The following is a 57259-nucleotide window of genomic DNA, read 5'->3' as shown; positions in this document are numbered from 1 at the left end:
ACTGCCGCGAGCGGCCAGGGTGGGGATGACCGTGAGCGAGACCGCCAGCGACACCAAGAGCGCAAAGGTCACCACCAGCGCCTGGTCGGCAAACAGCTGGCCGGCGATGCCTTGCACGAACACCATGGGAAAGAACACGGCTACGGTGGTCAGCGTTGACGCGACAATGGCGCCGGAGACCTCGCCCGCACCATGGACCGCGGCGTCGATGAGCGTGTCGCCCGCTTCCCTGCGTCGCGCAATGTTTTCCAACACCACGATGGCATTGTCGACCAGCAAACCGATGGCCAGGGCCATGCCGCCCAGTGACATGATGTTTAGCGATAAGCCCGCAAACCGCATGGGCATGAAGGTGACGATGACGGAAATCGGGATCGCCAGCGCAATGATCAATGTCGGCCGGGCTTCGCGCAGGAACAGGAACAGCACCAGCACCGCCAGCAGGGCGCCATACAGCCCGGCCTGGGTCACACCGCTAATCGCGCTCTGGATGAAGACGGATTGGTCGTAGAGGCTGGTCAGTGTCAGGCCATCCGGCAGGACGTCATTGAGTTGTTGGACCCGAGCCAGCACCGCCTGGGCAGCGGCGACGGTATTGGCGTCGCCTTCCTTGTAGACCGCCACCTCCACGGCTTCGCGTCCGCCCACTCGGATAATGGCTTCACGCTCCTTGTGTCCGGCGACCACCGTGGCCACGTCCTCTACATAAATCGGCCGGCCGTCGATACTGGTCAGAATGGTGCGCCGGATGTCCTGCAGGGAATTGAACTGATTCAGCGTGCGGACCAGATAGGCCGCGCTCCCGTCTTCCACACGCCCGCCCGACAGATTGACGTTTTCTGCGTTCAAGCGCTCGGCGATCTGAGCCGGCGTCAGCCGCAGCTGGGCGACCTTGTCGATGTCTAGAAGAATCTGGATTTCATCTTCCAGCCCGCCGGAAATCTTGACAGCGGCGACGCCGATCACCGATTCCAATGGACGTTGAACCTGGTCCTCCGCAGCGCGTCGCAGACGCTTGAGGTCATCGACCGTCGGGTCGCTACCCTCGGGCAGCGACAATGCCAGCCGCACGATGGGGTCTTCAGACGGGTCAAAGCGCAGTACCAGCGGCCGGGATGCCTCATCGGGTAGTTCCAGGGCATCCAGGCGTTCGCGGACATCGAGCACGGCGAAATCCATTTCCGTGCCCCAGGCAAACTCCAGCACCACGTCTGACTGGCCAGCGCGCGACACCGAGCGGACTTCGCGCAGGTTCTTGACGATGCCCAGCGCTTCCTCGACCGGCTTGGACAGCAAGGTCTCCACTTCGGCGGGCGCTGCACCGACGTAGTCCGTGCGCACGGTCAGCGTCGGATAGTTCAGGTCGGGCAGCAGGGTGACTTCCAGCCGGGCCAGCGATACGAGTCCGAACAGGGCCACGGCAATGGTCATCATCAGCACGGCGATGGGCCGGCTGACGGCGGTGCGGATGTAGCCCATGCTCAGCCCTGACCGTCGTCGGTGGTCGACATCTGCTCATCGTCCTCATCGGGTTGTCCGACAATCTCGACCGGGGTGTCGTCACGGAGTGCCGCCTGGCCGGTGACCACGACGGTGTCGCCGGCACTCACGCCGGATTCGATTTGGACGCGTCCGGCCTCTTCAAAGCCGACAACCACGTCCCGGCGCAATGCCTGTCCACCGACGACGACAAACACCGCATCGCGGGCATCCTCGGTGATGACCGCGTCAGCCGGCACCAGAACTGCGTTGTCGCGGCTGTCGTAGAGAATGCGTACGCGCCCGAACATGCCGGGCTGGAGCCGCTGGCCGGCTGGTTGCATTTGCACGGTGACCTTGACCGTCCCGGTCTCGGGGTTCACCACGGGGCTGATGCGGTCGATCTCGCCCGCAAACTCCTCGTCCGGCCAGGCATCGAAACTCAACATGGCCGTTTGCCCGGCGGCCAGTTGGTGAATCTCACGCTCCGGCACATGAAAGACGGCCAGCAGCGGGTCAAACTGGGTAACGTGAAACGCCGGGCTGTTTGCCGCGACCAGGTTGCCGACCTTGACGTAGCGGGCAGAGACGAGGCCGTCGATTGGTGAGCGGATGGTGGAATGCTCCAACGCCAGCTGGGCCAGATCGTAGGCCGCTCGGGCCGATTCCAGCTCGAAACGGGTGCGATCAAACACTTCACGGCTGATGAGATTCTCACGGAAGATCGCCTTGTTCCGCTCATGGTCGGCGCGCAGCCGTTCCAGCTCGGCCTTGGCCTGCCGCAACTCCAAAGCGCGCTGGTCGGTATCCAGTCGGGCCAGCGCGTCACCGGCTTCGACGGCATCGCCTTCTTCGACCAGCAGGGTCTCGACGATCCCGCCCACGCGCGCAACCACATCGGATTCGGCCTCGGCCTCCAGCGTCGCACTGCCTCGCCATGCGGCGGAGATGGTTCCGAGCTCGGCGGTGGCGACCTCAACCGGAACAGCAGGCTCTTCGGGGGCATCCTCGCCATCGTGATCGTCTTCCGGTGCCGGTGCGCCGCAGGCACCGAGCAGCGATAGCGTGAAGACGACAACCACAGGCCATCCGGTCAATCGAGACATGTTGTTTTGCTCCCTTGCCTGTCCGCGCAGGCGCTATTGAGGTGATGGTCGCCGACCACCGCGTGCGACCGATGTCCGATTGGCTTCAAGCCCCGTGCCAGTCACGGACATACGTTAATGCATTGATAATAAAAGAAATATGAACGCTGCCTGACGCGATGCATGGCGGCAGTTGGCGAAACTGGCAGTATTTTCGTCAATTAAACCGGTCGTTCCCGTTAAGGGCAGCGCTGGATAGTTTGAAGATGTCCAAGACCCTGGAAGGGTCGCAACAGATCATGCGGGCGTGGGGTTCGGCGTTATTGCCGTTGGCGACGCAGCCGCTCCGTCAGGGCTTGACGGGCTTCGGCCAAGATGGATTCGCGATCGACCAAGGACAGGACATCGTTGACCGCTCGTTTTGGTCCGCCAGGGCCCCAACTGCGGCCGTTGACAAAATAACGGGTAGCGACCTGGCCGATGACATAGGTGGCATACCAGGCCACCGAGCCCTGCGCCAGGGCCGTGACCGTGACGGACAGGCCTGCGCTTAGTGTCTTGAGCAGGCTGGAGGCGGCGTGCACGGCCCAGACTGCGCCCATGAGCGCGGCCAGCTGCAGGCTGATGACCCCGACCAGGCGTCCAGCCTCATGACGGGTGACGGGCAGGCCGTAGATGCGCCCGAGGTGAAACACCAGGCTGACATCCAGTGCCGCCGCCGCAGCCAGGTCGGTCAGCGGGACCGGGTTGATGGCCACGGCCAGCCCCTTGCCAAGGCAGTACCCTCGAATGACGCGTTGGGCTGCCGTAGAGCGAATATCGGCGACGCGCGCCGCCACGGTATCCGAGACTTCGCTGGCATAGAGGCCGGCGTTGAGGGCGGACAACAGCAGTCCCTCGCGCTCCAGGATCTCGGATACGCGCGCGGCCACTTCAGCGACGTCGGGTGCGCGGGGGCGGGTGGACTCGGTTTCCTCGCCGTTGGCATCGATTCGCACCACGGTTTCGGGTCTCGGGTCCGCCGCCGCAGACAGTACGTGTTCCGGTTGCAGCAGTGTCGCCGTGCGCTCGCGCAAGCGGTCGAGCAGGCGCGCACGCTCTGCCTGATGGTAGCGGTCGGCCTTGTTCAGTATCAGAAGCAGTGGCCGATGCGTGGCGGCCAGTTGCGCCAGCGCGGCGTACTCGAGTTGTGTGAGGTCGGCGTCGCAGACGAACAACACCAGATCGGCACGGCGCGCGACCTGTGCAGCCAGGCGCTCGCGTCCCTGGCCGTCGATCTCGTCGATGCCCGGCGTGTCGAACACCCGGACGGCGCTATCTCCCAGCCGCGTCCACTGGTCCGTGTCCGCACGCTGGGTGACACCATGCAGCGGGCCGGTGGCGAAGACATTGCGGGCGAGCAATGCATTGAGCAGCGATGACTTGCCCACGCTGACGCGACCAAATACGGCGACATGGAGTTCGTTTCCCTCCAGTTTTTGCCAAAGGGTTTGAAGATCGCTGTACTCGGCCTGTAAGGCCTCACGCACGCTGGACGGGGTGTCGGCATCGTCGATGAGGTCGCGCAGGCTGTCGCGGACCGCATCAAGTGCCTGCTGGGCGGCGTCGTCGGCGGGTTTCATTCTTCGGAATCTGGGCGGTTCCGGCGCAGCGCGAGCCGCGCGATGCGGCGAGCCGCGACCGACAAGTCATCATCCAGACGTTCGGCCAAACCTTCAGACACGGCGCCAGGGCTGAGTGAGCCTGAGTTGCGCAGCGAATCGGCCAGCGCATGTCCGAAGGCATCGAATAGCAGGCCATAGGCCACGGCATGGACCAGTCCGCCTGTCACGGTGCCCAGTCCGGGAAAGGCCTTGAGTGCGTTGCCTGCGACCGCGAGCACCAATGCCGAGGATTTGCGTGATGTGCCGCCGGCGTCGCGGAGCACGGCTTCGATATCGACCTCGCGCACGCGCACGTCGTGCAGGCGACAAAGCGCACGCACCAGCCGGGTGCCAATGGCGCCCTGAATGACCAGATCCGAGCCCGGCGAGAGCGCAGCCAGTGCGCCGACGACCGCCGCCCGCGTGTGGGTGGCGATGATGCGTTCGCCGGCCCGGCGTTGATGACTGCGCTGGGCGTCGTCCAGCGCATCACCGGCCAGCTGAAACACCGCGGAATCGCGCAGTTCGGTCAGGGCGGCGGGATCCCGGCTCAGGCTGCGCTCGATGGCGAGTTTCAGCGGTTTGATCCGAGGCCGCCGCGGTCTCAGTTCCTCACGCTCGGCGCCGTCATGTTCAATCCGGGTGATCGGTTCCAGGCCACCCGCTGTAATACCCACGACTTGTGGGCGACTCCCACGCGGGAACCGTTCGGCAATCTGCTGGCGGATGGCCTCCAGTTCATCTTCCCGGAACTGATCCGCCTTGTTGACCGCGAGCACCATGGGCTTGCCGAATACCACCAGCCGATCGATTTGCAACCATTCCGACTGGGTCAAATCGCCATCGCAGAGATAAATCACCAAATGCGCACGAATGGCCTCTTCCGTCGCCAGTCGGGTCTCTTCGCTGTCGTGTGAAAAGCCAGGTGCATCGACCAGTTCCAATGCGTCTTCACCGGCTGTTTGCCACGAATACCGCTGACACTGCCGGGTAGTTCCGGCAAGCACGTCCACCTGCGCGCTTGCCTCTGGCACCAGCGCGCGAATCACGCTGCTTTTCCCGCTGCTGGTCTCGCCGAACAATGCGATGTGCACCCGACCGCTTTGGCGGCGGGCTTCCAGTTCTTCGAGTTCGGACAGGGCGCGCGACACATCCACGCCCGCATCGGCCTGAGCGCGTACGGCCGCGCGCAAGCTGGGTTCATCGAGTACCCGTTGACGGGACCGCTGGCGTATCGGTAGCAGCCACCACGCAATGAACCCAAGCGCGATGAGCAGGAATCCACCCAGCAAACCGTGGAGCAACCAGGGAAGCCAGGGTGAGATGGCTGCGGCGCGCTCATAAAGGTCCACCAGCCCGTCAAGTGCATTGATCAGCGTGGCGAGCAAAAAGAGCAGTGCACACAGCAGGCCGAGACCGAACAGTGGGCGAATTGATTTGCGCTGTGTTGTACCCATTAAGGCGATGTTAGCTTAGCGGTGGACTGGATGGCCGCCGGGGGAATCCAACTCTGCAATTCCCCCGAATATGTGTAACGGGCTGTCACATGACTGCGGTAGTCTGCGGTCGCGTCTTTGTCTCGGCGCGTCGCGCATGGATGAACAGACAAACGTTATTAGGTAAAGGGAGATCAACGATGCAGATCAAGTCAGGAACGGTTCAGCACGCTTTGATGGCGGTCATGGCAGGTGCGAGCCTGCTGGTCTCGGGTGTGGCATCTGCCGAGTGGTATGTGGGCGCGAGGGCGGGTCTCTCGATTGTCGACAAGGGCAGCGATGCGACCACCACGGAATTGCGGGCCATGGGCGAGCCCAATGTAACCGCTGATGTGGACGATTCGGACACCGCAGCGACGCTTTACGGCGGCTACAAGATCGACGGAGTCATTGCGATTGAGGCGAGCCTGTACACGCTGGGGTCGCATGATACGTCCGTCAGCGGAACGACGACTGATGCCGATGCCCTGGCCGTGAAGACTGCGGCGGTGCAGCCGCGCTCGGGTGACGGCATCAGCCTGGCTGGCGTGATCTTCACCGACCCGGTCTACGGGTTTGAAGGCCGACTGCGCATGGGTGTCGCTTACTGGCAGTCGGAATTCGAAACCACCACCTCGTCGGGCACGCGCAGCTTTGATGACGATGGCTTCGACCCCATGGCGGGCGTCGGGCTCTGGTACACGGGGTTCGGCCGGGTCAAGCTGGGCGGCGATTTGGACTTTTACGTCATTAACAACGACCCGGTTTACCTGCTCACGGCAGGTGTCGAGTTCCAGCCCTAACGCGCTGCATGACTGATCATCGCCCGGTCGCCGTTTTTGGTGCGACCGGGCAGGTGGGGCGAGCGGTCGCAGATGCACTGCACGCCGCGGGTGTGCCCGTGCGGGGCCTCGTGCGGGCGGCGCCGCCGTGGCGGCCCAGCTGGCCATGCCATGTTGTGGCCGATTGGAACGCGCCGTCACTGGAGCCCGCACTGCAGGGTTGCCGCGCGGCCTTCAGCATGGTTCCGCTGGCACCCAATGCCATCGAGCTTGGCCGTCGACAGCTTGCCGCGCTTGTAGCGGCCGGCGTGGACCATGTGGTCCGCCTCTCCGTTTTGCAAGGCGTCATCGACGCCGGCCTGCGCCTAGGACGCCTCCATGGGGCGCTGGATGCCGATTTTCGTGGCTGTGGGCTGTCGGGAACGGTGTTGCAGCCGGACTCGTTCATGCAAAACCTGCTTGGGGCCGCGCCAGCCATCCGGGCGGGTACGCTACAGGACGCCACCGGCCAGGGTGCGATGGGGTGGATCGATGCCGCGGACATTGCCGCGGTGGCCGCGCATCTGCTGGCGCTGCCGACGCCGCCGGGGGTGCGGGCCATTGATTTGACGGGCCCGGAACTGCTCACCCACGGCGAGGTGGCAGATCGGCTGAGCCGGTGGCTGGGCCAGCCAGTGGTTTACGAGGATTTATCCCCGGAAGCGCTGGGGGTGCAGCTCCAAGGCTATGGCTTGCCAGCATTTCTGGTTGAGATCTTCTGCGAGCTTGCAGCGTGGACGCGAGAGACGCGCGACACGCGTCAGCCCAGCGGAGCTGTGGAGCAGGTGCTGGGTCGACCTCCTCGCCGACTCGAGGCCTTTCTGGCCGCGCACCCGGATGCATTCCCCGCCGCAGCAACCCAATAATTCAGACGGAGACGACGATGCGTGTGCTGATTCGCGTTCGCTATGGTGAGTGCGACGCCCAGGGGGTGTTGTTCAATGCCCGTTACATGGATCTGGTGGATGTCGCTTTTACGGAGTTCGAGCGCGTCGTCTGGGGTGGTCATGCGGTGCTGCTCGACGCCGGTTTGGACACCCAGGTGGTCTCCATGAAGATCGACTGGACCGCGCCTGCCCGATTTGATGATGTGCTAGATCTCGAACTGTCGGTGGATCGGATTGGCCGCACATCGATGACCCTGCGCGCCGAATTTCGACAGTTCGGTGATGACTCCTCGCTGGCAACGGCTCTGGTCACCTACGTGCTGATCCATTCAGACGAGGGGGGCAAAACACCGATTCCATCCTGGTTGCGCCAAGCCTTAGACCGGGGGGCGCAAGATGTTTGTATTGACCTCGCCGGCACGGAATCGGATGTCGCATGAATCTGGCATTCACCATCGTTGATGTATTCACCGCTACAGCCTACGCGGGCAATCCGCTGGCCATCGTCCACGAGGCAGCGGAGCAGCCACTGCAACTGACCACGGATCAGATGCAGACCATTGCCCGGCAAATGAACCTCAGCGAAACCATATTCATCACGGCCTGGGACTGGGCGGCGTCGCGCTTTGCAGTCCGGATCTTCACGCCAAGCAAGGAGCTGCCTTTTGCGGGCCATCCCAGCATCGGTGCCGCTGCGTGGCTGGCCGGACGAGGGCAGGGCACCGACCGGCAGATCGAGCTCAAGGAAGCCGTGGGCCGCATTGTCTGCGAGGCGGGTTGGCAGGATGGCCGTGGCCACGCTGCGCTGACCCCGGTGGCCTTGCCGCAGCCACAGCCCGTGACCGGGCCCGCGTCCGCTGAAATGGCTGCTGACCTGCAGGTGCCGCACCAGACGGTCGTCGGCGATGTGGAGGTCTGGTCGGCCGGGCTGGCCGTGCATTTTCTTGAGCTGCAAACAACGGCCCTGGTCGCCGGTATCCGGCCGCCCGCGATCAACGGACGATTACAGGCGATTGATCTGGCCTGCTTTGCCTTTGGCCCCGGACCAGACGAGGTCACGACGCGCGTTTTTCCGTTGGCAGCGGGCATTACGGAAGATCCAGCGACAGGTGCGGCCGCAGTGGCGCTGGCGGGCCGAATCGCCTCCAAGGTGCTTGCGGGGCGCGACGAAGCGTTGATCCGGGTGCGACAGGGCGCCGAAATGGGGCGCCCGTCTGAACTTCGATTGCACCTGCATGGCGACAATGGCGTGCTCAAAGCGGTGCGGCTGTCTGGCGATGTCATCAGTGTGGCGCAGGGGCAGTTGCTTCATCTGCCCTAGGCCATCGACGCTTAAAGAAAAGGCGGTTCCGAGACCGGAACCGCCCAAGGTGCGGAGGAGACGAATGTCGGTCCGCCGACCGACGTCATCAGTAGATTCACATTGCGTGCCAACTTTGACCCTGGGGGCTTAGTGCTGCTGCCGGGCGCTGCGGGCCGCGCGGGCCTCGGCGCGCAGGCGCCGAAAGCGACGTTCACGCAGGATGCCTCGGACTCGGGCCGCGAGCCAGGTACAGAGCAGCACCAGGGCAATGATCAGAGCGAGGCGTAGCTCGTTGCGAAGTAGTTCGTCTATCGCTCGGGTGACGACACCGACAATCCACGCGCCGGCCGTGCCATAGAGCAGCGCCCAGGCCAGCGACGAGATGAGGTTGAAGCAGAAGAAGCGCAGCCGCGAAATCCCCACCAAGCCCAGCGCAAAGGGCACGACCGTGCGCATGCCGATGGCGAAACGAAACCCCAGCATAGTGATGTCTTGGTGCCGGAGCACAAACCCGCGCACCCGCATGGCGCGTCGCGCAAAAGCGGGGTGGGATTCCAGCCAGCGTGGTCCCACGAGTCGGCCGGCGTAAAACCACAGGTGGTCACCCAACATGGCGCCAACCCATGCAGCGAGGATGACGTCCCGGAGCGGAAAGTAACCACTCTGCGACAGGAAGACGGCCAGCAGCAACGCGGCTTCGCCCTCGAAAATCGTACCGAAAACAACGGCAAAGATGCCGTATTCGGAAACAGCCGCTTCCATGGTCTGTCTATTCTGCGCGACGGGGGGCTGAGCCTAGCCCAGTTCGCGTAATCGCAGCGCGAAGTTGCGGGTTACCACCGCGCCTGCTCCCAGCGGTCCGGGTTGGCCCAGAACCGCGGGTTCAGCCAGTCGGGGCGGGGTTTGTAGTCGGCGATGTCGAACGCCCAAACGCCGTGATGCGGACCTCTGGCGACCGGCCGTAGGCCCAGCGAGACCAGTGCCGATTCAAAACTGGCTGACTGTTGGAGCAATACGAACAGCTGTGCAGCGCCCAGGTCGCGCCACCAGGCCAGTTCGGAGGACGCCGGGCGATCACGGCGTGCATCCATCACGGCTAATGGCCAGCGATTGTCTGCACGCGTTTCCTCCCAGACTAGGCCCTCGGTCTTTGCTGCAATCTGCTGCGGTAGCGGGTCCTCCGCATCACCCAACCACCGTGCCTGGAGTGGTTGGCCCGGCTGGGTGAGCGGGGCGATCAGCTGGGTCAGCATGCGGGTGCATTCATCGCTCATGCGCGCCATCTTCCAAGAGGCAAGACCAGGACACAATAAAAAGCCCCCGGCCGTTCTTCGACGACCGGGGGCTGTAGAACGCGCGACCGCTTACTCGAGAATCTTCAGCTCGACGCGGCGGTTGAGTTCACGTCCTTCTGCCGTGTCGTTCGGCGCCACGGGCTCGGCTTCACCATAGCCCTTGACTTCCATGCGACTGGCGTCGACTCCGCGTTCGCTCAGATAGGTCTTAACCGATTCTGCGCGCCGCTGTGACAGCTTCTGGTTGTAGGCATTCGAGCCGAGGCTGTCGGTGTGGCCGCCGATTTCGACATTGACGGATTCGATCGACAGCAGGGCATCGCCCACCGTGTCCAGAATCGCCTTGGCGTTCGGGGTCAGACGGGCCGAATCGAGATCGAAGTTGACGCCGCGCAGAATGACCGCCTGGGTCACGGCACAGCCGTCGGCATCGACCTGATCACCCGGCTGCGGGATGCGGCAGTCGTTGGTCAGGGCACAGCCATCGGCCAGTACTTCGGCACCTGCCGGGGTGTTGGGGCACTGGTCCATCTGGTTCAGCACGCCGTCGTTGTCGCCGTCCAGGGAGCAGCCCTTGGCATCGACAGGCTGACCCGCCGGGGTGTTCGGGCACTGATCCGAACCATCCAGCACGCCGTCGCCATCGGAGTCACGTTCACAGCCGCGTGAATCCACCTTGACACCGCGCGCGGTGCCCGGGCAGGCGTCGGCATCGTCGTTGACGCCGTCATTGTCGGAGTCCTGGACAACCGGCACCAAGGCGGCCTCTTCGGCTTCCTTCTCGGCGGCCAGCGTCGCCGGCGACTTGCCGATGGTCACATGCAGGCCCAGGGCGGCAACGGCTTCGTAGAAACCGTCCTTGCCGGTATCGCCCGCATCACGACGGTTGTGCGAGTCGTAGCGATACATGGCCTGGCCGCGCACATAGACGCGGTCGGAGAAGATCGGATAGATCGCGCCGATACCGATGTCGCCAACCGTGCTTTCATAGTTGGCGGGACCACCGGCAGCAGGGTGCATCTCCGTGGTGCCGTGGCTGACGCCGATGATGCCGAAGAACGGCAGTTCGTTCCGGTTCGGGAAGAGCAGGAATGACGCACCAAATCCCTTGAGCTCCGCTGGCTCGGTCATGGAGGTGTCTTCGTAATCGGCTTCGCTCAGCCAGCCGGTCAGCTCGAAGTTCAGACCGCTGGTCAGGGGCTTACCGACCGACAGCACGCCGCCGACGGCATCATCCAGTTGGCGGTTATCGTCCACGGCGGTGAACATCGCCATCGGCGCGACATAAAAGCGCTTGTCCTGCTCTTGCGCGTGTGCAGTAGCAGTCACGCCGGCTAGCAGTGCGGCCCCGCAAGTGGTGGCCACGAGACGACTGATCATTCGATTTCCCCCGTTTCGGATGTTATTCACGTCTTTGTCCCTCACGTATCTTTGACTGATCCATCAGCCAGGCAGAAGCGTAGTGTGCGACATTTGAACCCGAATTGTTAACACGCAGTTCACGCGGTCGCAACTGCGCCCGGAGTGGTTCAAAGCCTTGTGATGACGCGCTTCGGCGCCTTGTGTATCCTTCCGCGCCCTTTTCGGAAACCCGGCAGTTGACCGGTGCCCATGGAACCCAATCAGATTTCTCAGGAGATCACGGCCCTGAAGGCGCGCTTCGACGCTCTTCGGGGCTATCTTTGACGCAGCCACCAAGCGTGAGCGCCTCGATGAGGTGTTGGCTGAACTGGGGCAGCCTGATGTCTGGAACGAACCCGACCGGGCACAGGAACTCGGCAAGGAGAAAGCTCGGCTCGAAGCCACGCTGGAGCCGCTCGAGCAGTCCTTGAACGGGCTGGATGACGCGCAGGAGCTGCTGGAGCTCGCCGCGGACGAGCAGGACACCGAGGTGCTTGCGCAGATCGAAGCCGATGTGGCGCGCTTCGCCCGGGCCGCCGAAACACTTGAGTTCCAGCGAATGTTCGACGGTGAATTGGACGAGTCCAATGCCTTCGTTGATATCCAGGCGGGTTCCGGTGGCACGGAGGCCCAGGATTGGGCGGAAATGCTGTTGCGCATGTACCTGCGCTGGTGCGAGCGACGCGGCTTTGAAACCGAGCTGTTGGAATGTTCGGCGGGCGAAGTCGCCGGCATCAAGAGCGCGTCGGTCCGTGTATCCGGCGCCTATGTCTACGGCTGGCTGCGGACCGAGACCGGCGTGCATCGCCTGGTGCGCAAGTCTCCCTTCGATTCCGGCGCGCGCCGACATACCTCCTTTGCCTCGGTGTTCGTCTCGCCCGAAATTGACGATTCGGTCGACATCGAGATTAATCCCGCCGATCTGCGCATCGACGTTTATCGCGCCAGCGGTGCGGGTGGCCAGCATGTGAACCGGACTGAGTCGGCCGTGCGCATCACCCATGGGCCCAGCGGCGTGGTGGTTCAATGCCAGAGCGAGCGCTCCCAGCATCAGAACAAGGATCGGGCGATGAAACAGCTCAGTGCCAAGCTGTATGAGCTGGAAATGCAGAAGCGCCGCGAGGATGCCCAGACGCTGGAGGACAGCAAGTCCGATATCGGCTGGGGCAGCCAGATCCGTTCGTACGTCCTGGATCAGTCACGCATCAAGGATTTGCGGACGCATGTCGAGGTTGGCAACACCCAGGCGGTCCTGGATGGTGACCTTGATCCCTTTATTGAGGCGTCGCTGAAGCAGGGCGTGTAACCCAGAATCTACCCGAGTCTCTCGGGCCCAAACGAAGCTGTCATGACTGATTCCAAAGAAGCGAACGTCGACCTCGTCGAGGACGAGAACAAGCTCATCGCGCAGCGACGCGAAAAGCTGGCGACCCTGCGAGAAGGACAGGCGCCTGCCTTTCCAAACGATTTCCGACGCGATGCCCTGGCCGCGGATGTCCAGGGCCTGTACGGCACGCAGGATGCCGAGGCGCTTGAGCAGTTGGCCGAGCCCGTGGCCGTGGCGGGTCGAATCATGAGCCGACGCGTCATGGGCAAGGCGAGCTTTGTCGACATCCAGGACAGTTCCGGGCGCATCCAGCTGTTCGTTCGCAAGAATGATCTGCCCGAAGGCGTTTATGACGCGTTCAAGGGCTGGGATATCGGCGATGTGGTGGGTGCGACGGGCAAGGTCTTTAAGACCAAGGCCGGAGAGCTGTCGGTGTGGTGTAACTCGCTGCGTTTGCTCACCAAGTCATTGCGGCCGCTGCCCGAGAAGTGGGCGGGGCTGACGGATACGCAGACGCGCTATCGCCAGCGCTATGTCGACCTCATCGTCAACCCGGACGTGCGCGAGGTGTTTCGCAAGCGCGCGGCCATTGTCCGGTTCATTCGGCATTTTCTCGACAGCCTCGGCTACCAGGAAGTCGAGACGCCGATGATGCAACCGTTGCCGGGTGGTGCTGCAGCCAAGCCGTTTGTGACGCACTACAACGCGCTGGGCAGCGATTTTTATCTGCGCATTGCCCCCGAGCTCTATCTGAAGCGCTTGGTGGTTGGCGGCATTGAGCGGGTCTACGAAATCAACCGGAATTTCCGCAACGAAGGTGTCTCCACCCGGCACAATCCGGAATTCACCATGCTGGAGTTTTATCAGGCCTATGCGGACTATCGCGATCTGATGGACCTGACCGAAACCTTGCTGCGTGATCTGGCCTTGTCCGTGAACGGTGACAGCGTGGTGACCTACCAGGGCGAGCAGTATGACCTGGGGCAACCATTTGCCCGGCTGACCATGCGCGAATCGCTGCTGGCCTACAACGATGACCTGGATGCCGACCGGCTCGAGGACACCGATTATCTGCGTGCTCAATTGGAACAGCGGGGGGTGGCCGTGCCCAAGGATGCCGGATTCGGCAAGCTGCAGACGGAGCTGTTCGAGGCCACGGTCGAGGACCGGCTGATGCAGCCGACCTTCATCACCGAGTACCCCACCGAGGTGTCGCCATTGGCACGCCGCAGTGACGCCAACCCGCATGTCACCGACCGATTCGAGTTCTTCCTGGCGGGGCGTGAACTGGCCAACGGCTTTTCCGAGCTCAACGACCCGGAGGATCAGGCCGAACGTTTCAAGGCCCAGGTGGCGGCCAAGGCCGGCGGGGACGATGAAGCCATGGCCTACGATGCGGATTACATCCGCGCTCTGGAATACGGCCTACCTCCGACCGCTGGCGAGGGCATCGGCATCGATCGGCTCGTGATGTTTCTGACCGATTCGCCATCGATTCGTGACGTCCTGCTGTTTCCCCAGCTGCGCCAGGTGCAGGACAGTTAGACGCTGGTTTGTGGTCACGCCTGCGTCAGAGGCGGCCCTTTACAGCACATCGGGGTTACACTGCCGGCTTCGGGGCGCGTGGCCCGCGACCGCTGCTTGTGCTGCCATGCAGTTCAAGGCCGGCTGCGAGTGGCCGATCCACCGATACGGCCCGCTCCGGTTGCATTCCGGAGCCAGGGCGCCGTCCCCACCGATTTCCTGACACCAAGAGACTGATTTCATGCCTCAATACACTCCGCCGCTGCGCGACATGCAGTTCGTGCTGCACGAGATGCTTAACGTCGAAGCCGAGCTGGCCAAGCTGCCTCAGCATGAGGATATCGATGCCGAGACCATCGATGCCGTGCTGGAAGAGGGCGGTAAATTCTGCTCCGAGATTCTCCAGCCGCTGAACGCTGTCGGCGACCGCGAAGGCTGCAAGCTGGACGCGGACGGCAACGTGACAACGCCCACGGGCTTCAAGGACGCCTACAAGCAGTATGTGGAGGCGGGCTGGCCGTCGCTGGCTGCCGATGTGGATTACGGCGGCCAGGGTCTGCCGCATTTGCTGTCCAGCGCCTTCATGGAGATGATCAATTCCTCCAACCAGGCCTGGGGCATGTATCCGGGGCTGTCGCACGGTGCCTACACGGCACTGCTGGCATTCGGCACCGATGCACAGAAAGACCTGTACCTGCCCAAGCTGGTGTCTGGCGAGTGGACGGGCACGATGTGCCTGACCGAGCCGCATTGCGGCACGGATCTGGGCATTTTGAAGACCAAGGCCGAAGAGCAGGCTGATGGGTCCTACGCCGTATCCGGTACCAAGATCTTCATCTCGGCCGGTGAGCACGACATGGCGGACAACATCGTCCACCTGGTGCTGGCGCGTCTTCCGGATGCGCCCGAGGGCACCAAGGGCATTTCGCTGTTCGTGGTGCCGAAATTCGTTCCTGATGCGGACGGCAACCCCGGTGAGCGGAACGGCGTGAAGTGCGGCTCGCTGGAACACAAGATGGGCATTCACGGCAATGCCACCGCGGTGCTGAACTTTGACGCCGCCCGTGGCTGGATGGTCGGTGAGCCGAACAAGGGCCTGAAGGCCATGTTCGTCATGATGAATGGTGCACGTCTGGGTGTGGGAATGCAGTCGCTGGGGCTGGCCGAGTTCGCGTACCAGAATTCACTGGCTTACGCGAAAGACCGGCTCCAGGGTCGTTCGCTGACCGGGCCCAAGAATCCGGGCAAGCCGGCCGACGCGATCATCGTGCATCCCGATGTGCGTCGCATGCTGATGACGCAGAAGGCCTATGTCGAAGCGGCGCGAGCCTTTACCTATTGGGCCGGGCTGGCGATTGACCTGTCGCACAAGCACCCTGATGAATCCGTGCGCAAGGACAACGATGATCTCGTCTCGCTGCTGACGCCGGTGATCAAGGGTTTCATCACCGACAACGGTTACGAGTCCACCACGCTGGCCATGCAGGTGCTGGGCGGCCACGGTTACATCACCGAGTGGGGGCTGGAGCAGTGCGTGCGTGACGCTCGGATCAATATGATCTATGAGGGCACCAACACGATTCAGGCGCTGGACCTGCTGGGGCGTAAGGTGCTGGGTGACATGGGTGCCAAGCTGATGAAATTCGGCAAGGTGATCCAGGAATTGATCATGCGCCAGTCCGAGTACGAGGGCATGAAGGAATTCACCGATCCGCTGGGCAAGTTGGCGGTGCAGGTTCAGACGCTGACGGCCGAAATCGGGCAAAAGGCCATGAAGAACCCGGATGAAGCCGGCGCTGCGGCCGTGCCGTATCTACGGATCATCGGACACCTGGTCTTCTCGTTCTCCTGGTGCTTCTCCGCCAGCGTTGCGATGCGCAAGCTGGACTCGGCCAATGACGCCGACAAGGCGTTCTACCAGGCCAAGCTGACGACGGCGCGGTTCTACTTTGCCAAGCTGTATCCGGAAACCGAGATGCTGATCAATCAGGTCAAGGCCGGTGCGGCACCGTTGATGGAGCTGGACGAAGCTCTGTTCTAAACGGTCTTCGATGGTTCAAGGCCCGTGCCGGCGTCCGGTGCGGGCCTTTTTTGTGGGCGACGTTTAGCCGTGCAGCGAGCGTTCCGCAATGTGAAGCTGCCCGTGGATCGTCTCGCCGGTCCCGCCCAGCGCATCCTGATGCACCACGACCAGCGCAGCGTCATCAACGGCTTCCACAACCAGCCCGATACCGCGCCCATCCATCTGAACCGTCTCGCCGGGCGAGCATGAGCCCTGCTCGATGTCTGCCCGGGCCAGCAGACGCTTGAGTTGGCCCCGGTAGTGCAGGCGGGCCACCACTTCCTGTCCGGGATAGCAGCCTTTCCGGAAACTCACGCCGCCTAGCTGATCCAGGCGTAGAGACTGCGGCAGCAGCTGTCCGCTCGTGGTGGCGTAGATCTGTGGAGCGCCCGCGGCGATGGTCTGGCGTCGCCATGTGTCGACATCGATGTGGTTTGAGGTCTCGCCGCCCAGCTGCAGAGTGCGTGGCACATCACCGGCCAGGCTCAGCTGTAGGCCGTCCGTTGTCTCTTGTGTCTGACCAGCCGCGAGACTGTGGTTAGCTTCTATGGGGCGGCAGGGCACGTCGCTGACACTGAGCTGAACATCGTCTCGTAGCACGAACATCTGCAGGCGGCGTGACACCGGTTGGGCCAGGTCGGCGGGCAGGATGAGTCGCAGGCGCCCCTCCAGCCAGCAGACAACCGGAGTCGCGAGCAGGCGTCCGTCCGGCTGGCAGAGGCCCGCCTGGACGCACTGCTCGGGCACTAGCCCGGCGATGTCTGCAGTGAGCTGGCGGTGGAGAAAATCCTGGGCGTCGCGACCATCGACACAGAGCACGGTCCAGGGGGATGACGTGTTCATCAGGGGGATTCCATCGGTTGGCAGGTCTTGATCGACACCGGCGCAGGTCGTCAGTGCATGTCGAGACTGGGTAGACCCAGTATACTCCCGCCCCATGACTCCCCAAGACCAGACACCGGACCAGGATCAGACCCCGGCCAAAGGTGCTGTGCCGGGCGCAGAACCGTCCGGACAAACCGAATACCCCGATGCTTCCCGCCCAGAGGAATACGGTGGCCCCAAGGGCCTCGAGCCGACTCGCTATGGGGACTGGGAGCGCAAGGGACGCTGCATCGACTTTTAAAGGTAGAGCTCCATGAGTGAATCGTCGCGGCCCTTGTCGCCGCATCTTCAGGTGTACAAGCCGCAGCTGACCTCGATGATGAGTATTTTTCATCGCGGGACTGGCATTGCATTGGCTGTCGGCACGCTAATGCTGGCTGCCTGGATCCTGTCCGTGGCGGCTGGTCCGGAAGCACTGGAGTGCTTCAATGGCTTCGCGGGTAGCTGGTTTGGTCAGCTGCTGTTGCTGGGCTGGACGTTTTCGATTTTCTATCACCTGTCCAACGGCATCCGACATCTGTTCTGGGATGCCGGCAAGGGCTTCGAGATCGAGACGGCCTACAAGTCCGGATATGCCGTGTTGGCATCTGCAGCTGCGCTGACCGTGGCTGCGGTCATCGTCGCACTGGCCTAAGGGGAATCACGATGAGTCTTCAATCTCCAATCGGTCGCGCACGCGGCCTGGGTTCGGCCAAGCAGGGCTTGCATCACTGGTGGATGCAGCGCATCACCGCAGTGCTGCTGGTGCCTTTGACGCTTTGGTTTGTGTTTTCCGTGGCCAGCCTGATCGGTGGCGGTTACGAGGCAACGGTGGCCTGGGTCTCCGCGCCCTGGGTGGCCGTTGCGCTGGTGATCTACTTCGCCACCTTGTTCTATCACGCTCAGCTTGGGGTTCAGGTGGTCATCGAAGACTACATTCACGGACCCACGACCAAGCTGGTCTCCATGTATCTCATGAAACTTGCGCACCTGGTGCTGGCGGTTGCCGCCATCTTTGCCGTGGTGCGGATCGCGCTGGGCTGAGCCCGCGACAGGACTGAAACGACATGACCGATTCTTACGAAATCATCAAGCACGAGTACGACGTGGTGGTCGTCGGTGCCGGCGGTGCAGGCTTGCGCGCGACGCTGGGTCTGGCAGAGGCTGGACTCAAGACGGCCTGTGTGACCAAGGTGTTCCCAACACGTAGTCACACGGTGGCGGCCCAGGGCGGGGTTTCAGCTGCGCTCGGCAATATGGGCGAAGACGATTGGCGCTGGCATGCCTACGACACGGTCAAGGGCTCTGACTGGCTGGGCGACCAGGATGCGATCGAATACATGTGCCGTGAGGCCATCCCGTCCATTATCGAGCTCGAGCACTACGGCGTGCCGTTTTCGCGAACTGCCGAAGGCAAGATTTATCAGCGCCCGTTCGGCGGCATGACCACGCATTTCGGTGAAGGCACGGCTCAGCGCACCTGTGCTGCCGCTGACCGGACCGGCCACGCCATGCTGCACACGCTTTATCAGCAATCGCTGAAAGAAAAAGCGGAATTCTTCATCGAGTATTTCGCCATCGACCTGATCATGGACGACGAAGGCGTCTGCCGTGGCGTGCTGGCCTGGGACCTGTCCACCGGGCAGTTGCATGAGTTCCGAGCGCACATGGTGATTCTGGCCACGGGTGGTTACGGCCGGACCTACTTCTCCTGTACCTCAGCCCATACCTGTACGGGTGATGGTGGCGGCATGGTGCTGCGTGCCGGCCTGCCGGTCCAGGACATGGAGTTCGTTCAGTTCCACCCCACGGGCATCTACGGTGCCGGCTGCCTCATCACCGAGGGCGTGCGCGGCGAGGGCGGCTACCTCACCAATTCTAAGGGTGAGCGGTTCATGGAGCGCTACGCGCCCAATGCCAAGGACCTGGCATCGCGTGACGTGGTCAGCCGCTCGATGACCATCGAAATCCGGGAGGGCCGGGGGGTTGGGCCCAAGGCCGACCACATTCACCTGCATCTGGAGCATCTGGGCCCAGAGGTCATTAACGAGCGTCTGCCGGGGATTGCCGAGTCGGCCAAGATCTTTGCGGGCGTCGACGTGACCAAGGAGCCGATTCCTGTGCTGCCGACCGTGCACTACAACATGGGCGGCGTGCAGACCAATTACCAGGGCGAGGTCTTGACGCTGAAGGACGGTGATCCGGATTCGGTGGTGCCAGGGCTCATGGCCGTAGGCGAGGCTGCTTGCGTGTCGGTACACGGTGCCAACCGACTGGGCTCCAATTCGTTGCTCGATCTGGTGGTCTTTGGTCGCGCGGCTGGAAAGCGCGCTGCCGAGGTGGTGCAGAAAGGCGCCCCGCACAAGCGCCTGGCCGACGATCACCTGGAGCCGATCCTGGCGCGTCTCGACAAGCTGCGAAACGCCAATGGCTCGCTCTCGACGGCTGAGATCCGCGACAACATGCAGCAGACCATGCAGAACCACGCGGCCGTCTTCCGGACCAGCGACTCGCTGGCCGAGGGTGTGGAAAAGATGACCCAGGTCGCCGCCTCCTTCGCAGATGTGAAGGTGACGGACCGCTCCATGGTCTGGAATTCCGACCTGGTCGAAACATTGGAACTGGACAACATGCTGGGCCAGGCCATGGCAACCATGTGTTCGGCCTCCAACCGCCAGGAATCCCGCGGGGCGCATGCGCACGAGGACTTCCCCGAGCGCGACGACGTGAATTGGATGAAGCACACGCTGGCCTGGTGGAAGGACGGCAAGATCGAACTGGACTACCGGCCGGTGCATAACTACACGATGTCTGACGAGCTCGAATACATCGAGCCGAAGAAGAGGGTCTACTAATGGCGGAGTTCACGCTTCCGAAAAATTCCCGGATGGTGAAGGGCAAACAATGGCCTGCGCCGGCGGGTGCCAAGAACACCCGTCAGTTCAAGATCTACCGGTACGATCCCGACTCGGGCCAGAACCCGCAGCTCGACATTTACACGGTGGATCTGGACGACTGCGGCCCGATGGTGCTGGACGCGCTGATCTGGATTAAGAACAAGGTCGACCCCACGCTGACGTTCCGTCGCTCGTGTCGCGAAGGCATCTGCGGCTCCTGCGCCATGAATATCGGTGACGGCCGGGGCACGAACACCTTGGCGTGTACGCAGAGCATCGACGAATTCAAGGGCATGATCAGCATCTACCCGCTGCCGCATATGCCGGTGGTCAAGGACCTGGTGCCGGACCTGACGCATTTCTATGCCCAGTACGCGTCCATCGAGCCCTGGATGAAGACGCAGACGCCGCCGCCATCGCGTGAACGACTGCAGACCCCGGAAGAACGTAAGCAGCTTGATGGGCTCTACGAGTGCATTCTCTGCGCCTGTTGCTCCACGTCATGCCCGAGCTACTGGTGGAATGGGGACAAGTATCTGGGGCCGGCCATCCTGCTCCAGGCCTATCGCTGGCTTGCGGACTCTCGTGATGAAGCCACGGGCGAGCGTCTGGATCAGCTTGAAGACCCCTTCAAGCTCTATCGCTGCCACACGATCATGAACTGTGCGAAGACCTGTCCGAAGGGTCTGAACCCGGCCAAGGCGATTGCCGAGACCAAGAAGATGATTCTGGAGCGGGCAGGCTGAACCGGCCCGAGTCGGCGAAGGTCTGCAGGACGCATTCATGAGTGAAGCAAGAATGCCCCGGGGGCGGCTCAAGTGGCTTTGCCGCCGGGGCATGAAAGAGCACGACGTGCTGTTCGAGCGCTTCCTGGCGCTGGAGTACGATCAGCTACCCGAGGCAGGACAGGACGCATTCATCCGTCTCGCGGAGATGGATGATCCCGAAGTCAATGCCATCTTCCTTGGCCGCATGCCCGCGCCAGACGAGCAGATCCGTGCCATCGTCGACCGCATGGTCCAGTTACGCGGTTAATCCGGCGCCTGTCACCCGGCTAGCTGTTGTGCTGGCAGCAGGCAGTGTGGGTGTTGCACTGTGGCTAAGCGCGATTGACGACTGGCTGCGACTGACGGGCTGGGCACTGGCTGCCTGCTGCCTGATCGCGACGCTACGGTGCCTCGGTCGGCAGCACGGCATGTTGCGTTTGAGCGATGACGCGCAGGTCCGGTGGCGCGAGGAGTCGTTCAGGTTGCTTGGCTCTCCAGTGGTCTTGTCCTGGTGGATCCGTCTGGGTTTACGCGAAGACCGGACCCAGCGTCGCGTCGTCCTGTGGCTGACCCCTGACATGCTGGGGGCTACGGCTCATCGCGCACTGCGCCGTCAGCTGCTGACCCTGTCCACCGATCACGGTGAACGGGCTGGAGGCTAGGCCGCGTTGCGGATGCGAATGCGATCTGGCGTGAGCACCGTGTCCACGGCATCGGGCAGCGTGTCGGGGTAGTCCCGAATCCAGTGCAGGCCGCGACTCTCCCGCCGCGATGCGGCCGAGCGCACGATGAGCTCGGAGACCGTGAGCAAGTGGCGTAGTTCGATGAGATCGGGCGTCACATAGAAATTGCCATAGTATTCCTGCACTTCGTCGGCGAGCAGTTGGATCCGGTGTTGCGCGCGTTCCAGGCGTTTGGTGGTGCGCACGATACCGACGTAATCCCACATGCAGCGACGCAGTTCCTGCCAGTTATGGCTGACGACCACTTCCTCGTCGGAATCACCGACCTGGCTGGCATCCCAGGCCGGGAGGGTGCCCGGGGCGGGTGCCTCGTGAATGCTTGCGGCTAAATCTTCTGCGGCGGCGGTACCGAAGACGAGGCACTCCAGCAGCGAATTGCTCGCCATGCGATTGGCTCCGTGCAGCCCCGTAGAGGCGGTCTCACCGACAGCGTACAAGCCAGGTAGATCGGTGCGGCCCGCCAGGTTGGTCAATACACCGCCGCAGGTGTAGTGGGCGGCGGGGACCACGGGTAGGGCGCGCGCTGTCGGGTCCAGTCGCAGCTCCATGCAGCGGGCATGAATCGTCGGGAAGTGCTGGCGCAGGAAATCAGGATCCAGCCGCGTTGTGTCCAGCAGCACATGATCCAGGCCCAGTCGTTTCATTTCATGGTCGATGGCCCGGGCAACAATGTCGCGCGGCGCCAGCTCAGCTCGTTCATCGAACTGCGGCATGAATCGCGTGCCGTCGGGAAGCAATAACTGCGCGCCCTCGCCACGCAACGCCTCGGTGATCAGGAAATTGCGGGCTTCCGGATGGAACAGGCAGGTGGGGTGGAATTGCATGAACTCCATGTTGGCGACACGGCACCCCGCACGCCACGCCATGGCAATGCCATCGCCCGTCGCTCCGTGAGGATTGCTGGAGTACAGGTACACCATGCTGGCCCCGCCCGTAGCCAGTACCGTTGCTTTGGCGGGAAAGGTCTGAACCCGGCCCGATCGGATGTCCAGTAGGTACGCTCCGACGATTCGATGGTCGGAGCGGATCAGGTCAACGGCCATGTGATGCGCCAGCAACTGGATCAAGGGATGTGCCCGGGCCAGCTGCATCAGCGTTTTTTCGACGGCGCGGCCCGTCGCGTCGTCGGCGTGGATGATGCGCCGATGGCTGTGTCCGCCCTCCTGGGCGAGGTGATAGGCGAAGCCGTCACCGGAGTCTGACGGCGTGAACCGCACACCTTTGTCGATGAGCCAGTGGACGGCGTCGGCACCGCGTTCCACCGTGAACTGGACCGCATCACGCCGGCACAGCCCGGCTCCGGCAATCAGGGTGTCCTGGACATGGGCATCGATGGAATCGCCTTCGTCCAGTACGGCCGAAATGCCGCCCTGGGCGTAGAGGGTGCTGCCCTCCGAGATGCGCCCCTTCGACACCACCAGGGACCGCACACCCTGGTCGGCCAATCGTAGGGCGGTGACCAGCCCGGCAGCGCCGCTGCCGAGTACGAGAACATCAAAGGGTGCGGGGCTGGGCATGACGACAAACTCGGGGGGCTGATAAACTCTTGGAATTCGCGTGGTTTTTTGGCCACGCATTCCCCGAACTATATCGAAACCGGGGTCAGGGAGCGCTCGAAGTGCGGTGCGGCGAACAGCCTCGCCGGCGGTCGACGCCCATCGGACCCACCTAGAAGAACTCCTGAATGGGCGAAGACTTAACAGACGAGATTCTGGTAGCGCGCGCCCAGGCTGGGAACTCTGCCGCCTTCGACATGCTCGTTCGGCGGTATCAGCACAAAGTCGTCCAGCTGGTGTCTCGTTACGTCTCCGATGCCGACGCCTTGGATGTGGCGCAGGAATCCTTTATCAAAGCGTATCGCGCCTTGCGGAACTTCCAGGGCAAGAGTGCGTTCTATACCTGGCTGTACCGGATTGCGGTTAACACGGCCAAGAATCATCTGGTGGCGCGTAGCCGCCGCCCGGCGTCCCAGGACATTGATGTCGCAGACGCGGAACAATACGGGCATACCGAGCATCTAAGCGACGTGTCCACACCGGAGGGGGTGGCACTCACCGATGAAATTCGGGACACGGTGGCAGCCGCCATGGACGATTTGCCACCTGATTTGAAGACCGCAATTGTGCTGCGGGAGCTGGAGGGTATGAGTTATGAGGAGATCGCACAGGCCATGGAATGCCCTGTGGGAACTGTTCGCTCTCGCATCTTCCGCGCGCGTGCTGCCATTGACGAACGTGTACGACCCCTGCTCGACTAGTGCCCAAGGGTGGAGCTAATCGCCGATATGACTAACGAAACACTTTCCGCATGTATCGATGGTGCCTGTGATGACCTGGACGACGCGATTCGTCAGGTCGAGGCGTCCGATACCGCGCGTGACACCTGGTCGCGTTACCACCTGATCGGCGATGCCATGCGGGCACGCGCCGGCAGCCCGCTGGCAGATGGCGAATTCGCCGCCCGAGTGATGGCGGCCATCGAGCAGGATGAGATGGCACCCGCCGACTCGGCGACGGTGACCTCGCTGGCGGCTGCGCGGCAACGTCGACGCGGCTGGCTGTCCAAGCAGACCACCGGCTGGGCGGTGGCGGCATCTGTTGCGGTGGCGTCGCTGGCCACCATTGCCGCGTTGACCATCCCGACCGAAGAGGACGCGCCCGTATTGGTGGCGCGTGACGTCGTCCCAGCTCAGGCCACCCTGGCGGCGAAGGATCGAGGCATCCAGCCAGCGGTACAGACCACGGGGCGACAGGTGGTCAGCCCACTGGCGCAGCCCACACCGGCTGCGGCGACGGTCCGCTGGTCGCAGATGGCACCCGATGCCGCTCAACAGCTCAATGGTTATCTGATTAATCACAGCCGTTATCGCGCCGGGCCGGGTGTCGGCGGTACCTTGGGGTACGTGCGTGTTGCCAGCGCAAATGGCGAGCCGGGCGAGGAAAGCCCCGTTTCCGAAGACTGACTGTCACATGCTGCAACGCCTCACGATCGCGGTTGCAGTGGCCGCGAGTTCAGTTGTTGGATCGAGCCAGGCCGCTGACCGTAGCGCCCAGGATTGGCTCGCCAAGATGTCGGAAGCCGTTCGCACCCAGAACTACGAAGGTGTGGTCGTCTATCGCACGGGTGAGCAGCTCGAGACCATGCGCGTCATCCATCGATTCTCCAATGGGCAGGAGGATGAACGCCTCATTTCCCTGACGGGTGATGCCCGTGAGATCGTTCGCAGTGATGGAGAGGTGCGCTGCCTGCTACCGCGCGAGCGGGTCGTCATGGTGGATGAGCGGGGACAGAGTGCATTGCTGCCCAAGGTCTCCACGGTTGATCTCGAGACCTTGCGTTTGCACTACGAGTTCTCGCGTGGGGTGGTGGACCGGGTGGCGGACCGCGCCTGTCAGGGTGTTGCACTCAGCCCGCGTGACGAGTTCCGTTTCGGCTATCAACTCTGTATCGACGTGCTCACGGGCGTGCCACTGCGCATCGCCTTGCTAGACGGTCAGGGCGACGCCCTGGAACAATTCCTGTTCACCTCCGTGGGCTATCCGGAAACCATTCTTGATCAGGCGCTGGAGCCGGCGATCGACACCGAGGGTTTCCGCGAAATCCGTCATGGAGGACCGGAGCCGACGCTGCGGCTCGAAGACGACTTATCGCACTGGATGGTCGAGTCCTTGCCGCCCGGATTTCGGGTGGTTGGCCAGAGCACCCGTGTCTTCCCCGGTGCCCAAACCCCGGTCACCCACATCCTGCTCACCGATGGCCTGGCGACCGTGTCCGTCTTCGCGGCCGAGAGCAAGCTGCCCGCAAAGGTGTTTCGCGGCGTATCCAGTATCGGGGCCGTTCATGCCTATGGCCGCATGGTTGACGAGTTTCACGTTGCCGTCGTCGGTGAAGTGCCGGCCAGAACGGTTGAGCAGATCGGGAATAGCTTGAGCCGGACGACTCCCACCCCGTGATTGAAGAGCGGGCGGTCGTCGTGACCAGTGACGTCGATGGCGTGGTCGTCACCACGCCCGGGCGGGCTGGTTGCGCGCGTTGTGCCGAGGGGCGTGGATGCGGCGGCGGCGTGCTGGGTCGCCTGACCGAACGCCGGCAACAACCCACTGTTCGTGCCGCAAATCCTGACAACGCCGAGTTTGTTGCAGGTGACCAGGTGGTGATCGGACTGGATGACGACGCGTTGATCGGCGCCTCGCTGCTGGTTTACGTGGGGCCCCTGGTCGCCATGCTGGGTTTCGCGCTGGTGGCGCATCTGGTGCTGGGGCTGGGAGAAGTCGCGACGATTTTTGCCGGAGTGCTAGGGCTCATCGCGGGCTTTGGCTGGGTTGCGCGCAGGACACATCAACAGGATCACGGTCTGCGATACCGTCCCGTTGTGTTGCGGCGCGCAAACGGAGAGACTTCCGGGCAGTGCTCGTCCGACCCATCGGGGCTATGAACGCAAAAACAACGAAACACTGGCGCTTGATCTGCCTGGCGCCGGCCTTGCTGCTGCTGGCGGCCTGCACGCGCGGCTTGCCGGATTTCACCGGGCTGGTTGGCGATTTGAGTCCCGTGGTGGTCAATATCAGTACCGCCGCGGTTCTTGTGGATGGGGAATCGCGTCGCAACGACAGCTGGTTCGAGCGCTTCTTCGGGCTGGACCCGGGGCAGGATCAAGCACCGCAACCGGGCGCCCAATCGCTCGGATCGGGGTTCATCATTTCCGAGGACGGATTCATCCTCACCAACTATCACGTGGTGGCGGGTGCCGATGAGATCGTTGTCCGATTATCGGATCGGCGGCAGCTGGTGGCGCGGCTCGTCGGGACGGATCAGCGCAGCGACTTGGCCCTGATCAAGATCGACGCAGAGGGTTTGCCCACCGCGGACATCGGTTCGGCGGACGATCTCAAAGTCGGGGAATGGGTGCTGGCGATTGGTTCGCCCTTTGGTTTCGACTATTCGGTGACCGCCGGAATTGTGTCGGCAAAGAATCGGAGCCTGGCGACCGAACAATATGTTCCCTTCATTCAGACCGATGTTGCGATCAACCCCGGTAACAGCGGGGGGCCGCTGTTCAATCTGGATGGTGAGGTTGTCGGGGTGAACTCCCAGATCTATTCGGATTCGGGCGGTTACCAGGGCGTTTCCTTCGCCATTCCGGTAGACGATGCCATGCGCGTGGCCAATCAGCTCCGCCGCACCGGCATTGTGGTGCGCGGCTGGCTGGGCGTGGTGGTTCAAGAGGTCGACAGGGCCCTGGCTCGCTCCTTTGGCATGCGTCGCCCGGAGGGCGCACTGGTGTCCCGCGTGGTGCCCAACAGCCCGGCCGCCGAGGCAGGCCTGCAGGTCGGCGATGTCATTCTTCAGTTCGGAAAGCGCGAGGTCGGAACCTCGCGGTCACTGCCGCACATGGTGGGGCGGGCCGAGCCCGGCGAGCGTATTCCGCTGCGCGTGCTGCGTGATGGCGAACGCATGAAAATCTCGGTACGCATCGGTGCGCTGGAAACCGATGAGCGTGCCAGTCTGGCACCGAGCCCATCCGATCAACGGGCCCGGCCGGCGGCGTTCGAGTTGGGCGTGAGTATCAGCAATTTGACGCACACGCAGCGGGCGCAGCTGGGTGTGGGCGAGGGCGGGGTGCTGGTGACCGAGGTCCGTCCGGGGAGTGCATCTGCGCTGGCCGGGCTCATGCCTGGCGATGTCGTGATGTCCGTGGGGCAACAGCCAGTGGACAGCCGAGCGGCGTTTCGCGAGGTCCTCCTGGCGTCTCGCGGCCAGGAATCGGTGCCGCTGCTCATCCATCGTCGAGGCTCAGCGCTGTTTCTAGCATTGGATGTGCCGGGCTGATCGTGGCAAAACTCATCCAATACACGCGGGCGGGCTGTGGGCTTTGCCATGCCATGGACGACGCCCTGGATGCCGCATTTGGTGAACAGATTGAGCTGGAACACCGCGATGTGGACAGCCGCCAGGATTGGGTCCGTCGCTATGGACAGGACGTCCCGGTCCTGACGGCGCCGGACGGACAGGTGCTCTGCATGCATCGGCTGGATGCCGAGCGCGTCCGGGCATGGCTCATGGGGGACGATCGTCCCGCCGCAGCTCAACCATAGCCGGTATACTCGCGCGCTTTGTGCGCCAAACGCCCTTCATGCAGTCCCGCATTCGCAATTTCTCGATCATCGCCCATATCGACCATGGCAAGTCCACGCTGGCCGACCGGTTCATTCAGGTTTGCGGAGGACTGACGGACCGCGAAATGGCCGAGCAGGTGCTCGACTCCATGGATATCGAGCGCGAGCGCGGTATCACCATTAAATCGCAGGCGGTGCGGTTGGATTTTGTTGCCAGCGATGGTGAGACCTACCAACTGAACTTCATCGACACGCCCGGGCACGTGGATTTTTCCTACGAGGTTTCCCGGTCGCTGGCAGCTTGTGAGGGAGCCTTGCTGGTGGTGGACGCCTCCCAGGGCGTGGAAGCCCAAACGGTGGCCAATACCTACACGGCCATCGAGCAGGATCTCGAAATCGTGCCGGTGTTGAACAAGATCGACCTGCCGGCCGCGGAGCCCGAGCGGGTGGCGGCCGAGATCGAGGACGTGATCGGACTGGAGGCCCAGAATGCCATCCGGACCAGCGCCAAGTCGGGCATCGGCATTCAGGAGGCTTTGAATGCCCTGGTCGAGCGTGTGCCGCCGCCAGATGGCGATCCCGATGGCGAGCTGCAGGCGCTCATCATCGATTCGTGGTTCGACAACTACCTGGGCGTCGTGTCGCTGATTCGCGTCGTCCACGGCAGCGTGGGCAAGGGCGACAAGATTCGGGTGATGTCCACGGGGCGCGACTTCCAAGTCGATGCCGTTGGCACCTTCTCGCCTAAGCGCACCGAGCGCCCGCGTCTGGAGTGTGGCGAGGTCGGCTACCTCGTTGCCGGGATCAAGGAGATTCATGGTGCCCCGGTGGGGGACACCCTGACGCTGGCCAACCGGCCCTGCGCCGACCGCCTGCCGGGCTTCAAGCGGATGCAGCCCCGGGTTTTTGCCGGGTTGTTTCCGATCAGCTCGGATGATTTCGAAGACATGCGTGAGGCGCTGGACAAGCTCAGCCTCAATGACGCCTCGCTGCAGTTCGAGCCCGAGAACTCGGGTGCCCTGGGCTTCGGATTCCGGTGTGGTTTCCTGGGCATGTTGCACATGGAGATCGTGCAGGAGCGGCTGGAACGCGAGTACAACATTGATCTCATCACCACGGCGCCAACCGTGGTGTATCGCGTCATTCTGGCGGATGGCGAGGTGCTGGAAATCGATAACCCAGCCGATCTGCCGGATCCGGGGGAGATCGACCGGATTGAGGAGCCCGTCATCGACGCCCGAATTCTGCTGCCGCAGGAATACATCGGGGCTGTGATGCAGCTGTGCATCGAAAAGCGTGGCGTGCAAAAGCGCATGACCTATCACGGCCGTCAGGTCACCATGGCGTTTGAACTCCCGATGGCCGAGGTCGTAGTCGACTTCTTCGATCGATTGAAGTCCGTGTCACGCGGCTACGCGTCCTTCGAATACGAGTTCGCCCGCTTTGAACCGGCTGCACTGGTGCGGCTGGATGTGCTGATCAACTCCGAGCGAGTGGATGCGCTATCCAGCATTGTTCATCGTGATATGGCCTATAACCGCGGTCGTGATTACACCGAGCGGCTGTCAGAAATCATTCCGCGTCAGATGTTTGATGTTGCCATTCAGGCGGCGATCGGTTCGAAGATTCTGGCGCGCGCCACGGTTAAGGCGCTGCGCAAGAACGTGACGGCCAAGTGTTACGGCGGCGATGTGTCGCGCAAGCGGAAGCTGCTGGAGAAGCAGAAGGCCGGCAAGAAACGCATGAAGCAGTTCGGCAAGGTCGAAATCCCGCAGGAAGCCTTCCTGACCATGCTCAGTACCAGCGACGATTAAGGTCTGTATATGTTCCAAGACGACGTGCATCTGGATTTCGCCGCGATCCTGCTCATTCTTGCGATAGTCACCGGTGTGATCTATCTGCTGGATGTCATGTTCTGGGCGAAGTCGCGTTCCGCAGATGCCAAGCCGACCAGCGTCGTGGACATCTCCCGGTCTTTTTTTCCGGTCATTCTGATCGTGCTGCTGCTACGGTCTTTTGTTGCCGAGCCCTTCCGTATTCCCTCCGGCTCCATGATTCCCACGCTGCACGTGGGCGATTTCATTCTGGTGAACAAGTTCAGCTACGGACTGCGGCTGCCCGTATTTCATACCAAGGTCCTGCCGCTGGGCTTGCCGGAGCGGGGCGATGTCGTGGTCTTCCGCTATCCGGAAGACCCCAGCAAGGATTTCATCAAACGCATTGTCGGCTTGCCGGGCGATGAGATCGTCTATCACGGCAAGGTGCTGAGCGTGAATGGGCAGCCGGTGGATATCGAGCCTGTCGGTTTGTACCAAAGCGCCAACCCGCGCCATCGCTACGCCACCGAATACCAGGAAACGCTGGGTGAGCTGGAACACGGCATTCTGGTCAATCCGCGATCGCCGGCGAAAGACTTCCGTTACACCGTGCCTGAGGGGCACTATTTCGCCATGGGTGACAACCGCGACGGTTCAGATGACAGCCGTCGCTGGGGGCCTGTGCCGGAACGCAATCTGGTTGGCAAGGCCATGCTCATCTGGATGAGCTGGGACGGGGAGCGCAATCGACCCGCGCTGTCGCGCATCGGCACGGTGATTCACTAAACCCACCTCAAAGACACCTTGGGGTAGGACAGCCGAACAATGGAGCAGTTGATGAACGGACCGAATCGACAAAAGGGGATGGGACTTTGGGGCATGCTGTTCGTGTTCGGCGTGATCGGTTTCGTCGCGCTGGTCACGATTAAGTGCACGCCCATTTATCTTGCGCACCTGGAGATTCAGACGGCGGTCAATGACGTTGCGGACGATTCCAGCTACGCCAATGCATCGCCCTTCGAGATTCGTCGCGCCTTGCAGCGCCGCTTTGACGTCGATGATGTCACGCAGCTCAAGACCAAGGACATCAAGATTCAGCGCGAGGACAACACCCGCGTCATTTCCTATGACTACGAGGTTCGCGTGGCATTGTTCGCGAATCTGTCGTTGGTGATCCAGTTCAAGGACGCCGTGAGGGTCAAGACCTCGTGACACCGACATTGGCCGCGCTTCAGCGCGCCATTGGCTATCAGTTCAACAACGAGTCGCTGCTGGAACAAGCCCTGCGGCATCGCAGTGCGGGCCGTCAACACAACGAGCGGCTGGAATTCCTTGGCGATGGACTGCTGAACTTTGTCATCGCCGCCGAGCTCTATCAGCGTCAGCCCGAGTCCGATGAGGGCGATTTGTCGCGGATTCGCGCAGCGCTGGTCCGTGGTTCCACCCTCGCAGAAATCGGCCGCGAGCTGGGGCTCGGCGACTGGATGAGTCTTGGGCTTGGCGAGAAGGCCACCGGCGGGCATCGCCGCGGGTCGATACTGGCTGACGCGGTCGAGGCATTGCTCGGTGCGGTGTACCTAGACCAAGGGTTTGACGCGGCTGCGACCATGGTGCGTCGGCTGTTTGCCGCGCGCCTGGACGATCTGCCGGATGCCGAGTCCCTCAAGGACGCCAAGACCCGTTTGCAGGAGGCCCTGCAACGCGAGGGTCGGCCGCTGCCCGCCTACGAGATCATCGAGGTGACCGGTGAGCAGCACAAACAGCATATGCGGGCGACCTGTCGACTGGCCGATACGGATCAGATCTTCGAGGGGCAGGGCAGCAGTCGACGCAAGGCCGAGCAGGATGCGGCCCGCGCCTGCCTGGAGTTCGTTTTTAATCTGGTGACCAAGCCATGAGCCAGACCCGAGCCGGATTCATTGCCGTGGTGGGCCGGCCCAACGTGGGGAAGTCCACCCTGATCAACGCCTTGGTGGGCGCGCGTGTCAGCATCACGACGCCCAAGCCGCAAACCACCCGCCACCGCATTCTGGGCATTCGGACGGAAGAAGCGGTCCAGATGATTTTTGTCGACACCCCGGGCATTCATGTCGGCGGCAAGTCTGCAATGAACCGCATGCTCAATCAGACCGCGACGGACTCGGTGCGTGATGCCGACTGCGTGCTCTGGCTGGTGCAGTCAGGACGCTGGACCGATGAAGATGCCGAGGTGTTGGAGCGTCTGCGGGGCCTACGCACGCCAGTGGGTCTGATCGTGACCAAGGTCGACCTCGTCAAGGCGAAGACAGAGCTGATGCCGTTCATCGCTGAACTCAGCCAGCGTCGTCCGGTGGAATTCGTGGTGCCGATATCGGCAACACGTGGGAGCAACCTGGAGTCGTTGCTTGAGGAGCTGCGTCGGACGCTGCCGGAGTCGCCTTTTCTTTACGAGACCGATCGGGTCACCGATCGCGGTGAGCATTTCCGGATGGCGGAGATCATCCGCGAAAAGCTCTTCATGTCCTTGGAGCAGGAGCTGCCCTACGCCATTACCGTCGAGATTGAGGCCGACGAGCCCATGGATGACGGGCGTCGCCACGTCAGCGCGGTGATCTGGGTGGCACGCGACAGCCACAAGGGCATCGTCATCGGCAAAAAAGGTGCGCGCCTCAAGCAGGTGGGCAGCGAGGCGCGTCGGGCGTTGCAGGCCGAGCTGGGGCAGGGGCTGCATCTGCAGCTCTGGTGCCGGGTCAAGCGCGGCTGGGCCGATGATGAGCGCGCATTGGCGTCGCTGGGTTACGACCTGCCTGACGCCCAGTAAGCGCACGTGGCAGGGCGGCGCCGTGAGGATTTTGGGGTGGTGTTGCACCGTCGCCCCTACCGCGAGACCAGTCTTGTCCTGGAATGTCTGACCGCAGAAGCGGGTCGGGTCGGACTGGTCGCCAAGGGCGCGCGCCGCGGAGGCCGCCATGCGCGGCTTGAGCCACTGCATGAGTACGAACTGGCCTGGGTTGGCCGCGGAGAGCTCCACACGCTGACGTCCGCGGAGCCGCGCCGTCGGGTCGCGTTACAGGGCGAGGCGGCCATCTGCGCCCTTTACGTCAACGAGCTACTGCTGCGCCTGTTGGCGCGCGATGATCCGCATCCGGCGATTTATCCGGCCTATTGGCGGTGTCTGGACGCGCTGGACGACGGCATGACACGCGAACCCGCGCTGCGTAATTTCGAGTACCAATTACTCCATGTGCTCGGCTATGGGTTTGCGCGTGACTGTGACGCGCGTGGACAACCTCTGGTCGCCAGTCAACGCTATCTTCCGGGGCCGGATGGCGGCCTCGAAACCACCGACGCGGCTGGGCAGGGCAGCACGGGGGCGAATTTGCTGGCCTGGGTTGCGGATGACTGGAGCGGACAGGAGGCCCGTGCCGATATTCGGCGTGTGATGCGCGCGGCCTTGGCCCCGCATCTGGGGACACGCCCTCTGGAAGCGCCACGCCTGCTGCAGGGGTTGCGCCGTCTGGGCCGGTAACCCGCGCGACTGCAGCTGTCCTCCGCCATCGATGAGCAGCGCAATTTCGTGGCGACGTCACTATGATGCGCAGCGAGTCCACTGCGCGGTTCCAGCCGCCTGCCTGTCATGAGCCATCCTCCGATTCGCCTGGGCGTAAACGTCGATCACGTTGCAACCATCCGCCAGGCCCGCTGCACGCTGTATCCAGACCCGGCCGAGGCCGGTCTGCTGGCGGCCCATGCGGGGGCAGATGGCGTGACGGTGCATTTGCGCGAGGATCGTCGCCATATTCAGGAGCGCGACGTTCAATCCCTGGCGCAGCAGTTGACCATTCCATTAAACCTGGAAATGTCGCTGGCCGATGACATGCTCGATTTTGCAGTCGCTGTGGCACCGCCGCATTGCTGCCTAGTCCCGGAGCGTCGCGAAGAGTTGACGACGGAAGGCGGCCTGGATGTGGCCGGGCAGCAAGCGCGGGTGCAGGCGGCGGTCAAGCGCTTGGCCGACGCCGGGGTGCGGGTGTCGCTGTTCATCGATCCCGACGCGCGCCAGCTTGAAGCGGCGCTGGCTGTCGGCGCACCTGCCATCGAAATTCACACGGGCGAATATGCCGACCACCCGGAGCAAATGGACGCCCTGGCGGCTGATATTTGCGCCTTCGCGCAGCAAGCCAGCCGCGAGGGGCTGGAGGTCCACGCCGGCCATGGTCTGCATCTGGACAACGTCGGACCCATCGCGGCCATTGGCGAGATCGTGGAACTGAACATCGGCCACTTCCTGATCGCCCGCGCCTTGTTCATCGGATTGCCGGCCGCCGTGGCCGAGATGAAGCAGCGCATGGTCGCCGCCCGCAGCTAGACCGGATTGGGGCGCGACTGTTGCAGCTTGAGCAAATAGGCGTCGACCTGCGAAGACAGGGTGCTGCGTAGCGGGTCGAGCTCGCCGAGCGCGTCGCTGTCTTCCAACGCCGCCAGACGCGCTTCCAGCCGGCGCGAGATTTCGCGTAACGAGTGGAGCTTGTAAAACGCAGCGGTGCCGTGCAGCTGATGCACCGCGTCGTAGACCTCACGGGTGTTCTTGCGCTGCCAGGCCTGCTGAATGGCGTCGAGCTGCAAGGGCAGTTCTTCGAGCAGCATGTCGCGGAGTTCCGGGTCTGCGGTGAGCTCCAGTTCTCCCGACGTCGACTGTTCGGTTAAACGGAGCATATGGCGAATCAGAACCCGGTCCTCTGCGCTTTTCTCCAGCACGCTGTCGGCACCCGCCTGTTCCCAGCGCTCACGAAGCTCGGGCGAGACGCTGGCGCTCAGGCCGATAATCAGGAATCCCTTGCCGCCATCCAGGGCCCGGAGTGCACGGGCCGTGTCGACACCATCACGCCCCGGCATCCGGTGGTCGAGCAACACCACACTCGGCGTGTGTTGCTGTGCCATTTCCAGGCCGGTGTCGCCGTCTGTTGCCTCCAGGACCTGCGCGCCATTGTCTTGCAGGCTACGCACGATCAGGCGTCGATTGGTGACGTTGTTTTCCACGACCAGACAGCTAACGCCTTCCAGCGGTCTGCGCTGAGGTTCTGCGCTGTATTCCAGGGCGCCGATCAGCTCGCGATACAGCGATTCGCGATCCACGGTCTTGGGTAACGCGGCATTGGCGCCCAGGTCTCTGAGGCGGGCCAGGATTTGATGGTCGATGCTGGTGACCAGCACGACCACCGGGGCGTGGCGGCGATGACCCTCCTGCAGCAGGGCATGGAGCCAGCCATCGGTGACCTGTGCCGCGGTGACCCCGACCAGGATCAGATCAGGCGGGCGACGCGTACTGCGGAGTTGTGCAGAGGCCAGCGCGGGATCATCAAACTCCGTTAGTTCGGTGTTCCAGTACTCCAGGCAGTGGCGCAATGCGAGACGCGCGGTTGCATGTCGGTCCAGCAACCAGACCTGTCGATGTTTCAGGCCGGTCCAGGCCAAGGGTTGGTCGGGCCGCCGACTCTGCTTGCCAATACGCATCACCGCCTCGAAGCGCGACCCCTGGCCCTCCGTGCTGTCGAACTCGATTTGACCGTCCATCATGCGCACGATTTGCCGCGAGATGCTCAGTCCAAGGCCGGTGCCCGGCTGAACGGCGGCGTCGCCGTGATCAGCCCGGTTAAACGCATGGAACAAGCGCTGCTGCTGTGCTTCCGGGATGCCGATACCGGTGTCGCTGACCTGAAAACCCAGGACAACATCGTCACCCAGGTCTTCGCGGCTCATGACCCGCAGGACCACCTCGCCGTGCTGTGTGAATTTGATCGCATTGGACAGCAGATTGGTGAGCACCTGTTGAATCCGCGCTGCGTCACCGCGCAGCCGACGTGGCACGTCGTGGTAGATGATGTGGACCAGTTCCAGGTCTTTTTCATAGGCCAGCGGCGCGAGCAGGTTGATGGTGTCTTCGACGGTGTCCAGCAGGTTGAACGCCACCTCATTGAGCGTGAGCTTGCCGGCTTCGATGCGACCCCACTCCAGCCAGTCATTGATCAGGGTCAGCAGCGACTGAACCGATCGCTTGATCTGCAGCATGGACTCGGTAGTGGCCGCGTCCGGCTGCTGGCGCAGGATGAGGTCGGTTTGGCCCAGGATCGCGATTAGCGGCGTGCGCAGTTCATGCGACAGCCCCGATAACAGCTCGCGGCGCGAGTCGGCCAGCGTGACGGCACTGTCGCGTTCGGTCTCGACCTCGCGTACCCGGCGCCGCAGGCGGTTCAGGTCAGCATGGAGTTTGTCGGTGGCTTGCAGCACATGGGTGCGCAGGTGGTCCCGGCTGTATCGCAGTCGCTCGCTCAGCAGACGGATAGAGCCGGCGGCATCGGCATAGGGGGGCGGCAGCCGGGTGATTTCGTGGGCATCTTCACCGCGGACCAACCGGCGCAGCGCCAATTCCAATTCATGCGCCGGACGGCTGAGCCGAACCCTGACCAGGATGAGTACAGCCAGTGCAATGAGGCCTATTCCGGTGGACAGGCCCAGCAACTGACGAAAACGCTGGACAAACTGCGGGTCCGCAATGGGTGCGGCCAGGCCGATTTCGAGCAAGAAGGGCTCTCCGGCGTCAGCCTCGGGCGCCACGACACGCCGAACACTGCCAGCTGGTGCCGTCGCACCCATCAGTCGAAGCAAGCCGCCGACCAAACCTGGGACCGCGTCGGGCTCAGCTGCGGCCCAATGGCCCAGACGCTGCTCTCGCGGGTCCAGTAGCGTCAGATGGCGAATGCCCACCAGCCCCTCAGCGAGCCGGGCCAGCTCGGTGGTTTCAATACGGTCCGGTCCGCTTTGCGCGCTCTCGTAGATCAGACCGGGGGTGATGGCGCCGAGCCGGGTCTGCGCAAAGCGATAGTCGGCGACATGGCCGCGCAGCAGTGCCGCGGTCATGGCGAGCCAGACGGCGATCACGGGAAACGTGATGGTGCCGAAACCAATGCGTGTGTTGAGCCCCTCCTGCATCCAATCAGTATGAACGATCAGCCGCTGTGGCGACGGATCTGAGCGGGATTGGAGGCGAACCTGTCGAACGCATTCGGTAGAATCCGCCGCCATGACAATTCCCACGCTCGACGCCACCATCGGCAACACCCCGCTGGTTCGTATTCAGCGCCTGGATCGCCACCTGCGACATCGGGGCAATCAGATTCTCGCCAAGCTGGAAGGCAACAATCCCGCAGGCTCCGTGAAGGACCGCCCCGCCCACAGCATGCTGCGCTACGCCGAGGCGCGTGGCGAGATTCAGCCCGGCGATACCCTGATCGAAGCCACCAGCGGTAATACCGGTATTGCCTTGGCCATGGTCGCGGCCATGCGCGGTTACCGCATGGTCTTGATCATGCCGGAGAACGCCAGCGCAGAGCGGACGGCCACCATGCGCGCTTTCGGCGCGGAGATCGTGCATGTCACCCGTGCCGAGGGCATGGAGGGCGCGCGTGATCTGGCGACGCGAATGGAACAGGCCGGGGAGGGCAAGGTGCTGAACCAGTTTGCGAACCCGGACAATCCCCGCGCGCACTTTGAGGGCACGGGCCCGGAGATCTGGCAGGCCACCGACGGGCAGATCACCCACTTTGTCTCCTCCATGGGCACGACAGGGACCATCATGGGCTGCTCCCGGTATTTCAAACAGCAAAATCCCGATATCCAGATCATCGGCGTGCAGCCGGAGGGAGAGTCCAGCATCCCGGGCATACGCCGCTGGCCACAGGCTTACCTGCCCGCCATTTTCGAGCCGGGCCGTGTGGATCGAGTCATGGATGTCGCAGCGGCCGACGCGGAGCTCATGACGCGGCGACTCGCAGCAGAGGAAGGCATTTTTGCAGGGGTGTCTTCCGGCGGGGCCATGCAAGTGGCACTGCGGTTGGCCGAGGAGTTGGAGAACGCCACGATTGTGAGCATCGTCTGCGATCGCGGAGACCGCTATCTATCAACTGGCGTATTCGGAGCCATCGAGTGAGTCGGCGTCGCCGCCGGCCGCAGCCTGCCGGGCCCTTTGAAACCACAATCACGGCCCTGGCCAACGATGGTCGTGGAATTGGCCGCGTGCCCGAGGCCGATCCCGCTGCCGATCCGGGCAAGGTCATTTTCATCGACGGCGCGTTACCCGGCGAGTCCGTCACCTTCATGCGCGTACGCAATCGCTCGGATTTCGCCGAGGGTCGCCTCGAATCCGTACTGACGCCATCGGCAGATCGGATCGAGCCACCCTGCGTTCACGCGGGCTACTGCGGTGGCTGCAAGCTGCAGCACCTGGACCCGCAAGCCCAGTTGCGTGAAAAACAGCAGCAACTGCTGGATGCCTTGACCCGTATTGGCCGTGTCACGCCAGACACCGTATTGCCGCCGCTGACCGGCCCGACGCTTGGTTATCGGCGACGGGCCCGTCTATCGGTTCGGGACGTGCCGGCCAAGGGCCGTGTATTGGTGGGGTTCCGCGAGCGCGACAAACCCTACGTTGCCGATATCGAGGCATGCGAGGTGATTGTTCCCGAGCTGGGGCACCGATTGATGGAGTTATCGGAAGCCTTGGGGCGGCTGAGCATTCGGGCCGAGATTCCGCAAATTGAAATCGCCTATGGCGACGACAGTGCTGCGTTGACGATTCGCTGCCTGGCAATGCCCACCGAGGCGGATCGAGCCGAACTCCGGCGGCTGGAACAGATGCTTGATGTGCAGATTTACCTGCAGCCTGGCGGACTGGACAGCATCGAACCGCTGGACCCGCCAGCTCGGCCACTGAGCTATCGGCTGCCTGAAGATGACATCACGCTGGCCTTCGAGCCCCAGGATTTCATCCAGGTCAACGGTCCCATCAACCGTCAGCTGGTCCTGCAGGCGTTGGACGCGCTTATGTTGAAACCCGGCGACCGCGTGCTAGAACTGTTTGCCGGTTTGGGTAACTTCACGTTGCCCATCGCCCGTCGGGGCGCGCTGGTGCATGCGGTGGAAGGTGATGCGGCGTTGGTGGCACGCGCGGATGCCAATGCCCGGCGCAACGGCCTGGACGCGCAGATCACGACCGAGGTGGCGAATCTCTTCGAGGCAGCTGCGGATTGGCAATGGCCGGGTCAGCATTTCGATGTTGCCCTGCTCGACCCGCCCCGTGCCGGTGCGGCGGAATGTCTGGACGCGCTGGCGGCGACCGGCGTGCAGCGGGTGGTGTATGTGTCCTGTCACCCGGCCACCCTCGCCAGAGACGTTGGTCGCCTGGTGCATGACCATGGCTTTGTCTGTGAGCAGGCCGGGGTGATCGACATGTTTCCGCAGACGGCCCATGTCGAGTCGATGGCGGTGCTCAGTCGTGGCCATTGAAATCGAGCGCAAATTTCTGGTGTGCGGTGAGGGCTGGCGTGATCAGGTTCGGCATTCCTCGCCCATGGCCCAGGCGTACCTCAACGATGCGGGGCGGGCTTCTGTTCGGGTGCGCATCGAAGCGGAGCAGGCCACGTTGAACATCAAGCAGGCGGTTGCCGGGGCGCAACGCCTGGAGTTTGAGTATCCGATTCCGCTGGTTGATGCACAGCAACTCATTGCTGAGCTGGGCGGCGGGCGCATCGAGAAGCAGCGTCACCGGGTGCCGGTCGGTGAACAGGTCTGGGAAATTGATGAGTTCTTCGGCGACAACGCGGGGCTGATCGTGGCAGAAATCGAACTGCCAAGTCTGCAGGCCACGTTCGAGCGTCCGGGCTGGTTGGGCGACGAGGTGACCGAGGATTCGCGCTACTACAACCATGCCCTGGCTCAACATCCGTACAAGGACTGGGCGGCGTCATGAGGCCGCATATTGTCGTTGATCTGCGCGCGCAGCAGCTGCGTTGGCACAGCGGAACGGTGCAGCGCTGCTACCCGGTGTCCACGGCCCGTAACGGTCCGGGTGAACGCAACGGCAGTCTTTGTACACCCCGAGGCCGGCATCGGATTCGCGCCAAGATCGGGGCCGGTCAGCCATCGGGTGCGGTGTTTGTCGGGCGACGCCCCACCGGGGAGCAATATGACGAGGCGCTCGCTGCAACGGCCCCCGAGCGCGACTGGATTCTGACGCGCATTCTCTGGCTTTGTGGTGAGGAACCGGGAGTGAACCGCGGAGGAGACGTCGACACCATGCGCCGCTATATCTACATCCATGGCACGCCGGACAGCGAGCCCATGGGCGTGCCGGCATCCCATGGCTGTATCCGAATGCGCAATGCCGATGTGATCGACCTGTTTGATCGCGTGGACTGTGGCACGGCGGTGGAGATTGTGGCGCCATGAGCTTGATGGTCGACGTACAGGGATTGAGCCTGGATGCGGCTGATCGCGAACTGCTCCAACATCCGGAGGTCTCCGGCTTCATCCTGTTCGGGCGCAACGTCGAGTCCGTGGAGCAGGTGGCGGAGCTGGTCCGTCAGGTCCGCGGGGTGCGACCGGATGTATTGATTGCCATCGACTACGAAGGCGGGCGGGTGCAGCGCATCCGCACCGGGGTGACCCGAATTCCCCCGATGCAGTTGCTTGGCGCGCAGCCGGAGGCCGAGCAGCTCGCCTACGATGCGGGTCTGGTCATTGGCGCCGAATTGGCAGCGCTGGACATCGACGTGCCGTTCGCGCCGGTTGTCGACCTGGACTACGGCTGTAGCTCGGTGATTGGCGATCGGGCGTTCGCCACCGAGCCCTCACGGGTTGTCACGCTGGCGCAGGCCTTGATTCAGGGGCTGGATGCAGCCGGCCTGGCGGCCACGCTCAAGCACTTCCCCGGCCATGGCGCCGTGGTGCCGGATTCGCATCTGGAGTTGCCGGTCGACGCGCGGGCGGCCGAGTGCATCGCCGAGCGGGATCTGCGGCCATTTGCCGAGCTCATCCGGCAGGGGGTGCCGTCGGTCATGACTGCGCACGTGGTTTACAGCACCGTGGATGATCGTCCCGCCAGCTTCTCCCCGGTTTGGATCGGCGAGTGGTTGCGCGGTCGCCTGGGGTTCTCGGGCTGCGTGATCAGCGATGACTTGACCATGGCTGGCGCCGCCGCGGTCGGGTCACCTAGTGATCGGGTGCGGTTGGCGACCGAGGCGGGCTGCGACCTGCTGCCGATGTGTAATAGCCGCGCGAATGTGGAACAGGCGCTCACGGCCATGCCAGCCGCGGAACCGTCGGGTGCCCGGCAGCGCGTCCGGGCGCTGCGCCGGCGTGAGCGTGTGGTCGCCCCGGAGCAGCTGGAAGCGGCGCGGCGACGTTTGGAGGCTATTTCGTGGACCTGACAACGCTGTTCGGCGATTTCATCAGCCTTTATCGCGACCGCGGCTGGATTGGGCAGGCTGCGGCCATTGTCACCGTCGTCGTCCTGATCAACCTGGCGATCCGCGTCGTGCTGCGCCGCGCTCAGCGAGTGGCCGCGCGATCGGCCACGATCTGGGACAACGCCGTGCTCGACGCCCTGGGTCGCCCCCTGCGTTGGCTGGTCTGGGTGCTGGGCATCGGAATGGCTGCCGAACTCGTGCCGGCCGAGGATGCCCCGCAACTCGCCGAGTGGGTGCCGGTGTTGCGCAAGGTGCTGGTCGTCGGACTGTTGACCTGGTTTCTGCTGCGGCTGGTCCGACAGGTCGAGCAGGGCCTGGATGCCCTGCAGCCGGCGGTGGATCACACGACGGCGGATGCCATTGCCAAACTGGTCCGAATTGTCGTCCTGGTGACGGCCGGTCTGGTGATCTTGCAAACCGTTGGCATCTCGATCTCCGGCGTGCTGGCGTTCGGCGGGGTGGGCGGGATTGCCGTCGGTTTTGCAGCTCGGGACCTGCTGGCCAACCTCTTTGGTGGCCTGACCATTTACCTGGATCGTCCGTTCTCGGTTGGGGACTGGATTCGCTCGCCGGACCGAGCCATCGAAGGTGTGGTTGAGCGGATTGGCTGGCGCTCCACGGTCGTGCGCCGCTTCGACAAGCGTCCCTTGTATGTGCCCAACAATGTCTTTACGACCGTGGTGGTGGAAAACCCGTCTCGCATGACCAATCGTCGCATCTACGAGACCATCGGCCTTCGCTACGACGACGCTGGCAAGGTCGGGGCCATCACGGATGCCGTTCGTGAGTACCTGCGACAGCATGAGGCGATTGATCAGGACCAGACCATTCTGGTGAATTTCAATGCGTTCGGAGCCAGCTCGCTGGACTTCTTCGTCTACTGCCTGACGCGAACCACGGACTGGGGCGAGTATCACGCGATCAAGCACGAGGTGTTGCTGCGCATCGAAGCCATTATTGCCGAGCACGGCGCTGAGATTGCTTTTCCGACGCAGACACTGCACGTGGCGCCGGGCGAACTGCCGGCGCAGGCCGGCCTGCCGACGGCCAACGAACCCGACGGACCGAGATCGACTGCATGAACGAGCAACGGGAGCGGGCCATACGCGCCCGGCAACAGGCGGACTGCGTGGTTGCGGCACCGGTGATCGCATCGGCCTACCGCCGGCTCGCCCAGCAGATTGACGCCGCGGTCGGCGCCGACGATCCGGTGATTCTGGTCGTCATGAATGGTGGGCTGGTGCCGGCGGCCGGGATTCTCGCGCATCTGCCCGGGGCGCTGACGGTGGATTACCTGCATGCCACGCGGTACCGCGGTCAGACTCGCGGGGGCGGGCTGGAATGGCGCGTTCCACCGCCTGCTCATGTTCGTCATCGAACGGTGGTTGTCATCGACGACATTCTGGATGAGGGCTATACCCTGGCCGCGATTCAGCAGGCCTTGCGGACCGCAGGTGCCGCGCAGGTGCGTACGGCGGTGCTGGCGGACAAACAGCATGAGCGCCGCTGTGCGCAGGCGCGGGCGGACTGGGTAGGGGTCACCGTACCGGATCGTTACGTGTTCGGCTGTGGCATGGATTTGTACGGTTACTACCGCCAGTTGCCGGCGATTTACGCCGTTGCGGAGAGCGCCTGATGCTCGGGGTGATTGGCGGCACAGGCCTGAATCAGGTGGAGGGGGTCGAGATCATCGAGACCCGCTCCCTGTCCACGCCGTGGGGGCAGCCATCGGCACCTGCCCAGCGCTTGCGTTGGGCGCAGGGGGAATGCTGGTTCTTGCCGCGTCACGGCGAGGGCCACACGCTCGCGCCTCATCGCATCAACTATCGCGCGAACATCCATGCACTCCGTCTGCTGGGTGTGCGCCGCGTACTGGCAGTCGCTGCGGTCGGCGGCATCGCACCCTCGCCGGGTCCAGGCGATCTGGCCCTGGTCGAGGATTTAATCGACTACACCTGGGGCCGGGCACATAGCTTTGCTGATGGGTTGGCGGGGCCACTCCAGCACATCGAGTTCGCACCGCCATTTGACCCCGCCTGGCGGGCGCAGGTGGCCGACTGCGCGACCCGCTGCGGTGTGCCACTGGTTACGGATGCGGTGCTGGGCGTCACCCAGGGGCCGCGATTGGAGACCGCGGCTGAGATTCGCCGACTTGCCAAAGATGGCTGCACGCTGGTGGGTATGACGACGATGCCGGAGGCCGCGCTGGCCAAAGAGGCCGGGTTGTCCTATGCCACGCTGGCCGTCGTCGTGAATCCGGCCGCGGGCACCACCGATGGCTCCATCCATGCGGCGATCGAGGCCTCGCTGGGCGCGGGAATGGCGCAAGTCCACCGCGTGCTGGAAGCCCTGGTCGGCGCAACGGATCAGGCTTGAAATCCACCGTATGCAACTAATTGATTCCAAACGGTTGCAGATTCAGTTTTGACTGAATGCTGTTGATTCAGGCACCGACGGCCGAGTTCCACTAATCAATGATAATCTGCCCCGCATACTGCGCCGCTTCGACGGCGTACTTCGGGACCAGGGTCAAGCAGCATGACGAAAAAGGGCAGCGGCAATACGCGTCGCGCGTCGAACAAAAACGATTCGAAGGCAGTATCCGAGGCCAAGCCAGAGCCGGTCGAGGAGGGTGAACTCACTGCGATGACCGCGGCGGACGAAGCCGCCGTGGAGAGCGGTCAGGGTCTGGTCATCGACGGTGATGCGCTGGAGACCGAAAGTCCGCTGCCGGGAGCCGACGAAGGCGCCGTTATTGTGGTGGGGATCGGGGCCTCCGCGGGCGGATTGGAAGCTCTCAAAGAACTGCTGTCCGAACTCCCCCAAAGCCGCAGCCTGAGCTACGTGATCGCTCAGCATCTTTCGCCCACCCATACCAGCTTGCTGCGGGAACTACTGCGACCCGGCACGGACCTGGCGGTCTGTGACCTAACCGATGGTCAGGCTCCGGCACCGAATACGATTTACGTCACGCCGCCGAATCACGATGTGTTGTTGCGTGATGGCGTCTTGCGGCTGTCGACCCCCAAGGCCAGCGTGGGGCCCAAGCCTTCGGTGGACGCATTCTTCCGGTCTCTTGCGGATTCTTTGGGCGAGAACACCGTCGGCATCATCCTCTCGGGCACGGGATCGGATGGCTCTGCGGGTATACGTGCGATCAAGGCCGCCGGTGGCGTGACCATCGTGCAGGACCCCAGTACCGCCAAGTTTGATGGCATGCCGCGCGCGGCTATTCAGACCGGGGCGGTCGATATGGTCATGGTCGCCCACAAGATGGGCGAGGCGCTGGAGGGGCTGGCATCCACGCCGGCTGCGCTGCGCCGCGTGTTGCCGGAAGACAACGACAGCAATGCGTACGGACGTATCTCGTCATCGGTCCGTCGGGCGACAGGGTTTGACCTGAGCCACTACAAGCCTTCCACCATCAACCGGCGTATCCATCGCCGCATGGGTCTGCGCAAGGCGCATAGCCTGGAAGACTACGCCGAGCTGGTCCGGACAGATTCGGAGGAAGCCGGGCTGCTGGCGCGCGATGTACTCATCTCGGTCACATCGTTTTTCCGGGATCCGGATGCATTCCAGGCCCTGGCCGAATCCTTGCGGTCGGTCTGGGAGACCAAGCAGGCCGACGATGTCTTCCGGGTCTGGGTACCGGGCTGCGCAACCGGCGAAGAGGCTTACACCATCGCCATCCTGTTGTCGGAGTTGTCGCGGCATCAGTCGAATACGCCGGAATATCTGATTTTTGCCACGGATCTGGACGAAGACGCGGTCACCTTTGCCCGGACCGGTGTGTTCCCGGAAACCTCGGTCGAGGGCGTGCCCGACCAGCTGCGCAGCCGCTATTTCGAACGCCAGGGACGGACCTACCAGGTCAAGAAATTCCTGCGGCAGAACATGGTTTTTGCTTCACAGAACGTGGTCGAGGATCCGCCCTTTTCCCGTGTTGATCTGATCAGCTGCCGCAATCTGCTGATCTACTTCAATCGTGAGATTCAAAAGCGCGTGCTGCTCACCTTCCACTACGCCATGCGCGCCGGTGGATTGTTGTTTCTGGGGAGCTCCGAATCCATCGAGCTGCATCGTGACCTCTTCTCGACGCTGAACAAGAAAGGCCGTGTTTTCCAGCGCAAGGATGCGTCCACGCCGAACTACGTGCCGGTCATTCCGAAGCGCTTCCCCGAAGAGGCCACTCAGGAGAAGGAAGGGGGCGGACGTCAGCGTCGCGGCCGTGAGCTCAGCTCGCTCAGCCTGCGCTTCACGAACCTGCTGATTAACGAGTACTGCCCGCCGACGGTGGTGATCGACAATCAGGACAATACGGTTCACTTCTCTGGCGATTTACACCCCTTCCTGAAGTTCCCGCAGGGGCCGGCTGACCTGCGGATCTACGACCTGGTCGCAGACCCGTTCAGACCGGAATTGCGTGCGCTGCTGCACCGCTGCCGGCGTGAACGCACCGTGGCCAAGGGCACGGTGTTCCATCTGGGCGAAGGTGTAGACCGACGTCGCATCGTGCCGGTGGTCCGGCCGATGATGATTGATCAACCCGATTATGTGGCGCTGTCATTCGAGACCGCCGCGGTTCCGGCCACCGAAGCGCTGGCCTTCGATGACAAGGATCAGCGTGACAACCTGATCATTGCCGAGTTGGAGCGTGAACTGGCCAGCACACGCCAGCACCTGCAGACGGTCGTTGAAGAGCTGGAAACATCCAACGAGGAGCTGCAGTCGCAGTCCGAAGAGCTGCAGTCCGCCAACGAAGAGTTGCAGTCGACCAACGAAGAGTTGCAGACCTCGAACGAGGAACTGCAGTCGACCAACGAAGAGCTGATGACCGTCAACGACGAGCTTCAGAACAAGTCGGGTGAGCTGGAGGCGATGGCTTCGGATCTGGCCAACGTCAAGAACAGCCTGGACTACCCGCTGCTGGTGCTGGATCGGCGTCTGCATGTCACGCACTACAATTCAGCGACCGAACGCCAGCTGGCCCAGGATCACCTGGAGCCCGGTGTTTCGGTTATTAGCGTTGACTGGAACATCGACATGGAGAGCCTGCTGCCACGGTTCCGCCATGTCATGAAGTCGCGCGAACCCTTCGAACGCCCGATTACCTCCGCTGACAACCGGGTCTTTCAGCTGCGGTCGGTGGCCTATATTCGCTCCAATGGCGATGTCGACGGCGTCGTGCTCACCTGCATTGACGTGACCGACCAGCGTGAAGCGGATCGCCGCGTGCAGCTAAGCGAGGCCCGCCACCGTGCCTCGTTCACCAGCAGCCCGATCGGCCAGGCAATTCTTGACAGCGATTTCGTCATGCGGGACGTGAACCAGGCCCTGCGTGACATGGTCGAGGTGCCGGCCTTGGTGGAAGAGGGCAAACCGTTGTCGTCGATGCTGGGCGGAGAGAGCTTCTCGGCCGTGCAGCGCGAGGCCGCTGACATCCGCGAGGCGCGTCAGTCCAGCGCGCAGCTAGAGGTCCAGTACCAGGGGCACAACGGCGAGCAGCGCTGGGCAGAAATGGCGCTGGGTAGCATTCGCGGCACAGGGGATGAGGCCCGTTACGTCATGCACTTGCGCGACATCAACACGCGCAAGCAGGACGATGAACGCGTTGCAGGTGAGAACCGTCGCCTGGGCCTGCTACACGGCCTGTCGTCGCGCATCGCCAATCGTCACCACACCCAGGAGATTATTGATGGTCTGCTGGAGTTGCTATCGGAGACCTACGATGACGTGACGGTCTCGTTCGGGCTGCTGGAAGACCGCCACCTGGTGACCCGGTCCCAGCGGCCGGCGTCAACCCGCAAGTCCCCGCGCAAGCTGGACCTTGAACTCGCGCCTGAGCTGCGCGACGCCGTTTTGTCGGGCGGCCGGACCGTCGTGGCTCAGTCTCTGGACACCTCAGGGCCTTATCACGATCTTGCCAAACGCCTGAAGAAAGACAAGATTCATGCGCGGGTCGATGTCACGGTGCGCATCGATGGCGCCCAGGCGGGCGCGCTGACGCTGGAAGGCGAGGGCGTGGCCAGACTGAGCGAGCAGGATCTCGACAGCCTCACGGCCGCCGGCGAACTCGTCACCATCTCCTTGCGAAATGCCCGGTCTCGCGAGGTCATGGAGCGTGTGCTTGCCGACCTGGCTGATGAGAAGCAGCGGGCGGATGTGACGCTGGGGGCCATCGGCGATGCCGTGGTCAGCACCAACGCGGATGGCCGCATCACCTACGTCAATCCCATGGTCGAACGCCTGGTCGGCAAGGCCGAGGACGCGTTGATGAACATGCCGGTTGAGGCCTTGTTCGAACTCCGTAGTGTCGAGGGTGAGGAGAGCGCCGAGAACCCGGTCCGCAAGGCGTTGGAGTCGCAGGCACCGGTCGAGTATTACGGTAACGAGTACTACATCCAGCATCCCGATAACCGGCGGGTGTTCGCCGACATCTCCTGCAAGCCACTGGTGGTCAGCGACGGCGAGATGATTGGTGCGGTTGTGGTGATGCGTGATGTCACGGAACAGCGCCTGTTGGCTGAAGAGCTGTCTTTCCGAGCCCGGCATGATGCGCTGACCGGGCTGACGAATCGGGACGAGTTCGAGCGCCGACTCAAGGCGGCGTTCATCGAGAGCCATGCCGAAGCCGCGCAGCATGTGGTGGCGTTCGCGGATTTGGACCAGTTCAAGGTCATTAACGACACCTGCGGGCACGCGGCTGGCGACGAGTTGCTGCGTCAGCTCGCGGTGCTTATCCGATGCAAGCTACGTCGGTCGGATACGCTGGCCCGGCTCGGCGGTGACGAGTTCGGCATCATCCTCGACCACTGTGAACTGGAAGCGGGCAAGCCCATTCTGGAGCAGGCGCTGGAGGCGATTCGAGAGTTTCGATTCGAGTGGCAGGGCAAGACCTACCAGATCACGGTCAGCATTGGTTTAACCGAATTGCACAAGCACAGCGAGTCGGTGGCCGCTGTCATGACCCAGGCCGACGCCGCCTGTTTCATGGCCAAGGAAGAGGGCCGGAACCGGCTTTATGTCTCCGGCAACGACGACGCCGAGATGTCGCGTCGACACGGTGAGATGCATCGTGTCTCGCGCATCTCCAGTGCCATCGAAGAGAATCGCTGCGAGCTGGTCTACGAAGATCTGGTCCAGGTCGATGACCGAAAGCAGGTCGCGTATCGCGAGCTATTGGTGCGCATGCGCGATGAAGACGGCAAGTTGATGACACCGGATCAGTTCATTCCAGCGGCGGAGCGGTATTTCCTGACCGGCTCGCTGGACCGCTGGGTCATCGACAATGCCCTGAAGTTCTTGGCCGAGCATCTTAAGTCTTCGCCGCCGGTGACCGCGGTCAACGTATCGGGACAAACTATCGGCGATCGGTCATTCGTCGAGTACGTGCGCGAACGGCTTAAGCACTACAAGATTCCGGGCGAGCGGTTCTGTATCGAAATCACCGAAACCGCAGCCATTGCTCATCTGCCCGAGACTGCGCGCCTGGTCTCGAGTCTTAGCGAGCTGGGGGTGAAGTTCGCGCTGGACGACTTCGGTGCGGGCATGTCGTCGTTCGCCTATCTCAAGAATCTACCCGTGCAGTACATCAAGATCGATGGCACTTTCGTGCGGCAGATGGCGGCGAACCATGTTGATCGCACCATGGTAGAAGTCATCAACCGAGTGGGCCACGAGTTCAAGCTGATCACGATTGCCGAGCACGTCGAGACGGCAGATCTCATCCCGATACTGAGCGAGATCGGCGTCGATTTGATGCAGGGCTACGAGATCATGCGTCCCACCCCGTTGGGCAAGTAGTCGGCGCCCGCGGTGATCCGGTTTTAGTCGCCGACGCGTGTGACTCGGGCGAGGACGCCAAAGCGGGGGTGGTCAAAATAGTGCAGCTCGTTTAGACGCACCCGCCGCTGCTCCTTGATGTGGAACACGCGAGCGTCCGCCTCATCGAGCAGTTGGCCCGTCTCGACCCCGGCTCCTGACTGCTGCTGGACCCACCAAAGGTCGATGTCCAGGTGCAGGTAGCGCTGGGCATACAGGCTGATCGTCCCATCCAGTTGGTCGATCCGGATCGGCTCCGGCTGGACCACACCCCAGTCCGCGGATCCGGGGGGTACTTCGGATAGCAGCTCATCGCCGGTCTCCGTGGCCGCGGTCTCGTCGGTGCCGTCCACGGATTGATCATCGGCTGTCGCGATGCTGCCGGCCGGCTCGGCCTCGCTGTAGATTTCCGAGACATACCGCCGTTCTGGCGTGGGCAAGATCTCCACCGTGACCCCATCATTCAACCGCAGCGCAGGCGCCTGTCGCCGACTCTTTCCCGCTTGGACCCAGCTCGCCCGTAGATAGGGCACGAACGCCTGGGCATTGCGGAGTCGATTCCATGCCTGATCCAGGCCGAAGCTGTCATCGGGCAGCCTACGGACACCCACGGACTGTAGTGCGCCGCTGGCGCCCAGGGCGATGCCGTTGGCCTCGAATCGATCAATGGCAGCTGATGCCTCGTCCGGCGAGCCATTCGGGGTAGCCTGGTTCAAAAAGACGATGACATCCACACGGAACTCGGAGGCCAGTGCCGGCTGCACGGTCGCGGCGATCAGTGCCGCAATCAACAAGGTGAATTTCATGATGCTAGTTTACCGCCGCCGGGCTACGCGGTCGCTTCTGCGCTGGCGGGATGCAGCTGATCCAGCAGCGCAATCATGGCGGTAAGCCTGTCACCAGGCGCCTCGTGGTCCCATTGCGCGACGATGGTTGTTGCGCCGTCGAATCGATGCTTGCGCGGATTGGACTGGATAAAGGCAATGAGGGCAGCTGGGTCCACGTCGGCTTTGGGTTTGAATTCGATACGGGCACTTCCGGCGCCGGCCTTAATTTTCCGAATGCCGATTTGCTCGCAGCGCTGCCGCAAGCCCGCCAGGGCGAACAGCTGCTCGGCCCGCTCCGGCAGCAGGCCGAAGCGGTCGATCATCTCCACTTTCAGCTCGCGGAGCGCTCCAGGCGAGGTCGCGCTGCTGATGCGCTTGTAGAGTGTGAGCCGCAGGGTGACATCCGGGACATAGTCGTCGGGAATGAGTGCGGGTACACCCAGGTCGATGTCGGCGCCGGCCGACCAGGGATCTTCATCATCGAGCGTATCGCCGGACTTCAGTGCCCGAACGGCGCGCTCCAGCAGTTGCGAGTAGAGCGCAAAGCCGATCTCCTCAATTTGCCCGCTTTGCTCTTCGCCGAGCAGCTCGCCTGCGCCGCGAATCTCTAGGTCATGTGTGGCCAGGGTGAACCCTGCTCCCAATTCGCCCAGCGACTCGATGGCTTCGAGGCGCTTGAGCGCGTCCTGCGACAGCGCGCGCATGGAGGGTACGAGTAGGTAGGCGTAGGCCCGATGATGTGACCGGCCCACACGCCCACGGAGCTGATGCAGCTGGGCAAGCCCCAACTTGTCGGCGCGGTCCATGACGATGGTGTTGGCCGTCGGCACGTCGATGCCAGATTCAACGATGGTGCTACAGACCAAAATATTGAAGCGCTGGTGATAGAAATCGAGCATCACCGATTCCAGTTCGCGCTCACGCATCTGGCCATGGGCCGTGCGAATGTCGGCCTCGGGCAGCAGTTCTCGCAGCTCACTGGCGGCCCGCTGCATGGTGCTGACTTCGTTGTGCAGGTAGTAGACCTGACCGCCGCGGCGGATCTCGCGCAGGCAGGCCTCCCGAACCAAGGCTTTATCCCAGTCTGCGACAAAGGTCTTGATCGGATTTCGCGCAGTCGGCGGCGTGGCAATAATCGATAGATCGCGTAGGCCGGCCAGGCTCATGTTCAGCGTGCGCGGAATGGGGGTGGCCGTGAGGGTGAGCAGATCAACCTCGGCCCGCAGGCGCTTGAGCGCTTCCTTGTGGCGGACACCGAATCGGTGCTCCTCATCCACGATCACCAGGCCCAGGTCCTTGAATTTGACGTCTTTCTGCAGCAAGCGATGGGTGCCGACCACGATGTCGACCTTGCCCTCGCGCATCTCATCCAACAGCGCGGTCTGCGCCTTCGCGGACCGCAGGCGTGACATCGATGCGACACGCACCGGCCAGTCGGCGAAGCGATCCATGAAGTTCTGGGCATGCTGGCTGGCCAGCAGGGTCGTCGGCACCAACAGGCAGACCTGCCGGCCATTGGAGACGGCGACGAAGGCTGCCCGCATGGCCACCTCGGTCTTGCCGAATCCGACATCACCGCAGACCACGCGGTCCATGGGATGCGGGACGGACATGTCATCGATGACGGCCTGAATGGCGCTTAGCTGGTCGGGTGTTTCCTCGAACGGGAACCCTTCGGCAAACCGGGCATAGTCCGCGGCATCCAGGTCGAAGCGATGGCCCGGTTTGGCGGCACGGCGGGCCTGGATACTGAGCAGCTCGGCAGCGGAATCGCGGGCCTTTTCGGCGGCCTTCTTGCGCACCTTGCTCCACCGGTCATTGCCGAGGGCGTGCAAGGGGGCCGACTCGGGTTCGGCTCCGGTGTAGCGATGAATGAGGTGGAGCGAACCGACCGGCACATAGAGCTTGTCTCCGCGCGCATACTCCAGGCGCAGGAACTCCATCTCCTGGTCGCCAACGGTTAGCCGGTCCAGACCCATGTAGCGTCCGACGCCATGCTCCTGGTGGACGACCGGGGCGCCGACCTTCAAGTCGGAGAGGTTGCGAAGAACGGTTTCTGGATCTCGCACGGCGCGGCGGCGGCGTGTCGCCGGTGGCTTCGAGCCGACCAGCTCTGTTTCCGTGATCACACGAATCGCCGGGTCGCGCAGGGCGAACCCCTGGGCTAGCGGAGCCACGCAGATCCCGAACGGTTTGGAGTCGCCGATAAAGCGTGACCAGCTCGGATAGCTACGGGGGGGCTGACCCAAGGGGCGGAGCAACTCCAGTAGCTCTTCGCGGCGACCCTGGGACTCCGTTAGCAGCAGCAACCGCCTGGCATCTCCGTCGTTCAACAGCTCCCCGATTCGGGTTCTGGCATGGCCGCGATCCGCTGCGGCTTCGCGGATCGGGCTGGGTTCGATGTCAAACTCCACCGCGCCGGCCTGCACGTGCGCGGCAACCTGCACCTGCGCCAGCGGCTCGAGCCATTCTTTGGCTACGGCTGGCGCGATGAACGCCTGTTCGGGCGTCAGCAATGGGCGCTCGGGGTCGACCCCCAGATTTTCATGGCGAGCCTGAATGCTGTGCCATGTCTTTTCCAGGGCATCGTCGACGCCAGCGGCGCTGACGACCGTGGTCTGGGCAGGCAGGTAATCGACGATGTGCCCGGTCTGTTCAAAGAACAGCGGCATGTAGGCCTCAATGCCTGCGGGCATTTGCCCTTTCGACACGCTCTGATAGACGCGGTGACTGGTGAGATCACCGGTGAATGCATTGCGGTACTGGCGTCGAAATCGCTCGATGCCGGCATCATCGGTTGGAAACGCGGTCGCCGGCAGTGGCTTGATCTCTGCCACCACATCCTGAGAGCGCTGCGTTTCCGGGTCGAACAATCGAATCGAATCGACCTCGTCGTCGAGCCAGTCGATGCGGTAGGGCGCCGGGCTGCCCATCGGAAACAGGTCCATCAGGGCACCGCGCAGGGCATACTCGCCGTGGCTTTGGACCTCAGCCACGGCCTGGTAGCCCGCCGACTCAAGGGTCTGGCGTAGCGCGAGCGGGGGCAGGGTCTGTCCTTGTCGGACCGATAGCGTGCTCGCCGCGACATAGGCTGGTGGCGGCAGGCGTTGTAACAGGTTGTCGGCGCCAATGATTAAAACGCCGGCCTGCAGATCCGGAATACGAGCCAGCGCTGCCAAACGCTCCGAGACGACCTCGGGCAGTGGCGACAGGGCGTCATAAGGAAGAATTTCCATGTCCGGGAAATGCAGGACAGGGCAGGCATCATCGGCGAAGAACTTGCAGATGGCCTCGAGTTGGTATGCATGTTGCTCATCTCGAGCACACAGCATCACGAGTTCATTGGAGCGACGTGCCAGCTCGATGGCGGCCAGCGCCAGACCAGGATCCGGAAGCGGATTCCAGGTTTCGACTTGACCACGCGTCGGCGTGGGTGGCTGGAGTAGGGGAGCGTTGGGTACCATGATCGGCGGCGAAGAATGGACCACGCGTGCGTCAAAGACAATCGCCGCGTAGATGTGCATCGCAACATTTTGTAATGACAGGGCCAGGCCGCATCGGGATAATGCGCCGATTCGGTGATGTCGCTCGACACAGGGGAAACCAAGCATGAAGAGGTTATTGGCACCACTGCTGGCCGTCACGGCCGCGTGGTCAGGGATGGGTATTGCAGGTGAGACGTTGGCAACGGAGTCGGCGTTCATCAGCATGCCGTGGTTGGAGCCAGCGGGTACGATCAGTACAACTGACGACCAGGTCGGCCTGGACCGTGCGCTGGGTTTGGAGCGCGACGCAGGTCTGGCCATCGGTTTCAGCATCGCCCCGGAGTGGATGTACGGCTGGGATCTGCGGTCGAGCTTCACGACGTTGAGCTTTGATCGCCGTATCGATGCATTCAACGACTTCACTTTGTTGGGTGTCGACGTGGATGCCGGCAGTTCATCCGTGACGTCGTCGTGGCAGGCTCGCCAGCTCGATGTCTTTGCTGTCATGCCGTACGAAGGGCTGCATTTCGGCACGATTTACGAGCTGGGCTTGGGTGCTCGGTTGCTGGATTCGAAGTTTGATCTGCGCGAGACCGGTTCGCAGGCCAGCGCGCAGACCGGATCGGCTCGCCTGCTGGACTATCGTCCAATCGCGCACTTCGGTGTACGCCAGCCGCTGTTCCAGGGCGGTCAGCTGCAGTTCCAGGCCAGCGGTTATCCGGTGAGCGGCAACTCGATGTTGGACTCGTCGCTGAGCCTGATTCTTGACGACCCGGAGAGCGATTTCTCGCTCAGCATCGGTTATCGCTACATCAATTACGAGTACGACAACGAGCACAACGTTGCCTACGATGTCGAAGCCTCCGGTTTTGCGATCGGCCTGCTATTCGACCTCGGCGCCGTGCAGTGGCCGGTCAAGGCGGACGATGACGCCGATGGCGTACGCAACGCACGTGACCGCTGCCCGGATTCCGCGGCCGGCGCATCGGTTGATGGCTTTGGTTGCGAGCCCGACCAAGACCAGGACGGCGTGCCCAACGAAACGGATGCCTGCCCGACCACAGCGCCGGGCGTGGCTGTCGATGAGACCGGCTGCATGCTGGACTCCGATGCCGACGGCGTGGGTGATGGTCGGGATCAGTGCCCCGACACGCCTGCAGGCGAGCCTGTCGAGGCCAATGGCTGCTCCTTTGACGAGGACGGCGACGGTGTGACCGATGCCATCGACGAATGTCCGGCCACGCCGCCGGGTGTGGTCGTGGACGCCAAGGGCTGCGGGGCCGACAGCGACGCCGACGGGGTCGCCGATGGCTTTGACCAATGCCCCGACACGCTGGAAGGCCTCCCGGTGAATGCAGAAGGTTGTGCCATTGACGCCGCACCGGTTGCCGACTGTGGCGTCGGCGGCCTGGATTGTGCCGGCGTCGGTGATGCGGTGCTGCTGCCGACGGTTCAGTTCGCGACCGGGCGCGCCGTGCTGACCGAAGGTGCGCGCGAGACGCTGGATCAGGTTGCGCTGACCTTGCAGCGCCGCCCCGATCTTGCTGTCGAGGTACAGGGCCATACCGATTCGGTGGGTGCTGCGGATGACAATCAGCGTCTGTCCGAAATGCGGGCCCAGTCTGTCGTTGATTACCTGATTTCCGTGGGTGTGTCCGCCGGTCGCATGTCTCCGGTGGGTTACGGCGACACCGAGCCCATGGCGAGCAACGAAACGGCCAGCGGCCGGGCGCAGAATCGCCGGGTTGTCCTGGTGGTGACCGACGCCTAATTGATCGGAAGCGACTGAACCGGGTTGGTTGACCCGGTTCGTCATGGCGCGGGGGCCGCGGCCTCCGCGCTATTTTTTTGCGTCGCGGTAGCGCAGGGTCAAATCGCCGTAGGCATCAATACGGCGGTCACGCAGATAGGGCCAGATTCGGCGCACCTTCTCCGAACGTGCCAGGTCCACGCTTGCGACCAGGGTTTGTCGCTCGTTGCCCGCCCGGGCCAGGACTTCGCCCTGCGGCCCACAGACGAAGCTGCTGCCCCAGAACTCCGCTCCGGCAGTGGCTTCGGACGGATCGGCCTCGAAACCCACACGATTAACGGCGGCCACAGGCAGACCGTTGGCCACGCCATGGGCGCGCTGGATGGTGATCCAGGCATCCTGCTGCCGCTGCATTTCGTCGCTGTCGTCGTCCGGGTCCCAGCCGATGGCGGTGGGGTAAATCAATAGTTCAGCGCCCGCGAGCGCCATGAGCCGTGCGGCCTCGGGAAACCATTGATCCCAGCACACCAGCACGCCCAGGCGTCCAACAGCGGTATCGATGGGCTCGAAGCCCAGATCGCCCGGCGTGAAGTAAAACTTTTCGTAGTATCCGGGATCATCGGGGATGTGCATCTTGCGATACACGCCAGCAAGCCGCCCGTCGTTGTCGAGCACGACGGCGGTGTTGTGATAAAGCCCCGGGGCGCGGGCCTCAAACAGCGAGCCGACGATGACCACGCCGAGCTCTTCTGCCAGCGCACTCAACCGATCTGTCCCCGGCCCCGGGATGGGCTCGGCCAGGTCACAGAGGCTGGTGTCTTCGGTCTGGCAGAAGTAAAGACTGGCATGGAGTTCCGGCAGTATGACCAGCTCGGCGCCCTGCGCCGCCGCTTCCCGGACGCCGCGTTCCGATTCCTGCCAGTTCGCCGCCATGTCGTCACTGCAGGCGTGCTGGATCAGGCCGATCACCAGTGGTTTGTTCATGTGCCGTCTCCCATCCGGGGAATGTTCATCGTGACGCAGTGCAGGCTGCCGTTCTGGGTAATCAGCGCCCTGCAATCGACGGGTTCGATCCGGCGCCCCGCGAAGGCGTCGTCCAACCGGCGTAGGGCCAGATCATCGGCTGCCGTCTTGTAGACCGGCACCAGCACCAGGTCGTTCAGAATCAGGAAATTCGCATAGCCAGCGGGCAGGCGCCGGCCGAACTCATCGGTTTGAGGTGCCGGGAGTGGCAAGGGCACGAGGTCGAATGCATGACCATCGCGGTGCCGTAGCTCGCGCAGTTGATCCCGCATGGTGGACAGTGACCCGTGGTGCGAGTCCAGCGCATCATCACAGGCTTGATAGGCGATGACCTCCGGGCTCACAAAGCGGGCGAGGGTGTCGATATGGCTGTCGGTGTCGTCGCCTTCCAGATGACCCGCTGACAGCCAGAGTAGCTGCACGATGCCGAGCCACTCATGTAGCTGTCGCTCCAGGCGATGGCGCTCGACCTGCGGATTCCGGCGTGGGTCCAGCAAGCAGGCTTCCGTGGCGAGCAGGCAGCCTTGACCATCGGTCTCGATGCCACCGCCTTCCAGCGTCCAGTCCACGTTGACCCGCTGCGCAGGTCTGAGCACGCCCGCTGCGTCGAGCTGCTGGGTGATGCGGTTGTCCTGGCGGGCGTCGAACTTGCCGCCCCAACCATCAAATCGAAAATCTAACGCCCGCGGCGTCGTCTCCTCGAAGACTGTAATCGGGCCATGGTCACGCGCCCAGACGTCATCGCTGTGGCAGGGCACGATGTGCACACGGTCAGCCGGCACGGCTGCTATCGCCAATTGCTCCCTGACATGAGCAGGGTCCTGCGCGGCGACAATGAGGTCGGCCTGCTGTGTGATCAGCCCGGCCAGCTGCCGAAAAACCGGTTCGACGTCTGAGAATGCGCGGCCCCAGTCCGTGCCGACATGCGGCCAGGTGAGAAGAACGCGGGATTGCGGCTCGAATTCAGCCGGCCAGTGAATGGACACGATGACGGCTCCAGTCAGTCGTTCGATTGGCTGGTTGGTGGGGGGGCGCGCCGGCACAAACGCCGGGGCAGATCTAATGCGCCGGCCGCAGTTCGTTGGCGCGGTAGATGGGAGCGGGCGCGTCGGGCACGACGGCGTGCAGGACGAACTGATGCTCGAAGACGACGACGAACTCGGGGTAAATCCAGCGGGAAATGGGCGGATCGCCGACGGCTGCAACGCGGCGGGACGGCTCGCCGTACTGCCGACGTACGGAGGTCTTGCTCATGCCACGCGTTGGGGTGGCTGGACGGCTGAGCTGTTCGCCCAGCGGCTGATCCCCGGCTGGCAGGTCCAGCACGTCGGCCGGCGCCTGAAACGCCGCGAGCGCCATGGTCAGTCCGCTGATCAACACCCAGTTGCGCATGCCCAAATCGACTTTTTTCAGAATGATCATGACTATAGCACCGGCCCAGGGGCACGAAAACAAGTAGAATCGCAGGATGTTCCAGCCCTTCGAACTGGCCATTGGCCTGCGCTACACGCGCGCCAAGCGCCGTAATCATTTCATCTCGTTCATCTCATTGATTTCCATGC

Annotated in this window: 53 protein-coding genes (2 of these 53 running past the window's edge); 38 read left to right on the top strand and 15 right to left on the bottom strand. The window is 63.0% G+C overall.

All coding sequences use genetic code 11. The features are described 5' to 3' along the window. The 4 genes from DEH80_RS10765 to DEH80_RS10750 form a co-directional block, all read right to left on the bottom strand. Positions 1–1479 carry the beginning of an efflux RND transporter permease subunit gene (locus DEH80_RS10765; RefSeq protein ID WP_109720498.1) on the bottom strand. The gene continues 1734 nt to the left of window position 1, outside the view, so 1479 of the gene's 3213 nt are visible here — the first part of the coding sequence; the start codon lies at positions 1477–1479; its stop codon lies beyond the left edge, outside the window. 2 nt (positions 1480–1481) lie between these two features. Beyond that, positions 1482–2585 carry an efflux RND transporter periplasmic adaptor subunit gene (locus tag DEH80_RS10760; protein WP_109720497.1) on the bottom strand — a complete coding sequence of 368 codons (1104 nt, stop codon included), beginning with the start codon at positions 2583–2585 and terminating at the stop codon, positions 1482–1484. Between the two features lie 299 nt (positions 2586–2884). After that, a complete protein-coding gene (locus tag DEH80_RS10755; RefSeq protein ID WP_109720496.1) occupies positions 2885–4186 on the bottom strand; it encodes a GTP-binding protein in 1302 nt (433 codons plus the stop codon). Beyond that, positions 4183–5664 (bottom strand): GTPase, encoded by a 1482-nt coding sequence (locus tag DEH80_RS10750; RefSeq protein ID WP_109720495.1) that lies wholly within the window; start codon positions 5662–5664, stop codon positions 4183–4185. Before DEH80_RS10750 ends, DEH80_RS10755 begins: the two co-directional genes overlap by 4 nt. A 179-nt stretch (positions 5665–5843) precedes the next feature. Here DEH80_RS10750 and DEH80_RS10745 point away from each other — a divergent pair, with 179 nt between their 5' ends. The 4 genes from DEH80_RS10745 to DEH80_RS10730 are packed head-to-tail and all read left to right on the top strand — an operon-like array spanning position 5844 to position 8711. Next, the gene (locus tag DEH80_RS10745; RefSeq protein WP_165831424.1) at positions 5844–6485 is read left to right on the top strand and encodes a hypothetical protein; all 642 of its coding nucleotides are present in this window, start codon (positions 5844–5846) and stop codon (positions 6483–6485) included. An 8-nt stretch (positions 6486–6493) separates the two neighbouring features. After that, entirely contained in the window at positions 6494–7369 is an 876-nt protein-coding gene (locus DEH80_RS10740; protein ID WP_109720493.1) for an NmrA family NAD(P)-binding protein, read from the top strand. 17 nt (positions 7370–7386) lie between these two features. Beyond that, on the top strand, positions 7387–7830 hold the full coding sequence (locus DEH80_RS10735) for an acyl-CoA thioesterase (RefSeq protein ID WP_109720492.1): 444 nt from the start codon (positions 7387–7389) through the stop codon (positions 7828–7830). Further along, positions 7827–8711, top strand: coding sequence for a PhzF family phenazine biosynthesis protein (locus tag DEH80_RS10730; RefSeq protein ID WP_109720491.1), 885 nt, complete (start codon positions 7827–7829; stop codon positions 8709–8711). Before DEH80_RS10735 ends, DEH80_RS10730 begins: the two co-directional genes overlap by 4 nt. Positions 8712–8840: 129 nt before the next feature. Here DEH80_RS10730 and DEH80_RS10725 read toward each other — a convergent pair whose 3' ends face one another. The 3 genes from DEH80_RS10725 to DEH80_RS10715 form a co-directional block, all read right to left on the bottom strand. Beyond that, positions 8841–9455: a DedA family protein gene (locus DEH80_RS10725; protein ID WP_109720490.1), complete on the bottom strand. Its 615-nt coding sequence runs from the start codon at positions 9453–9455 to the stop codon at positions 8841–8843. Positions 9456–9526: 71 nt separating this feature from the next. Next, on the bottom strand, positions 9527–9967 hold the full coding sequence (locus DEH80_RS10720) for a DUF6231 family protein (RefSeq protein ID WP_133249209.1): 441 nt from the start codon (positions 9965–9967) through the stop codon (positions 9527–9529). 90 nt (positions 9968–10057) lie between these two features. Continuing rightward, a complete protein-coding gene (locus DEH80_RS10715; RefSeq protein ID WP_207774563.1) occupies positions 10058–11368 on the bottom strand; it encodes an OmpA family protein in 1311 nt (436 codons plus the stop codon). Positions 11369–11599: 231 nt separating this feature from the next. Here DEH80_RS10715 and prfB point away from each other — a divergent pair. The 3 genes from prfB (at position 11600) to DEH80_RS10700 (ending at position 16281) form a co-directional block, all read left to right on the top strand. Next, positions 11600–12695, top strand: a protein-coding gene (gene prfB / locus DEH80_RS10710) for a peptide chain release factor 2 (protein ID WP_109720488.1) whose coding sequence is annotated in 2 segments (ribosomal slippage) — positions 11600–11671 and positions 11673–12695 — 1095 coding nt in all. Because the reading frame shifts where the segments join, the coding sequence is not laid out codon by codon here. A gap of 42 nt (positions 12696–12737) precedes the next feature. Next, positions 12738–14261, top strand: a complete 1524-nt coding sequence (gene lysS, locus DEH80_RS10705; protein WP_109720487.1) for a lysine--tRNA ligase — start codon at positions 12738–12740, stop codon at positions 14259–14261. A 220-nt stretch (positions 14262–14481) separates the two neighbouring features. Continuing rightward, positions 14482–16281 carry an acyl-CoA dehydrogenase C-terminal domain-containing protein gene (locus tag DEH80_RS10700; protein WP_109720486.1) on the top strand — a complete coding sequence of 600 codons (1800 nt, stop codon included), beginning with the start codon at positions 14482–14484 and terminating at the stop codon, positions 16279–16281. Positions 16282–16344: 63 nt separating this feature from the next. Here the strand turns inward: DEH80_RS10700 and ygfZ are convergent, their stop codons facing one another. Beyond that, positions 16345–17145: a CAF17-like 4Fe-4S cluster assembly/insertion protein YgfZ gene (ygfZ, locus tag DEH80_RS17335; RefSeq protein WP_207774562.1), complete on the bottom strand. Its 801-nt coding sequence runs from the start codon at positions 17143–17145 to the stop codon at positions 16345–16347. 94 nt (positions 17146–17239) lie between these two features. On the opposite strand from ygfZ, the gene DEH80_RS10690 reads away from it, so the two are divergent. From DEH80_RS10690 to DEH80_RS10660, 7 genes are read left to right on the top strand one after another with little or no spacing between them, the layout of a single operon-like run. Next, on the top strand, positions 17240–17428 hold the full coding sequence (locus tag DEH80_RS10690) for a DUF1674 domain-containing protein (RefSeq protein WP_109720484.1): 189 nt from the start codon (positions 17240–17242) through the stop codon (positions 17426–17428). Positions 17429–17440: 12 nt separating this feature from the next. Continuing rightward, a complete protein-coding gene (sdhC, locus tag DEH80_RS10685) occupies positions 17441–17821 on the top strand; it encodes a succinate dehydrogenase, cytochrome b556 subunit (RefSeq protein WP_109720483.1) in 381 nt (126 codons plus the stop codon). A gap of 11 nt (positions 17822–17832) precedes the next feature. Further along, positions 17833–18210: a succinate dehydrogenase, hydrophobic membrane anchor protein gene (sdhD, locus tag DEH80_RS10680; protein ID WP_109720482.1), complete on the top strand. Its 378-nt coding sequence runs from the start codon at positions 17833–17835 to the stop codon at positions 18208–18210. Positions 18211–18233: 23 nt separating this feature from the next. Next, positions 18234–20021 carry a succinate dehydrogenase flavoprotein subunit gene (sdhA, locus tag DEH80_RS10675; protein ID WP_109720481.1) on the top strand — a complete coding sequence of 596 codons (1788 nt, stop codon included), beginning with the start codon at positions 18234–18236 and terminating at the stop codon, positions 20019–20021. Continuing rightward, entirely contained in the window at positions 20021–20809 is a 789-nt protein-coding gene (locus DEH80_RS10670; protein ID WP_109720480.1) for a succinate dehydrogenase iron-sulfur subunit, read from the top strand. Before sdhA ends, DEH80_RS10670 begins: the two co-directional genes overlap by 1 nt. Before the next feature lie 37 nt (positions 20810–20846). Further along, entirely contained in the window at positions 20847–21098 is a 252-nt protein-coding gene (locus DEH80_RS10665) for an FAD assembly factor SdhE (RefSeq protein ID WP_109720479.1), read from the top strand. After that, the gene (locus DEH80_RS10660) at positions 21061–21492 is read left to right on the top strand and encodes a protein YgfX (protein WP_165831423.1); all 432 of its coding nucleotides are present in this window, start codon (positions 21061–21063) and stop codon (positions 21490–21492) included. The genes DEH80_RS10665 and DEH80_RS10660 overlap by 38 nt, the downstream gene beginning before the upstream one ends. Here DEH80_RS10660 and nadB read toward each other — a convergent pair. Continuing rightward, positions 21489–23090: an L-aspartate oxidase gene (gene nadB, locus DEH80_RS10655; RefSeq protein WP_109720477.1), complete on the bottom strand. Its 1602-nt coding sequence runs from the start codon at positions 23088–23090 to the stop codon at positions 21489–21491. The genes DEH80_RS10660 and nadB overlap by 4 nt on opposite strands. 167 nt (positions 23091–23257) lie before the next feature. On the opposite strand from nadB, the gene rpoE reads away from it, so the two are divergent. The 13 genes from rpoE to DEH80_RS10590 all read left to right on the top strand — a co-directional run bounded on the left by rpoE (position 23258) and on the right by DEH80_RS10590 (position 33854). Next, complete coding sequence (rpoE, locus tag DEH80_RS10650; RefSeq protein WP_109720476.1) at positions 23258–23830, top strand: RNA polymerase sigma factor RpoE; 573 nt, start codon at positions 23258–23260, stop codon at positions 23828–23830. Positions 23831–23857: 27 nt separating this feature from the next. After that, entirely contained in the window at positions 23858–24535 is a 678-nt protein-coding gene (locus tag DEH80_RS10645; RefSeq protein WP_109720475.1) for a sigma-E factor negative regulatory protein, read from the top strand. 7 nt (positions 24536–24542) lie between these two features. Then, complete coding sequence (locus DEH80_RS10640) at positions 24543–25526, top strand: MucB/RseB C-terminal domain-containing protein (RefSeq protein ID WP_165831422.1); 984 nt, start codon at positions 24543–24545, stop codon at positions 25524–25526. Further along, complete coding sequence (locus DEH80_RS10635; protein ID WP_109720473.1) at positions 25523–26008, top strand: SoxR reducing system RseC family protein; 486 nt, start codon at positions 25523–25525, stop codon at positions 26006–26008. The genes DEH80_RS10640 and DEH80_RS10635 overlap by 4 nt, the downstream gene beginning before the upstream one ends. After that, positions 26005–27402: a DegQ family serine endoprotease gene (locus DEH80_RS10630; protein WP_109720472.1), complete on the top strand. Its 1398-nt coding sequence runs from the start codon at positions 26005–26007 to the stop codon at positions 27400–27402. Before DEH80_RS10635 ends, DEH80_RS10630 begins: the two co-directional genes overlap by 4 nt. A gap of 2 nt (positions 27403–27404) precedes the next feature. Next, a complete protein-coding gene (locus DEH80_RS10625) occupies positions 27405–27668 on the top strand; it encodes a glutaredoxin family protein (RefSeq protein WP_133249207.1) in 264 nt (87 codons plus the stop codon). A 38-nt stretch (positions 27669–27706) separates the two neighbouring features. After that, entirely contained in the window at positions 27707–29503 is a 1797-nt protein-coding gene (lepA, locus tag DEH80_RS10620; RefSeq protein WP_109720470.1) for a translation elongation factor 4, read from the top strand. A gap of 9 nt (positions 29504–29512) precedes the next feature. Beyond that, positions 29513–30292, top strand: a complete 780-nt coding sequence (gene lepB / locus DEH80_RS10615) for a signal peptidase I (RefSeq protein WP_109720469.1) — start codon at positions 29513–29515, stop codon at positions 30290–30292. A gap of 51 nt (positions 30293–30343) precedes the next feature. Then, a complete protein-coding gene (locus DEH80_RS10610) occupies positions 30344–30718 on the top strand; it encodes a DUF4845 domain-containing protein (protein WP_165831421.1) in 375 nt (124 codons plus the stop codon). Then, positions 30715–31404: a ribonuclease III gene (gene rnc, locus DEH80_RS10605; protein ID WP_109720467.1), complete on the top strand. Its 690-nt coding sequence runs from the start codon at positions 30715–30717 to the stop codon at positions 31402–31404. The genes DEH80_RS10610 and rnc overlap by 4 nt, the downstream gene beginning before the upstream one ends. After that, positions 31401–32306 carry a GTPase Era gene (gene era, locus DEH80_RS10600; protein WP_109720466.1) on the top strand — a complete coding sequence of 302 codons (906 nt, stop codon included), beginning with the start codon at positions 31401–31403 and terminating at the stop codon, positions 32304–32306. Before rnc ends, era begins: the two co-directional genes overlap by 4 nt. A 36-nt stretch (positions 32307–32342) precedes the next feature. Continuing rightward, positions 32343–33014: a DNA repair protein RecO gene (gene recO / locus DEH80_RS10595; RefSeq protein WP_165831420.1), complete on the top strand. Its 672-nt coding sequence runs from the start codon at positions 32343–32345 to the stop codon at positions 33012–33014. Positions 33015–33122: 108 nt separating this feature from the next. Further along, positions 33123–33854, top strand: coding sequence for a pyridoxine 5'-phosphate synthase (locus DEH80_RS10590; RefSeq protein WP_109720464.1), 732 nt, complete (start codon positions 33123–33125; stop codon positions 33852–33854). Here the strand turns inward: DEH80_RS10590 and DEH80_RS10585 are convergent. Beyond that, positions 33851–36475 (bottom strand): hybrid sensor histidine kinase/response regulator, encoded by a 2625-nt coding sequence (locus DEH80_RS10585; RefSeq protein ID WP_165831419.1) that lies wholly within the window; start codon positions 36473–36475, stop codon positions 33851–33853. The two genes, DEH80_RS10590 and DEH80_RS10585, sit on opposite strands and share 4 nt — an antisense overlap. 91 nt (positions 36476–36566) lie before the next feature. Here DEH80_RS10585 and cysM point away from each other — a divergent pair, with 91 nt between their 5' ends. The 9 genes from cysM to DEH80_RS10540 all read left to right on the top strand — a co-directional run bounded on the left by cysM (position 36567) and on the right by DEH80_RS10540 (position 48594). Continuing rightward, positions 36567–37472, top strand: a complete 906-nt coding sequence (gene cysM, locus DEH80_RS10580) for a cysteine synthase CysM (protein ID WP_109720462.1) — start codon at positions 36567–36569, stop codon at positions 37470–37472. Next, entirely contained in the window at positions 37469–38827 is a 1359-nt protein-coding gene (gene rlmD, locus DEH80_RS10575) for a 23S rRNA (uracil(1939)-C(5))-methyltransferase RlmD (protein ID WP_109720461.1), read from the top strand. The genes cysM and rlmD overlap by 4 nt, the downstream gene beginning before the upstream one ends. After that, the gene (locus tag DEH80_RS10570) at positions 38817–39290 is read left to right on the top strand and encodes a CYTH domain-containing protein (RefSeq protein WP_109720460.1); all 474 of its coding nucleotides are present in this window, start codon (positions 38817–38819) and stop codon (positions 39288–39290) included. Before rlmD ends, DEH80_RS10570 begins: the two co-directional genes overlap by 11 nt. Continuing rightward, positions 39287–39769 (top strand): L,D-transpeptidase, encoded by a 483-nt coding sequence (locus DEH80_RS10565; protein WP_109720459.1) that lies wholly within the window; start codon positions 39287–39289, stop codon positions 39767–39769. Before DEH80_RS10570 ends, DEH80_RS10565 begins: the two co-directional genes overlap by 4 nt. Continuing rightward, positions 39766–40749, top strand: a complete 984-nt coding sequence (nagZ, locus tag DEH80_RS10560) for a beta-N-acetylhexosaminidase (protein ID WP_109720458.1) — start codon at positions 39766–39768, stop codon at positions 40747–40749. Before DEH80_RS10565 ends, nagZ begins: the two co-directional genes overlap by 4 nt. Next, positions 40740–41870 carry a mechanosensitive ion channel family protein gene (locus DEH80_RS10555; protein WP_109720457.1) on the top strand — a complete coding sequence of 377 codons (1131 nt, stop codon included), beginning with the start codon at positions 40740–40742 and terminating at the stop codon, positions 41868–41870. Before nagZ ends, DEH80_RS10555 begins: the two co-directional genes overlap by 10 nt. Continuing rightward, a complete protein-coding gene (locus DEH80_RS10550) occupies positions 41867–42424 on the top strand; it encodes a hypoxanthine-guanine phosphoribosyltransferase (RefSeq protein WP_109720456.1) in 558 nt (185 codons plus the stop codon). Before DEH80_RS10555 ends, DEH80_RS10550 begins: the two co-directional genes overlap by 4 nt. Continuing rightward, positions 42424–43164 (top strand): S-methyl-5'-thioinosine phosphorylase, encoded by a 741-nt coding sequence (locus DEH80_RS10545; protein WP_109720455.1) that lies wholly within the window; start codon positions 42424–42426, stop codon positions 43162–43164. Before DEH80_RS10550 ends, DEH80_RS10545 begins: the two co-directional genes overlap by 1 nt. Before the next feature lie 162 nt (positions 43165–43326). After that, positions 43327–48594 (top strand): EAL domain-containing protein, encoded by a 5268-nt coding sequence (locus DEH80_RS10540; RefSeq protein ID WP_109720454.1) that lies wholly within the window; start codon positions 43327–43329, stop codon positions 48592–48594. 23 nt (positions 48595–48617) lie between these two features. Here DEH80_RS10540 and DEH80_RS10535 read toward each other — a convergent pair whose 3' ends face one another. Then, positions 48618–49418 (bottom strand): CsiV family protein, encoded by an 801-nt coding sequence (locus DEH80_RS10535; protein WP_109720453.1) that lies wholly within the window; start codon positions 49416–49418, stop codon positions 48618–48620. Between the two features lie 23 nt (positions 49419–49441). Further along, positions 49442–52963: a transcription-repair coupling factor gene (gene mfd, locus DEH80_RS10530; protein WP_207774561.1), complete on the bottom strand. Its 3522-nt coding sequence runs from the start codon at positions 52961–52963 to the stop codon at positions 49442–49444. An 85-nt stretch (positions 52964–53048) separates the two neighbouring features. Here mfd and DEH80_RS10525 point away from each other — a divergent pair, with 85 nt between their 5' ends. Continuing rightward, complete coding sequence (locus tag DEH80_RS10525; RefSeq protein WP_109720452.1) at positions 53049–54695, top strand: OmpA family protein; 1647 nt, start codon at positions 53049–53051, stop codon at positions 54693–54695. Between the two features lie 69 nt (positions 54696–54764). Here DEH80_RS10525 and DEH80_RS10520 read toward each other — a convergent pair whose 3' ends face one another. The 3 genes from DEH80_RS10520 to DEH80_RS10510 all read right to left on the bottom strand — a co-directional run bounded on the left by DEH80_RS10520 (position 54765) and on the right by DEH80_RS10510 (position 57119). After that, complete coding sequence (locus tag DEH80_RS10520; RefSeq protein WP_165831418.1) at positions 54765–55658, bottom strand: carbon-nitrogen hydrolase; 894 nt, start codon at positions 55656–55658, stop codon at positions 54765–54767. Beyond that, positions 55655–56683 carry an agmatine deiminase family protein gene (locus tag DEH80_RS10515; protein WP_109720510.1) on the bottom strand — a complete coding sequence of 343 codons (1029 nt, stop codon included), beginning with the start codon at positions 56681–56683 and terminating at the stop codon, positions 55655–55657. The genes DEH80_RS10520 and DEH80_RS10515 overlap by 4 nt, the downstream gene beginning before the upstream one ends. Before the next feature lie 73 nt (positions 56684–56756). Then, on the bottom strand, positions 56757–57119 hold the full coding sequence (locus DEH80_RS10510; protein ID WP_207774560.1) for a hypothetical protein: 363 nt from the start codon (positions 57117–57119) through the stop codon (positions 56757–56759). A gap of 46 nt (positions 57120–57165) precedes the next feature. On the opposite strand from DEH80_RS10510, the gene DEH80_RS10505 reads away from it, so the two are divergent. Further along, positions 57166–57259: the 5' end (the start) of a lipoprotein-releasing ABC transporter permease subunit gene (locus tag DEH80_RS10505; RefSeq protein ID WP_109720451.1), read on the top strand. 1154 nt of this gene lie beyond the right edge of the window; the window shows 94 of its 1248 coding nt (coding positions 1–94); it begins with the start codon at positions 57166–57168; the stop codon falls past the right edge of the window.

It is taken from the genome of Abyssibacter profundi, from assembly GCF_003151135.1.
In the GTDB taxonomy this organism is placed as follows: domain Bacteria; phylum Pseudomonadota; class Gammaproteobacteria; order Nevskiales; family OUC007; genus Abyssibacter; species Abyssibacter profundi.
The sequence above is the reverse complement of the archived record's forward strand: the minus strand, read 5'-3'. Positions and strand labels throughout refer to the sequence as shown.

What these genes read in the sequence shown, in the direction of transcription:
- DEH80_RS10760 (WP_109720497.1), bottom strand. Translation starts at nt 2,585, where the DNA reads ATGTCTCGATTGACCGGATGGCCTGTGGTTGTCGTCTTCACGCTATCG.
- DEH80_RS10755 (WP_109720496.1), bottom strand. Translation starts at nt 4,186, where the DNA reads ATGAAACCCGCCGACGACGCCGCCCAGCAGGCACTTGATGCGGTCCGC.
- DEH80_RS10750 (WP_109720495.1), bottom strand. Translation starts at nt 5,664, where the DNA reads ATGGGTACAACACAGCGCAAATCAATTCGCCCACTGTTCGGTCTCGGC.
- DEH80_RS10745 (WP_165831424.1), top strand. Translation starts at nt 5,844, where the DNA reads ATGCAGATCAAGTCAGGAACGGTTCAGCACGCTTTGATGGCGGTCATG.
- DEH80_RS10740 (WP_109720493.1), top strand. Translation starts at nt 6,494, where the DNA reads ATGACTGATCATCGCCCGGTCGCCGTTTTTGGTGCGACCGGGCAGGTG.
- DEH80_RS10735 (WP_109720492.1), top strand. Translation starts at nt 7,387, where the DNA reads ATGCGTGTGCTGATTCGCGTTCGCTATGGTGAGTGCGACGCCCAGGGG.
- DEH80_RS10730 (WP_109720491.1), top strand. Translation starts at nt 7,827, where the DNA reads ATGAATCTGGCATTCACCATCGTTGATGTATTCACCGCTACAGCCTAC.
- DEH80_RS10725 (WP_109720490.1), bottom strand. Translation starts at nt 9,455, where the DNA reads ATGGAAGCGGCTGTTTCCGAATACGGCATCTTTGCCGTTGTTTTCGGT.
- DEH80_RS10720 (WP_133249209.1), bottom strand. Translation starts at nt 9,967, where the DNA reads ATGAGCGATGAATGCACCCGCATGCTGACCCAGCTGATCGCCCCGCTC.
- DEH80_RS10715 (WP_207774563.1), bottom strand. Translation starts at nt 11,368, where the DNA reads ATGATCAGTCGTCTCGTGGCCACCACTTGCGGGGCCGCACTGCTAGCC.
- lysS (WP_109720487.1), top strand. Translation starts at nt 12,738, where the DNA reads ATGACTGATTCCAAAGAAGCGAACGTCGACCTCGTCGAGGACGAGAAC.
- DEH80_RS10700 (WP_109720486.1), top strand. Translation starts at nt 14,482, where the DNA reads ATGCCTCAATACACTCCGCCGCTGCGCGACATGCAGTTCGTGCTGCAC.
- ygfZ (WP_207774562.1), bottom strand. Translation starts at nt 17,145, where the DNA reads ATGAACACGTCATCCCCCTGGACCGTGCTCTGTGTCGATGGTCGCGAC.
- DEH80_RS10690 (WP_109720484.1), top strand. Translation starts at nt 17,240, where the DNA reads ATGACTCCCCAAGACCAGACACCGGACCAGGATCAGACCCCGGCCAAA.
- sdhC (WP_109720483.1), top strand. Translation starts at nt 17,441, where the DNA reads ATGAGTGAATCGTCGCGGCCCTTGTCGCCGCATCTTCAGGTGTACAAG.
- sdhD (WP_109720482.1), top strand. Translation starts at nt 17,833, where the DNA reads ATGAGTCTTCAATCTCCAATCGGTCGCGCACGCGGCCTGGGTTCGGCC.
- sdhA (WP_109720481.1), top strand. Translation starts at nt 18,234, where the DNA reads ATGACCGATTCTTACGAAATCATCAAGCACGAGTACGACGTGGTGGTC.
- DEH80_RS10670 (WP_109720480.1), top strand. Translation starts at nt 20,021, where the DNA reads ATGGCGGAGTTCACGCTTCCGAAAAATTCCCGGATGGTGAAGGGCAAA.
- DEH80_RS10665 (WP_109720479.1), top strand. Translation starts at nt 20,847, where the DNA reads ATGAGTGAAGCAAGAATGCCCCGGGGGCGGCTCAAGTGGCTTTGCCGC.
- nadB (WP_109720477.1), bottom strand. Translation starts at nt 23,090, where the DNA reads ATGCCCAGCCCCGCACCCTTTGATGTTCTCGTACTCGGCAGCGGCGCT.
- rpoE (WP_109720476.1), top strand. Translation starts at nt 23,258, where the DNA reads ATGGGCGAAGACTTAACAGACGAGATTCTGGTAGCGCGCGCCCAGGCT.
- DEH80_RS10645 (WP_109720475.1), top strand. Translation starts at nt 23,858, where the DNA reads ATGACTAACGAAACACTTTCCGCATGTATCGATGGTGCCTGTGATGAC.
- DEH80_RS10640 (WP_165831422.1), top strand. Translation starts at nt 24,543, where the DNA reads ATGCTGCAACGCCTCACGATCGCGGTTGCAGTGGCCGCGAGTTCAGTT.
- DEH80_RS10630 (WP_109720472.1), top strand. Translation starts at nt 26,005, where the DNA reads ATGAACGCAAAAACAACGAAACACTGGCGCTTGATCTGCCTGGCGCCG.
- lepA (WP_109720470.1), top strand. Translation starts at nt 27,707, where the DNA reads ATGCAGTCCCGCATTCGCAATTTCTCGATCATCGCCCATATCGACCAT.
- lepB (WP_109720469.1), top strand. Translation starts at nt 29,513, where the DNA reads ATGTTCCAAGACGACGTGCATCTGGATTTCGCCGCGATCCTGCTCATT.
- DEH80_RS10610 (WP_165831421.1), top strand. Translation starts at nt 30,344, where the DNA reads ATGAACGGACCGAATCGACAAAAGGGGATGGGACTTTGGGGCATGCTG.
- era (WP_109720466.1), top strand. Translation starts at nt 31,401, where the DNA reads ATGAGCCAGACCCGAGCCGGATTCATTGCCGTGGTGGGCCGGCCCAAC.
- DEH80_RS10590 (WP_109720464.1), top strand. Translation starts at nt 33,123, where the DNA reads ATGAGCCATCCTCCGATTCGCCTGGGCGTAAACGTCGATCACGTTGCA.
- DEH80_RS10585 (WP_165831419.1), bottom strand. Translation starts at nt 36,475, where the DNA reads ATGCAGGAGGGGCTCAACACACGCATTGGTTTCGGCACCATCACGTTT.
- cysM (WP_109720462.1), top strand. Translation starts at nt 36,567, where the DNA reads ATGACAATTCCCACGCTCGACGCCACCATCGGCAACACCCCGCTGGTT.
- DEH80_RS10565 (WP_109720459.1), top strand. Translation starts at nt 39,287, where the DNA reads ATGAGGCCGCATATTGTCGTTGATCTGCGCGCGCAGCAGCTGCGTTGG.
- nagZ (WP_109720458.1), top strand. Translation starts at nt 39,766, where the DNA reads ATGAGCTTGATGGTCGACGTACAGGGATTGAGCCTGGATGCGGCTGAT.
- DEH80_RS10550 (WP_109720456.1), top strand. Translation starts at nt 41,867, where the DNA reads ATGAACGAGCAACGGGAGCGGGCCATACGCGCCCGGCAACAGGCGGAC.
- DEH80_RS10545 (WP_109720455.1), top strand. Translation starts at nt 42,424, where the DNA reads ATGCTCGGGGTGATTGGCGGCACAGGCCTGAATCAGGTGGAGGGGGTC.
- DEH80_RS10540 (WP_109720454.1), top strand. Translation starts at nt 43,327, where the DNA reads ATGACGAAAAAGGGCAGCGGCAATACGCGTCGCGCGTCGAACAAAAAC.
- DEH80_RS10535 (WP_109720453.1), bottom strand. Translation starts at nt 49,418, where the DNA reads ATGAAATTCACCTTGTTGATTGCGGCACTGATCGCCGCGACCGTGCAG.
- mfd (WP_207774561.1), bottom strand. Translation starts at nt 52,963, where the DNA reads ATGCACATCTACGCGGCGATTGTCTTTGACGCACGCGTGGTCCATTCT.
- DEH80_RS10525 (WP_109720452.1), top strand. Translation starts at nt 53,049, where the DNA reads ATGAAGAGGTTATTGGCACCACTGCTGGCCGTCACGGCCGCGTGGTCA.
- DEH80_RS10520 (WP_165831418.1), bottom strand. Translation starts at nt 55,658, where the DNA reads ATGAACAAACCACTGGTGATCGGCCTGATCCAGCACGCCTGCAGTGAC.
- DEH80_RS10510 (WP_207774560.1), bottom strand. Translation starts at nt 57,119, where the DNA reads ATGATCATTCTGAAAAAAGTCGATTTGGGCATGCGCAACTGGGTGTTG.